Annotated in this window: 50 protein-coding genes, 1 pseudogene and 1 riboswitch (1 of these 52 only partly in view); of the genes and pseudogenes, 19 read left to right on the forward strand and 32 right to left on the reverse strand. The window is 73.0% G+C overall.

What is annotated here, in order from left to right; translation table 11 throughout:
• Nucleotides 1-135 precede the first annotated feature (135 nt).
• From LZ495_RS10080 to LZ495_RS10110, 7 genes are all read right to left on the reverse strand, one after another.
• A complete protein-coding gene (locus LZ495_RS10080; RefSeq protein WP_235051722.1) occupies nt 136-330 on the reverse strand; it encodes a DUF5999 family protein in 195 nt (64 codons plus the stop codon).
• 213 nt (nt 331-543) lie between these two features.
• Nucleotides 544-1,323: an anti-sigma factor gene (locus LZ495_RS10085; protein ID WP_235051723.1), complete on the reverse strand. Its 780-nt coding sequence runs from the start codon at nt 1,321-1,323 to the stop codon at nt 544-546.
• Nucleotides 1,320-1,913 carry an ECF RNA polymerase sigma factor SigK gene (gene sigK, locus LZ495_RS10090; protein WP_372498549.1) on the reverse strand — a complete coding sequence of 198 codons (594 nt, stop codon included), beginning with the start codon at nt 1,911-1,913 and terminating at the stop codon, nt 1,320-1,322. Before sigK ends, LZ495_RS10085 begins: the two co-directional genes overlap by 4 nt.
• 975 nt (nt 1,914-2,888) lie before the next feature.
• Nucleotides 2,889-3,317 carry a hypothetical protein gene (locus LZ495_RS10095; protein ID WP_235051724.1) on the reverse strand — a complete coding sequence of 143 codons (429 nt, stop codon included), beginning with the start codon at nt 3,315-3,317 and terminating at the stop codon, nt 2,889-2,891.
• A 542-nt stretch (nt 3,318-3,859) separates the two neighbouring features.
• Nucleotides 3,860-4,846, reverse strand: a complete 987-nt coding sequence (locus LZ495_RS10100; RefSeq protein WP_235051725.1) for a hemolysin family protein — start codon at nt 4,844-4,846, stop codon at nt 3,860-3,862.
• Nucleotides 4,846-6,291 (reverse strand): CNNM domain-containing protein, encoded by a 1,446-nt coding sequence (locus LZ495_RS10105; RefSeq protein WP_235051726.1) that lies wholly within the window; start codon nt 6,289-6,291, stop codon nt 4,846-4,848. Before LZ495_RS10105 ends, LZ495_RS10100 begins: the two co-directional genes overlap by 1 nt.
• A gap of 226 nt (nt 6,292-6,517) precedes the next feature.
• Entirely contained in the window at nt 6,518-7,372 is an 855-nt protein-coding gene (locus tag LZ495_RS10110) for a polysaccharide deacetylase family protein (protein ID WP_235051727.1), read from the reverse strand.
• 250 nt (nt 7,373-7,622) lie between these two features.
• Between LZ495_RS10110 and LZ495_RS10115 the strand changes: the two genes are divergently transcribed.
• Nucleotides 7,623-9,101: a glutamate-cysteine ligase family protein gene (locus LZ495_RS10115; RefSeq protein ID WP_235051728.1), complete on the forward strand. Its 1,479-nt coding sequence runs from the start codon at nt 7,623-7,625 to the stop codon at nt 9,099-9,101.
• A gap of 905 nt (nt 9,102-10,006) precedes the next feature.
• Entirely contained in the window at nt 10,007-10,783 is a 777-nt protein-coding gene (locus tag LZ495_RS10120) for a CPBP family intramembrane glutamic endopeptidase (protein WP_235051950.1), read from the forward strand.
• Nucleotides 10,784-10,861: 78 nt separating this feature from the next.
• Here LZ495_RS10120 and LZ495_RS10125 read toward each other — a convergent pair whose 3' ends face one another.
• The 3 genes from LZ495_RS10125 to LZ495_RS10135 are packed head-to-tail and all read right to left on the reverse strand — an operon-like array spanning nt 10,862 to nt 12,184.
• Nucleotides 10,862-11,338, reverse strand: a complete 477-nt coding sequence (locus LZ495_RS10125) for a GNAT family N-acetyltransferase (RefSeq protein ID WP_235051729.1) — start codon at nt 11,336-11,338, stop codon at nt 10,862-10,864.
• Nucleotides 11,339-11,363: 25 nt separating this feature from the next.
• The gene (locus LZ495_RS10130) at nt 11,364-11,768 is read right to left on the reverse strand and encodes a cupin domain-containing protein (protein WP_235051730.1); all 405 of its coding nucleotides are present in this window, start codon (nt 11,766-11,768) and stop codon (nt 11,364-11,366) included.
• Between the two features lie 53 nt (nt 11,769-11,821).
• Complete coding sequence (locus tag LZ495_RS10135) at nt 11,822-12,184, reverse strand: hypothetical protein (protein ID WP_235051731.1); 363 nt, start codon at nt 12,182-12,184, stop codon at nt 11,822-11,824.
• Between the two features lie 144 nt (nt 12,185-12,328).
• Between LZ495_RS10135 and LZ495_RS10140 the strand changes: the two genes are divergently transcribed.
• Entirely contained in the window at nt 12,329-12,847 is a 519-nt protein-coding gene (locus LZ495_RS10140; RefSeq protein WP_235051732.1) for a hypothetical protein, read from the forward strand.
• A gap of 39 nt (nt 12,848-12,886) precedes the next feature.
• Here the strand turns inward: LZ495_RS10140 and LZ495_RS10145 are convergent, their stop codons facing one another.
• Nucleotides 12,887-13,738, reverse strand: a complete 852-nt coding sequence (locus tag LZ495_RS10145) for an amidohydrolase family protein (RefSeq protein WP_235051733.1) — start codon at nt 13,736-13,738, stop codon at nt 12,887-12,889.
• 61 nt (nt 13,739-13,799) lie between these two features.
• The gene (locus LZ495_RS10150) at nt 13,800-14,405 is read right to left on the reverse strand and encodes a GNAT family N-acetyltransferase (protein WP_235051734.1); all 606 of its coding nucleotides are present in this window, start codon (nt 14,403-14,405) and stop codon (nt 13,800-13,802) included.
• A 105-nt stretch (nt 14,406-14,510) separates the two neighbouring features.
• On the opposite strand from LZ495_RS10150, the gene LZ495_RS10155 reads away from it, so the two are divergent.
• The 4 genes from LZ495_RS10155 (at nt 14,511) to LZ495_RS10170 (ending at nt 17,877) form a co-directional block, all read left to right on the forward strand.
• A complete protein-coding gene (locus tag LZ495_RS10155) occupies nt 14,511-15,107 on the forward strand; it encodes a nuclear transport factor 2 family protein (RefSeq protein WP_235051735.1) in 597 nt (198 codons plus the stop codon).
• A gap of 104 nt (nt 15,108-15,211) precedes the next feature.
• The gene (locus LZ495_RS10160) at nt 15,212-15,991 is read left to right on the forward strand and encodes an SDR family NAD(P)-dependent oxidoreductase (RefSeq protein ID WP_235051736.1); all 780 of its coding nucleotides are present in this window, start codon (nt 15,212-15,214) and stop codon (nt 15,989-15,991) included.
• A 104-nt stretch (nt 15,992-16,095) separates the two neighbouring features.
• The gene (locus LZ495_RS10165) at nt 16,096-17,331 is read left to right on the forward strand and encodes a pyridoxal phosphate-dependent aminotransferase (protein WP_308267881.1); all 1,236 of its coding nucleotides are present in this window, start codon (nt 16,096-16,098) and stop codon (nt 17,329-17,331) included.
• Between the two features lie 90 nt (nt 17,332-17,421).
• Complete coding sequence (locus tag LZ495_RS10170; RefSeq protein WP_235051737.1) at nt 17,422-17,877, forward strand: VOC family protein; 456 nt, start codon at nt 17,422-17,424, stop codon at nt 17,875-17,877.
• A 158-nt stretch (nt 17,878-18,035) separates the two neighbouring features.
• Here the strand turns inward: LZ495_RS10170 and LZ495_RS10175 are convergent, their stop codons facing one another.
• Together LZ495_RS10175 and LZ495_RS10180 are read right to left on the reverse strand one after the other, a co-directional pair.
• The gene (locus tag LZ495_RS10175) at nt 18,036-18,959 is read right to left on the reverse strand and encodes an LLM class F420-dependent oxidoreductase (protein ID WP_235051738.1); all 924 of its coding nucleotides are present in this window, start codon (nt 18,957-18,959) and stop codon (nt 18,036-18,038) included.
• Nucleotides 18,960-19,069: 110 nt separating this feature from the next.
• Complete coding sequence (locus LZ495_RS10180; protein ID WP_235051739.1) at nt 19,070-19,492, reverse strand: flagellar biosynthesis protein FlhF; 423 nt, start codon at nt 19,490-19,492, stop codon at nt 19,070-19,072.
• A gap of 536 nt (nt 19,493-20,028) precedes the next feature.
• Here LZ495_RS10180 and LZ495_RS10185 point away from each other — a divergent pair.
• Complete coding sequence (locus LZ495_RS10185) at nt 20,029-20,637, forward strand: PadR family transcriptional regulator (protein WP_235051740.1); 609 nt, start codon at nt 20,029-20,031, stop codon at nt 20,635-20,637.
• 107 nt (nt 20,638-20,744) lie between these two features.
• On the opposite strand, the gene LZ495_RS10190 is transcribed toward LZ495_RS10185, so the two are convergent.
• Nucleotides 20,745-22,175, reverse strand: a complete 1,431-nt coding sequence (locus LZ495_RS10190) for an SDR family NAD(P)-dependent oxidoreductase (RefSeq protein WP_372498554.1) — start codon at nt 22,173-22,175, stop codon at nt 20,745-20,747.
• 268 nt (nt 22,176-22,443) lie between these two features.
• On the opposite strand from LZ495_RS10190, the gene LZ495_RS10195 reads away from it, so the two are divergent.
• From LZ495_RS10195 to LZ495_RS10205, 3 genes are all read left to right on the forward strand, one after another.
• A complete protein-coding gene (locus LZ495_RS10195; protein ID WP_235051742.1) occupies nt 22,444-23,061 on the forward strand; it encodes a hypothetical protein in 618 nt (205 codons plus the stop codon).
• Nucleotides 23,062-23,234: 173 nt separating this feature from the next.
• Entirely contained in the window at nt 23,235-23,687 is a 453-nt protein-coding gene (locus tag LZ495_RS10200; protein ID WP_235051743.1) for a hypothetical protein, read from the forward strand.
• Nucleotides 23,688-23,814: 127 nt separating this feature from the next.
• Nucleotides 23,815-24,654, forward strand: a complete 840-nt coding sequence (locus tag LZ495_RS10205; RefSeq protein WP_235051744.1) for an arginase family protein — start codon at nt 23,815-23,817, stop codon at nt 24,652-24,654.
• Between the two features lie 40 nt (nt 24,655-24,694).
• On the opposite strand, the gene LZ495_RS10210 is transcribed toward LZ495_RS10205, so the two are convergent.
• Nucleotides 24,695-26,332 carry an ABC transporter substrate-binding protein gene (locus tag LZ495_RS10210; RefSeq protein ID WP_235051745.1) on the reverse strand — a complete coding sequence of 546 codons (1,638 nt, stop codon included), beginning with the start codon at nt 26,330-26,332 and terminating at the stop codon, nt 24,695-24,697.
• A 264-nt stretch (nt 26,333-26,596) separates the two neighbouring features.
• Between LZ495_RS10210 and LZ495_RS10215 the strand changes: the two genes are divergently transcribed.
• The gene (locus tag LZ495_RS10215; RefSeq protein ID WP_235051746.1) at nt 26,597-27,694 is read left to right on the forward strand and encodes a LacI family DNA-binding transcriptional regulator; all 1,098 of its coding nucleotides are present in this window, start codon (nt 26,597-26,599) and stop codon (nt 27,692-27,694) included.
• 63 nt (nt 27,695-27,757) lie between these two features.
• On the opposite strand, the gene LZ495_RS10220 is transcribed toward LZ495_RS10215, so the two are convergent.
• Nucleotides 27,758-28,558, reverse strand: coding sequence for a DsbA family protein (locus LZ495_RS10220; RefSeq protein WP_235051747.1), 801 nt, complete (start codon nt 28,556-28,558; stop codon nt 27,758-27,760).
• 103 nt (nt 28,559-28,661) lie between these two features.
• Nucleotides 28,662-29,357: a hypothetical protein gene (locus LZ495_RS10225; protein WP_235051748.1), complete on the reverse strand. Its 696-nt coding sequence runs from the start codon at nt 29,355-29,357 to the stop codon at nt 28,662-28,664.
• Between the two features lie 328 nt (nt 29,358-29,685).
• A riboswitch (cyclic di-AMP (ydaO/yuaA leader) is annotated at nt 29,686-29,870 on the forward strand.
• 5 nt (nt 29,871-29,875) lie between these two features.
• Here LZ495_RS10225 and LZ495_RS10230 point away from each other — a divergent pair.
• Nucleotides 29,876-31,075, forward strand: coding sequence for a transglycosylase family protein (locus tag LZ495_RS10230; RefSeq protein ID WP_235051749.1), 1,200 nt, complete (start codon nt 29,876-29,878; stop codon nt 31,073-31,075).
• Nucleotides 31,076-31,223: 148 nt separating this feature from the next.
• Here LZ495_RS10230 and LZ495_RS10235 read toward each other — a convergent pair whose 3' ends face one another.
• The 3 genes from LZ495_RS10235 to LZ495_RS10245 form a co-directional block, all read right to left on the reverse strand.
• Entirely contained in the window at nt 31,224-31,898 is a 675-nt protein-coding gene (locus tag LZ495_RS10235) for a copper homeostasis protein CutC (protein WP_235051750.1), read from the reverse strand.
• Nucleotides 31,899-31,917: 19 nt separating this feature from the next.
• Nucleotides 31,918-32,769 (reverse strand): alpha/beta fold hydrolase, encoded by an 852-nt coding sequence (locus tag LZ495_RS10240; protein WP_235051751.1) that lies wholly within the window; start codon nt 32,767-32,769, stop codon nt 31,918-31,920.
• A gap of 64 nt (nt 32,770-32,833) precedes the next feature.
• A complete protein-coding gene (locus tag LZ495_RS10245; protein WP_235051752.1) occupies nt 32,834-33,838 on the reverse strand; it encodes a TIGR03620 family F420-dependent LLM class oxidoreductase in 1,005 nt (334 codons plus the stop codon).
• A 176-nt stretch (nt 33,839-34,014) separates the two neighbouring features.
• On the opposite strand from LZ495_RS10245, the gene LZ495_RS10250 reads away from it, so the two are divergent.
• Nucleotides 34,015-34,656, forward strand: coding sequence for a TetR/AcrR family transcriptional regulator (locus tag LZ495_RS10250; protein WP_235051753.1), 642 nt, complete (start codon nt 34,015-34,017; stop codon nt 34,654-34,656).
• On the opposite strand, the gene LZ495_RS10255 is transcribed toward LZ495_RS10250, so the two are convergent.
• Nucleotides 34,657-35,205 (reverse strand): hypothetical protein, encoded by a 549-nt coding sequence (locus LZ495_RS10255; protein WP_235051754.1) that lies wholly within the window; start codon nt 35,203-35,205, stop codon nt 34,657-34,659.
• On the reverse strand, nt 35,175-35,933 hold the full coding sequence (locus LZ495_RS10260) for a helix-turn-helix domain-containing protein (protein ID WP_235051755.1): 759 nt from the start codon (nt 35,931-35,933) through the stop codon (nt 35,175-35,177). Before LZ495_RS10260 ends, LZ495_RS10255 begins: the two co-directional genes overlap by 31 nt.
• Before the next feature lie 396 nt (nt 35,934-36,329).
• On the opposite strand from LZ495_RS10260, the pseudogene LZ495_RS10265 reads away from it, so the two are divergent.
• Nucleotides 36,330-37,310, forward strand: a pseudogene (locus tag LZ495_RS10265) (SigB/SigF/SigG family RNA polymerase sigma factor); the annotation flags it as partial.
• A 249-nt stretch (nt 37,311-37,559) separates the two neighbouring features.
• On the opposite strand, the gene LZ495_RS10270 reads toward LZ495_RS10265, so the two are convergent.
• Together LZ495_RS10270 and LZ495_RS10275 are read right to left on the reverse strand one after the other, a co-directional pair.
• A complete protein-coding gene (locus tag LZ495_RS10270; RefSeq protein WP_235051757.1) occupies nt 37,560-38,513 on the reverse strand; it encodes a hypothetical protein in 954 nt (317 codons plus the stop codon).
• A gap of 125 nt (nt 38,514-38,638) precedes the next feature.
• Nucleotides 38,639-39,658 carry a LacI family DNA-binding transcriptional regulator gene (locus LZ495_RS10275; RefSeq protein WP_235051758.1) on the reverse strand — a complete coding sequence of 340 codons (1,020 nt, stop codon included), beginning with the start codon at nt 39,656-39,658 and terminating at the stop codon, nt 38,639-38,641.
• 278 nt (nt 39,659-39,936) lie between these two features.
• On the opposite strand from LZ495_RS10275, the gene LZ495_RS10280 reads away from it, so the two are divergent.
• A complete protein-coding gene (locus tag LZ495_RS10280) occupies nt 39,937-41,277 on the forward strand; it encodes an MFS transporter (RefSeq protein ID WP_235051759.1) in 1,341 nt (446 codons plus the stop codon).
• Nucleotides 41,278-41,381: 104 nt separating this feature from the next.
• Here the strand turns inward: LZ495_RS10280 and LZ495_RS10285 are convergent, their stop codons facing one another.
• Nucleotides 41,382-42,305 (reverse strand): cation diffusion facilitator family transporter, encoded by a 924-nt coding sequence (locus LZ495_RS10285; RefSeq protein WP_235051760.1) that lies wholly within the window; start codon nt 42,303-42,305, stop codon nt 41,382-41,384.
• Nucleotides 42,306-42,431: 126 nt separating this feature from the next.
• A complete protein-coding gene (locus LZ495_RS10290; protein WP_235051761.1) occupies nt 42,432-43,316 on the reverse strand; it encodes an AIM24 family protein in 885 nt (294 codons plus the stop codon).
• Between the two features lie 144 nt (nt 43,317-43,460).
• On the opposite strand from LZ495_RS10290, the gene LZ495_RS10295 reads away from it, so the two are divergent.
• Both LZ495_RS10295 and LZ495_RS10300 read left to right on the forward strand, forming a co-directional pair.
• Entirely contained in the window at nt 43,461-44,387 is a 927-nt protein-coding gene (locus LZ495_RS10295) for an LLM class F420-dependent oxidoreductase (RefSeq protein ID WP_235051762.1), read from the forward strand.
• 1,356 nt (nt 44,388-45,743) lie between these two features.
• Nucleotides 45,744-47,333 carry a glycosyltransferase family 39 protein gene (locus LZ495_RS10300; protein ID WP_235051763.1) on the forward strand — a complete coding sequence of 530 codons (1,590 nt, stop codon included), beginning with the start codon at nt 45,744-45,746 and terminating at the stop codon, nt 47,331-47,333.
• Between the two features lie 40 nt (nt 47,334-47,373).
• Here the strand turns inward: LZ495_RS10300 and LZ495_RS10305 are convergent, their stop codons facing one another.
• Both LZ495_RS10305 and LZ495_RS10310 read right to left on the reverse strand, forming a co-directional pair.
• Nucleotides 47,374-48,420, reverse strand: coding sequence for an aminotransferase class V-fold PLP-dependent enzyme (locus tag LZ495_RS10305; protein WP_235051764.1), 1,047 nt, complete (start codon nt 48,418-48,420; stop codon nt 47,374-47,376).
• 306 nt (nt 48,421-48,726) lie between these two features.
• Nucleotides 48,727-49,212, reverse strand: coding sequence for a hypothetical protein (locus LZ495_RS10310; RefSeq protein WP_235051765.1), 486 nt, complete (start codon nt 49,210-49,212; stop codon nt 48,727-48,729).
• A gap of 208 nt (nt 49,213-49,420) precedes the next feature.
• Between LZ495_RS10310 and LZ495_RS10315 the strand changes: the two genes are divergently transcribed.
• Complete coding sequence (locus LZ495_RS10315; protein ID WP_235051766.1) at nt 49,421-49,873, forward strand: MaoC family dehydratase; 453 nt, start codon at nt 49,421-49,423, stop codon at nt 49,871-49,873.
• A 124-nt stretch (nt 49,874-49,997) separates the two neighbouring features.
• On the opposite strand, the gene LZ495_RS10320 is transcribed toward LZ495_RS10315, so the two are convergent.
• From LZ495_RS10320 to LZ495_RS10330, 3 genes are all read right to left on the reverse strand, one after another.
• Entirely contained in the window at nt 49,998-51,608 is a 1,611-nt protein-coding gene (locus LZ495_RS10320) for an ABC transporter substrate-binding protein (protein WP_235051767.1), read from the reverse strand.
• Nucleotides 51,609-51,994: 386 nt separating this feature from the next.
• Nucleotides 51,995-55,864 (reverse strand): ABC transporter ATP-binding protein, encoded by a 3,870-nt coding sequence (locus LZ495_RS10325; protein WP_235051768.1) that lies wholly within the window; start codon nt 55,862-55,864, stop codon nt 51,995-51,997.
• Between the two features lie 79 nt (nt 55,865-55,943).
• On the reverse strand, nt 55,944-56,594 hold the 3' portion of the coding sequence (locus LZ495_RS10330) for a polysaccharide deacetylase family protein (RefSeq protein WP_235051769.1). 363 nt of this gene lie beyond the right edge of the window; only the last 651 of its 1,014 coding nucleotides appear in the window; the start codon falls outside the window, past its right edge; the stop codon is at nt 55,944-55,946.

The raw sequence follows: 56,594 nt of genomic DNA on the forward strand, positions 1-56,594 counted from the left end.
CCCCCCCCCGCGCCCCCCCCCCCCCCGGCCCCCCCCCCCGGGGGGGGGCCCCCCCCCCCCCCCCCCCCCCCCCCCCGGGCGTCCCCGCACTTTTCGGCGGGACAGGCGCTGTTCCGCTGCTGCTCTGAGGCCCCCTCAGGCGGCAAGCCGGACGCGAGGCCGGTGCGGCGCGATCAGCCGCCCGTCCGGGAGGAGCTCCCCGGTGTCCTCGAAAAGGACCACGCCGTTGCACAGCAGACTCCACCCCTGCTCGGGATGGGCGGCGATCACGTGCGCAGCCTCCCGGTCAGGGCTGTCGGCCGGTGGGCATTGCGGTTGGTGCTGGCACATCCTCGTACCTTCTCGGTGGTCTTCGCGATGAATCGCGACAGGCCGGGCGGTGGCCGACCGGCCCTGCGGAGTGGCGCGTTGTCGTGCGGTGCGCTGCGGCCGCGCGCCTTTGCGCGGCCGCGACACGACCTGACTCGTGTCTTGTCCCATCCTGCGCCTGTCGGGAGCCTGCCGCAGCGAATTTCGCACTTCTCACCCGACCGCGCCATGGCGCTACACCGGGAGGGTCATCACCAGCACCGGACGGGTGGTGGGCGCGGGTGACCCGCCTGCGGGCTCGAGGGTGACCCCGATGCGCGCGGCATCGCCCAACCGGTCCGCCATCAGACTCGCGGAAGCGTTCCCACCTGCGGTTTCGTCGAGCAGACCGGCCGACCGGACGCCTGCGTCCGTCATGAACCACACCTGGTAGACACGGGCCGGTCCGGCGGGCGGCAGCCCGTCCGCGAGGACCAGCATCCTGTCCACTTCACGCGACGCCAGCACCGTCATCCGGCTGCCGTCCGGGCCCGCGCCGGACGCGCCCCGGGCATCCGGCGCGGCGATCACCGCGGCGATGCGCTCGGCACGCGTGTCGCCGCCGGATTTCGCGTCCATGAGCAGCACGCCGAGCACCACCGCGGCCGCGAACATGGCCGCGGCGGCCAGCCACGGCAGCCGTGCGGCGCGCGTCCGGCGGATCGGCAGCGCAGCATGGGCGCCGCCTGCACCGGCGCTGCGCGGCGGGGGGACCTGGCGGACCGAGCGGATCTCGGACATCACCCGGGCACGCAGCCGGTCGGGCGGCCGCACCGCGGTCGTGCTGGCCAGCCGGGCGGCGGTCTCGCGCAGCTCGCGGACCTCCTCGCGGCACGCCGGGCAGGCTTCCAAGTGCCGCTCCACCGCGGCGCGCTCGGCGGCGTCCAGCGCGTCGACCGCGTACGGGCCGGTCAGCGCATGGGCGTCGTCGCCGTCGCCGGCACTGCGGCGGGCCGGGCCGAGGGGATGGTTCATGTCGAGGTCACCCCCAGGCAGTCGCGCATGCGGATAAGGCCGTCCCGGAGCCGCGTCTTCACGGTGCCGAGCGGGACGTCGAGCAGCTCGGCGACCTCACGGTACGTGTAACCCCCGTAGTAGGCGAGGGTGATGGACTCCCGCTGCAACTCGGTGAGCGAGGCCAGACACCTGCGCACCTGCTCGCGTTCCATACGTGCCTCCACCTCCTCCGCCACCTCGTCGTACGCCGCCACTTCGGCCTGCCGCCCGACACGCTCCTCGCGGTCCGCGGCCGACTGCGCGGAACGCACTCGGTCCACCGCACGCCGGTGCGCCATGGTGCATACCCACGCGCCGGCACTGCCGCGCGCCGCATCGAACCGCGCCGCACTGCGCCAGATCTCGACCAGCACCTCCTGCGCGACTTCCTCCGACTGCGCCGGATCGCGCAGGACGCGCAGCACCACACCGAGGACGACGGGCGAGACCCGGGCGTAGACGGCTTCGAAGGCTGCGGTATCCCCGCGCGCCACGAGGGGGAGCAGCACTTCCAGGGGCGCCTCGGGATCAGGCGCGGACTCGCTCCGGACGGTCCTCAGCGCCCGCACGACACCTCCAGGTGAAGGCCGCACACGCGCGCCGCGGCGACCCGAGCTGCGCACGGGGGTGCTGCGCCGGCCCGGGCGGAGGGGTTGCGGGGAGGATTCGGCAGAGCTGCCAGGTCGCCCGGAACTGGCCGCCCAACGGGATGGGGGCGCATGGTCGGCCCGTTTCCGGCGGGGCCTGTCGTCAGGGGTGCCGCGAGGTCGCCCAGGACCTGTCCGCGGCGGCGCGTGGCGGCAGGGGACGGCTCGACGGCCGTCTCGTACGGCAGTTGCGGGGGGCGGGCCGTCGAGGGCGCTGTGCGGTCGGGGAGGAGCGGGCGGTGGTGGCGGGACGGGGCGGTCGGGGGACCGTCCGGTGCGGGGGAAGCGGGACCGGAACAGGCAGTGGTGGGCGTGCTCGTGGGGCGTATGGCCGGGCTCCGTGACGGGGGTGCGGTGGGGGCGGCCAGGGGTGGGTTGCAGGGGCGGGACGCGGTGGTGGGGGACGGTTCAGCCGGCGTCCGCTGCGGGGTGTGGGGCCCGGCGGCCGGCGTCTTTGTGCGGCGCCGGGCGGGGGTGGGTGGGGCGTTTCGCTGGTTCACGGCGGGCCTCCGCGCTGGGCGGCGGTGGGTTGCGCTGCGGCCATGCTGCACCCCTGGTCCGGCGGTTGGCGAGAGCCGGGTGGCGTGCGGTGCCGGGATTCTCCCGGGGCGGGGAGGGGACGTGGCGGTCTCCTCCCCGCTTGGGGGATTCACCCGGGCGCTTGCGCACCCGCCTTGGTGTCACCGGGGGTTCGCGGCCGGGGGCGGCGCGGATTGGTGGCCGGGCGGGGAAATCGCGGCAAGCTGCGGGTGCTGGTGCCCGGCCTGGTGCGGCGGTCGGGGCGCCGGGGAGTGCGGGGCGGGGCTGCGGGCGGGCGGTCGGGTGCCGGAGGCGGGGCCTGGCGGTCGGGCCTGCAGGGCAGGCTCGGCGGTCGGGGCTGCGGGCCGGCTCGGGCGGTCAGGCCTGGGCGGCGGCCAGGAGGCGGCGGCCGCGGGCGCCGAGTGCGCCGGCCAGTTCGTCCGCCGGATACGCGCGCAGCGGCTGGACGCCGGGCGGTGCGGGGGCCAGCGGGACCAGCAGGTCCTGCCACCCGATCAGGTCGGCGAGCCACAAGGCGACCGTGTACAGGCCGGGGATGTGCAGCAACCGCAGTTCGTAGTACCCGCGTTCGATCTGCGGGAGGCTGCGGACCGTCGCGACGGCCGCATCGGTGCAGGTGGTGAACGGGCCCTCGGTGAAGCGCGCGACCGGGCCGTGGCCGGTGTCGGCCACCTCGACCGCGCCGACCGTGTGCCCGCCGTCGTGCACGAGCCAGCGCCATCCGACCGGCCGAGCCGCCTCCACGCCGCGGCCGGCCGCCAGGTCGGCGAGGTCGACCTCGAACATGCGGTGCGGGCACACCGCGGTGAACGGCCCCGGCAGCACGGCGTCGCGCGCCGCTTCAGGGGACCGCGGAGACGCCGGAGGGTCCGGTTCGGTGGATTCGGGGTCTTGCGAAGGTGTCGGCCGCCGATACGGCGCATCAAGCACCGCTCGTACGGCCTCCCGGGCGTGCTCGGGTGTTTCGGGCACACGCAGGACCATGAGACCGCCTCATTTCTGATGCAGCGTCCGGGGTCACGCCGCAGGGCGTGGATCGAGGCCGAGAGTGAAGGAGAAAAAAGCCGCTGTGCCGGTCCGGTCCGGGCGGGTGCTGCGCCGCGCAATGCAGGAACCGACCGTACAAGCCGGTCAGCGCATTGTACTTGAACGGCTGCGAAAAGTAACGAACTGCTGACGATTCTCTGTCGGTAGTCGCCTGCTAGCCGCCTGATTGTGGGGTTTTCGCCGGTCGGAGGCCCGACGCGGCCGTACCCAGGGGGTACGGGGGCGCTCGAGGGGCGCGTCGGACGGGCGCGGGGCCGCGCGGGGCGTCCCGAGCGGCGTGATCAAGCCAGAAAGCCGGCGAGCACGTCGTCCAGACTCGTGAGCCCTTCCGGGGCGCCGTCCGGATCCGCCACGACCGCGAGATGGGTGCGCCCCGCCCGCATCCGGCCGAGCAGCACCGACAGCGTGGTGCCGGGCGGCACGGTGAGCAGCGGGTAGACCGGCACGTCGTCGTCCGGGCCGCGGTCCAGCGTGTCGTGCACGTGGACGTAGCCCTGCAGCCGGTCGCCGTCCAGTACCGGGAAACGCGAGCGGCCGGTCTCCACGGACGCGCGTTCGAGGGCCCGCCCCGTCACCGGCGCGGCCAGCGAACGCACCTCGCTCCAGGGCCGCATGACCTGGTCCGCGGTACGCGAGGTCAGGGTCAGCGCGGCCGACAGGCGGTTGTGCCCGCGCTGGTCGAGCAGGTCGTGCTCGTGCGACTCGGCGAGCACCGCGGGCAGTTCCTCCGCGGTGTAGACGCTGCGCACCTCGTCGACCGGGTCGACCCGGAACAGCCGCAGGCATCCGTTCGCCACATGGTTGAAGAACCACAGGATCGGCGCGGTGAGCCGCGCGAAAAGCCACAGCGGCGGCGTGAGCCACAGCGCGGACTCCTCGGGGCCGGCCAGCGCGATGTTCTTGGGCACCATCTCGCCCAGCACCATGTGGCAGAAGACCACGAACGCCAGTCCGATGGCGAACGCCAGCGGCCGCACCGCGCCGTGCGGGATGCCGACCGCTTCGAGCGGGCCTTCGAGGAGGTGTTCGATGGCCGGCTCGGCGACCGCGCCCAGGCCCAGCGAGGCTACGGTGATGCCCAGTTGGGCCGCGGCCAGCATCCGGGAGATCTGCTCCATGCCGTGCAGCACGATCCGGGCGCGCTTCGAGCCTTCCTCGGCCTTGGGCGCGATCTTGGTGCGGCGGGCCGAGACGAGGGCGAACTCGGCGCCCACGAAGAACGCGTTGGCGAGCAGCAGCACGACGGACAGGACGAGTGCGCCGGCCATTAGGAGCCTCCCGCCGGGCCGCGGCCGCCATCGGGGCGGCGTTCGTCCGGGCCGGCCTCGGTGCCGGGCTCACCGGGCCCACCGGGCTCGTCGCGCTCGCCTGGCTCGCCGGGCAGCCGGACGATCTCGACCTCGTCGACCCGCAGTTTGTCCATCGCCGCCACTATGACCCGGCGGTCCTCGACGTCCACCCATTCGCCCACCTGCGGCACGTGCCCCAGGTGGGCCAGCACCAGGCCGGCCAGCGTGCTGTAGTCGCCCTCGGGCATCCGCCAGCCGCTGGCCTCCTCCACCTCGTCCGCGCGCAGCAGCCCCGAAAGGCGCAGCGGCTGCGTGGTGTCCCGGGCCGGCGGCGCGAAGGGGGCGTCCGGCTCGTCCATCGGATCGTGCTCGTCGGCGAGGTCGCCGACCAGCTCCTCGGCCAGGTCCTCGGCCGTCACCACGCCCGCGGTGCCGCCGTACTCGTCGACCACCACCGCGAGTTGGGTGTGCGCCTCGCGCAGGCGTTCGACCACGCGGTCGAGGTTGAGCGAGGTCGGCACCAGGACCGGCGGCCGCACGATCGCCCGCACCGGGGTCTTCGCGCGCCGCTCCGGCGCGATGGGGAAGGCGTCGTGCACCACCGCGATCCCGGTGATCTCGTCGAGGTTCGCACCGCGCACCGGGAAGCGGCTGTGGCCGCTGTCGCGCGCCGCGGCCATCAGGTCGGCGACGGTCGCGGACGGCGGCAGCGACACCACGTCCGTACGCGGCGTCATCGCCTCGTCGGCCTGCTTCTCGGAGAACCGCAGCGCCCGGTGCAGCACGCGCGCGGTCCCCGGCGGCAGCACCCCCGCCCGGGCGGAGTGGCGTACCAGCTGGGCCAGTTCCTCCGCGGAGCGCGCCGATCCCAGCTCCTCCTGCGGCTCGATGCCCAGCCGCCGGACGAAGAAGTTCGCGGAGCCGTTGAGGAAGGTGATGACCGGGCGGAAGACCGCGGAGAACGCCGCCTGGAACGGCCCGGCGATCCGCGCCACCTCCAGCGGCCGGGCGATCGAGGCGTTCTTGGGGACCAGTTCGCCCAGCACCATCTGCACCGCGGCGGCGGTGACCAGCGCCAGCGGGCCCGTCAGGTTGTCCGCGACGGCGTCCCCGATGCCCGGGATCCACCGGGCGACCGGCTCGACGATGTGCGCCAGCGCGGGTTCGGCGACGTACCCGGCGACCAACGACGTGATGGTGATGCCCAGCTGCGCCCCGGACAGCTGGAACGACAGCGTGCGCAGCGCCCTGAGGACGCGCGTGGCGCCGCGGTCGCCCTCGTGGGCGAGCTCCTCGACCCGGCTGCGCTCGACCGTGATCAGCGCGAACTCGGCGGCCACGAACATGCCGTTCGCCGCGATCAGCACGGCGAGCAGCAATAACGGCAACGCGACGTCGATCGCCGGTCTCCTCGGTCGGCCCACGGTCCGGAGCCTCCGCACCGACGGCCCCGGACGGCACCCGCGGCAGGCGCCGTCCGGTCAGATTACGTCGGCTTCCGGGCAACCCGGAGCACGCCACGCCACATCCGGACGCTGCCCGGGACCGCCGCCGCGGCTGCCGCCGGGGTGCTTGCCGAGGTGCTCGCCGAGGCCGGGCGGCGGACCGCCGGTGGGGCTGCGCCACCCAGGCGGCCGCCCGGCCAGCGCGTCATACCGGGACGGTGAACTTGTAGCCCTGGGCCAGCAGATTCGGGATCAGCTGGCGCAGGTAGTCCACGCTCATGGTCCGGTCCCCGCCGCCGTCGTGCATCAGGATGACGCCGTTCGGGCCGAGCTGCTTGGACATCGTCTCGTTCATCTTGTCGATGCCCGGCTTCCGCCAGTCCAGGGTGTCCACCGTCCAGCCCAGCGACCGCATGCCCAGCGACGCCGCCATCTCCTGCACCTGCGGCGACCACATGCCGCCGGGCGCGCGGTACCACGGCACCGGCGCGTTCGGCACCGCGGCGCGGATGGCGTCCAGGGTGCCCTGCATCTGCGCGCGCATCTCGTCCGGCGTGCGGTCGGGCATCTTCGTGTCGTGGCTCATGGTGTGGTTGCACAGCGTGTGCCCGGCCGCCACGATGTCGCGGATCTGCCCGGGCAGCGCCTTCGCCTGGTTGCCGACCACGCAGAAGACGGCCTTGATGTCGTGCTGCTTCAGGATCTCCAGCACCTGGCCGGTGTACGTCGTCCACGGCCCGTCGTCGAACGTCAGCGCGACCCACTTGCCGCCGTCGGTGTGCCCGGTACGGGACTGCAGCGCGGTCGAGACCTTGCCCGTGTCGTGCGCGGGCGGCCCGCCGGCCGGCGGCGTCGCGGCGCCGCTCGGCAGGCTCGCGGGACCGTCCGACGGCCCCCCGGGCTGCGGCGGTTGGCCGGCATCGTCCTGCGTCGGACGCGATCCGGCCACCGGCGTACCGGAACGCACGGTGTCCGCACTCGCGGTCCAGACCAGAAAGCCGCACAGGAACACGGCGAGCGCGACGACCGCCGCTTGGAACGACGCACTGCGCACAGGCATCTCGGGCACGGTGAACCCCCAGGTGGAACGTGGTGAACCGCCGTGCCGCCCCAGACACGACGCGCGGGCGCACCGGCAGGAATACGTACGCACCACCCGGGCCGCTCACACCCTGGTGATCACGAAATCCCCGCGGAAGAGGCCTCCGTGCGCGTCTGCCATCCCTGGCCGGATGACCTGATGTCAGGGGTGACGCGGCGGCTCCGCGTGCGGTTCCCTGGGAGCCGGGATCGACTCGGGGAGGACGCCCATGGGGGAGAAGGTCGACCAGATCGAGTTCACCAGGTCCGACCGGCAGCGCTACCGGCACAAGCTCCGGCGCTGCCTTGCCACACTCGAACGCATGCTCGCCGAGCACCGGTTCGAGAGCCCGCGCAAACTCATGGGCGTCGAGATCGAGCTCAACCTCGCGGACGCCGACGGCCTGCCGTGCATGGTCAACGACCAGGTCCTGGACCGCATCGCCAGCCCGGACTTCCAGACCGAACTGGGGCAGTTCAACATCGAGGTCAACATCCCGCCGCACCGGCTGGCCGGGCCGGTGTTCTCCGAACTCGCCGAAGAACTGCGCACCAGCCTGGACTATGCGGACCGCAAGGCCGCCGAATCCGGTGCCCGCATCGTCATGATCGGCATCCTGCCGACCCTCACCGACGCCCACATGGTGCTCGAGAACCTGTCCCACAACCCGCGGTACACGCTCCTCAACGACCAGATCCTGATGGCCCGCGGCGAGGACATCCAGCTCCAGATCGAAGGCGTCGAACGCCTGGTCACCACGTCCGCGAGCATCGCCCCCGAAGCGGCCTGCACGTCCGTGCAGCTGCATCTCCAGGTGACCCCGGACAACTTCGGCGCGGCGTGGAACGCGGCGCAGTCCATCTCCGGGGTCCAGGTCGCGCTCGGCGCCAACTCGCCGTTCCTCTTCGGCCGCGAACTCTGGCGCGAGACGCGGCCGATCCTCTTCGAGCAGTCGTGCGACACCCGCCCCGAGGAGCTCATCGCGCAAGGCGTACGCCCGCTCACGTGGTTCGGCGAACGCTGGATCGACTCCGTCGTGGACCTGTTCGCCGAGAATGTCCGCTACTTCCCCTCGCTGCTGCCGATCTGCGACGACGAGGACCCGGTCGAGGCGCTGGACCGCGGCGACATCCCGCACCTGCGCGAACTCAAGCTGCACAACGGCACGATCTACCGCTGGAACCGCCCGGTGTACGACGTCGCGCGCGGCAAACCGCACCTGCGCGTCGAGAACCGCGTGCTGCCGGCCGGCCCGACCGTCGACGACATCATCGCCAACGCGGCCTTCTACTACGGCGTCGTACGCTCCCTCGTCGAGGACGAACTGCCGGTCTGGCAGCGCATGTCCTTCGAGCAGGCCACCGAGAACTTCCACACCGGCGCGCGGGACGGCATCGAAGCCGAACTCACCTGGCCGGGCCTGGGCCGCGTCCCGGTCACCGACCTCGTCCTGCGCGAACTCCTGCCCCGCGCCCGGCGCGGCCTGGACGCCTGGGGCATCGACGCCCGCGAGAGCGACCAGTACCTCGGCATCATCGAACAGCGCTGCCTGCGGCGCACCAACGGCGCGGCGTGGCAGAGCGCCATGTTCCACCACTACCGCGACCGCCTCGGCCTCGACCGCCTGGGCGCTCTCCGCGCGATGACGCTCCGCTACGCCGAACTGATGCGCGGGGGTACGCCGGTCCACACCTGGCCCATCCCCTGACCGAACGAGGCCGCTGCCGGGGCAGCCCACGCACCGGAGGGAGCAAGAAGCGTCCAGAGGGCCCGCAGGCCGGTCGAGCCCCGCGAAACTGCGCAGCGCAAGGACGCGACGCCGGCTGGGGCTGGGGCTGGGGCTGGGGCTGGCAGCTGGGGCTGGTGGCGGGACCGGGGCTGGGGTCGGGTCCGGGCGCAGGCCGGTCAGGGCTGGGCAACCACTCGGCGATGCCGGTCGGCCGCCCCCGAACCCGCCCGGTCCGCCGCCCGCCACCGAGCCCGTCGGGTCCGCCGCCCGCCGCGGAACCCGGCCCACACCAACCGAACACCGCACTCGCCGCGGCGCCCGTCCCGGCCCTTCGCGCCCGCGCCGGGGCGCAAGCGCGAAGGGCCCGGGAGGGCTTCCGCCCTGCGGAGACCGGCCATGCGGAGACCGGCCAGCGACCGGCCGGTGGCCGGGCGACGGCATGGCGCAAGGGCGCGGCGATGGCTGGGTGCAGGCCGTTCGGGCCTGGGCGATCACTCGGCAACGCCCGGCCCCACCGCCCGCCACCCTCCCCGCCGTCCGCGGGACCTCGCTCCAGACCGACTGGACGCTGCGCCTGCCGCGGCACCTGTCCCGGCCCTTCCTACCCGGACGGGGCGCAAGGTCGAAGGGCCCGGAGGTGCCCGCGGAGTTGGGCGGGGGCTGGGCCGGAGCGCTGGGAATCGGGGACGCGAGGACCAAGCGGTCTTGAGCACCCGGCAGACCGTCGAAGCCGAGCACCAAGCGGGCCGGAGCTCCAAGGCGGCCCGAGGCACTCAGCGGACCGTCGAGGCCGAGCGGCGGGGACCGGCGATGCGTGCCGGTCGCCGCACTACATTGTCCGGGTGATCACGGAAGCCCACGCCGAACCGCCCGCCGACGGCCAATTGCGCGGCCCCCGCCCGGTGCCGCCGCGCCGCAAGATCCTGCGCGACGAAGTGGTGCTGGTCCTCGCGCTCTCGCTCGGCGCGTCCGGGCTCTCCTCGCTGATCTCGTTCCTCGGCTCGATCACCCGCCCGGGCGGCCTCGCCGACCAGGCCGCCACCCTCAACCGGTCGGCCGCCCCGGGACGCCCCTGGCTGGACCTGGCCTGGCAGCTCTTCGGCATCGCCACCGCGCTCGTGCCGGTCTTCCTCGTCGCCCACCTGCTCACCCGCAACGGCGAATCGCTCCGCGACCTCGGCGTGGACGCCGGCCAGCGCCTCCTCGACCTGGGCCGCGGCGCCCTGGTCGCGGCCGCGATCGGCGGTACGGGCCTGGCCCTTTACCTCGCCGCGCGCGCCTCCGGCGCCAACCTCACCGTCGTCCCCACCAGCCTCCCCGACGTCTGGTGGCGCATCCCCGTCCTGGTCCTCTCCGCGATCCAGAACGCCGCCCTCGAGGAAGTTGTCGTCCTCGGCTACCTGATGCACCGCCTGCAGGCTCTCGGCTGGTCCTTCCCGAAAGCCGTCGCCGCCAGTTCCGTGCTCCGCGGCTCGTACCACCTCTACCAGGGCATCGGCGGCTTCTTCGGCAACCTGGCGATGGGCGTCATCTTCTGCCTGCTCTACAAGCGCTGGGGCCGCGTCATGCCCCTCCTCGTCGCCCACGCCCTGATCGACATCGTGGCCTTCGTGGGCTACGTCCTCCTGGCCGGCAAGGTCTCCTGGCTGCCCACCCCATAGCCGGTCGCCCATGTCCGGGTCGGGTGGCCCTCCGGACGACTGACGGCCACGTACCGGGCCTGAACCACGGCCGAACGCTTAGTCGACCGGCAGGGTGAAGCGGAGCTTTTCCTTCGAGGTTGCGCCCAGGCGGTTGTAGAAGCGGATGGCGTCCGTATTCCACGGGGGTGTCTGCCACTGCACATGGTCGATGCCCAGGCTGCGGGCCTCGGTGGCGACGGCTTCGATGAGCTTGGGGCCTACGCGCAGGCCGCGGTGGCCGTCGCGGAGGAACAGGCAGTCCATGTGCATGTACTCGGCGCCGTCCCAGGTCGACATCTCGGGTGCGCAGGAGGCGTAGCCGATGAGTTCGCCGGGGGCGAGCTCCGCGACGAGGACCCGGAGGCGCGGGGCGGCGGAGCCGAAGAGCAGGGCGGAGAGGCGGTCGGCCAGGTCCGCAGGCGGGGGCGAAGCCTTCTCGTACTCCGCGTGCTCGGCGGCCAGGCGGGCGACCTCCGGGAGGTCGCCCGGCCGGGCATGCCGTACCTGCACCTGGGCCGTGCCTTGATCGTTCATGGGGCCATCATGCAGGGCGCCGCGCTCAGGACGGGACGTCAAGGTCCTGGCCCGCGGTGCTGGTGACGTGGGAGGGGATCTCGCCCTCGTGGCGGTCGCCGGTGGTCGAGGTGCCGGAAGGCTCGAACATGAGGATGGAGCCGCCCGGCGACGACGGCTTGTGCTCGGTGCCCTTCGGGACGACGAAGGTGTCGCCGACCTCCAGGACCACCGTGCGCTCGGTGCCGTCGGCCTCGCGCAGGGCGATGTCGAAGCGGCCGTCCAGGACCAGGAAGAACTCGTCGGTGTCCTCGTGCACATGCCACACGTGCTCGCCGAGCGTGTGGGCGATCCGCACGTCGTAGTCGTTCATGCGCGCCACGATCCGCGGGCTGTACACCTCGTCGAAGCTCGCGAGCGCCTTGGTCAGGTTGATGGGGTTCGTCGTCATGTCCCGATCCTGGCCGAGTCGATGTGCACGAGGCTTGTACGTTTTTGACGTGCTCAGTCCTGCGGGGGGGTCGGTGTCGATGAGGCCGGCGAGGCCCGTACGACGGTCGAGGGCGCGGCGCCGTCGCGCGTGAGGTGTTCGACGTACGCGTCGATATGGACGCGGCGTGCGTCGAGCACCTCGAGGCCGAGCCCCGCACACCAACTGCCGTAGTCGGACAGGTCCCTGGTGTACGCCGCCCGCGTGTTGCCGTGGTGGGAGAGCAGGAATCCGACCGCGAGCCGCTGCGCCGTGCCGTCTTCGCCGGCGAGAGCCAGGCTCTCCGAGGAGTGCCGGGGCCCGGGCGGGGGCATGCCAGACACGTCGTCGACCGCCGGGGCGGGGACGGCGGGCACCGAGAACTCGGGGGCAGGCACGGTGAGATCCTTGGGTCCGCGTGGGGCCGAACGGAATGATGGTCGTCACGCCACCGGCCGGCCCCGGTCCGGCTCGGCGTGTCGGTGCAGGTATCGGTGGCCCGTGTCCGGATTGCGGGCGGCGCGGCCGTGGAGGGGGTGCCCATGATGGGAAGCGGGATCCGCGAGCGGTGGCAACTGCGGCGGGAGGCGGCGGCCGACGCGCCGCGGCGTCCGCGGCCGGGGCTGGTCGCGCCTGTCGTGCTCGTCGTGTTCTTCCTGCTGGTCGTGCTCATCGTGGTGAAGATGGGCGGCGGCGAGGAGACCGCGCAGGCCGCGGGCTCCGGCAGCGAGACCGGTCAGGGGGACCCCGCGCAGACCGAGTCGCCCGAGCCCACCGGGCCGCCGGTCGCCGGGCCCGAGGCGATCCCGGGAACCGTCAAGTCCCGCTTCGCGCTTGCCGTCTACAAGCAGCCCGCGGAGCGCGGCAAGCCGGTGCTCAGCGCGGAGCGCAACACCCGGGTCATGGTCGAGTGCCACATCGCCGGCCAGGTGCGGTACGTCAGCGGCGTGGGCGACCCCACCTGGGCGCGCGTCATCGTGTCCGGCAAGCGCGGGTACGTGCACGTCGGCCACATCGAGACGGGCGGCGTGGTCGCGCAGCAAGTGCCCGCCTGCGAGTAGGGCGTCGGCCGGCCCACCACAACGCCTGCGAGCAGCGCGTCAGTCCGCCCACCACAGCGCCTGCGCATTGCCGCCCAGGATCGCCGCCTGGCCCGCGGCGGCACGGCGGCGGACGGCGTGCCGGGCGAGGGCGACCATGCCGGGGTAGCCGGGCGTGCGCGTCTGAGGGTGGTCGGAGCCCCACAGCAGGCGCTCGTCGCCGAAGGCGTCGGCAAGCGTGTCGAGGATGTCCGCCGGGTCGCTGCCCGCGTCGGGGGCGTACGAGGCGAACAGATGCGTGCTCACCTTCAGCCGCACGTGCGGGAGTTCGGCGAGCGCCAGCACCGGTGCCAGGCCCGCGGCACCGGCCGCCGGGTCGGGGAATCCGGCGTGGTCGAGGGCGACGGCGAGCCCGGGCCGGGCGGCCAGCAGCGGGGCGAAGCGGTCCAGGGCGTCCGCGAAGGCGGTGAGGACCAGCGTGCCGCCGACGGCTTCGGCGGTGTCCAGCAGGCGGCCGATGTGCGGGGCGCCGATCCACTCCGGCGGCGGCTTGCCGGGGCCGCCGGACACTGCGAACAGGCGTACGCCCACCACACCCTGATGGTCGATCAGCTCCGTCAGACGGTCGGGTGCCCGCTCGTCGGCCGGGTCGACGGCCACCACGGCCCGGGTGCGCTCGGGATGCGCAGCTGCGGCGTCCAGCACGTACCGGCAGTCGTACCCGTACGCCCCGACCCCCTGCACCAGCACGCACTGACCGACGCCGGCCTCGGCCTGCACGGACAGGACGTGCTCGGCCGTCGCCACCCCGTCCGACCAGTAGTCGGCGCCGTCCCCGGTGCCGCCGCTGCGCGGGTACCGGGCGGTGTCGGGGGAGACGATGTGCACGTGGGTGTCGACGATTCCGGTCACCGCGCGACCGTAACCGATCGAAGCTGCACGATCGAGACACCCGAGACACCGGTCTGGCGCGTCAGACCCGCTGATGCACCCAGGTGGTCAGCACATGCTCGCGGCCCTTGGTCATCTCGATGATCGGCTCATTGCCGTCCGGTACGAAGCCGGTGGCCTTGGCGACCGCGTTGCTCGCGTGGTTGTCCTGCACGATGCGCAGCACCACCCGCTCGAAGCCGAGCGTCCCGTACGCGAAGTCCACCATCAGCCGCAGCGAACGCGACGCGAAGCCGCGGCCGCGGTATGCCGTTCCGATGCCGTAGCCCATCTCCGCGCCGCCGGGGAAGTGCTTGTCGTGGAAGACCAGCACCTCGCCGACCGGCGGCCCGCCCGGCACCTCCGGATCCGCCGCGGACGCCTCGGTGATCGCCAGGCACAGCCGCTGCCCCGCGGCGCGGTCGGCCCGTGCGCGGGTGTAGCGGTCGACGGCCGCCGCGTGGTCGAAGGGCGACGGCAGCGGGGTGAACCGGTCGACCTCGGGGTTGTCGAACACCGCGGCCATCACGTCCAGATCGGCTTCCGCCCACTCGCGCAGGACCAGGCCGGAGCCGGCCAGCCGGATGGCGCCGGACGGGAACGGCATGGGCGGCGGCTGCGCGCCGGGCGCAGGGGTGGGGCTGGTCACAGCGGACGATCTTGGCATGCCCGGCGCGCGAGCGCAGGACCGCTCTTGATCCTTCGTCCGGAATCGGCTCTCCTGATGCCGCGCAACGGATACGAGGAGGCCCGCATGACGCAGACCGCACCCGACGGCGGCACGCCCGGCGAACCCGGCGGCCCCGGAGCCCCGCAAGCCTCCGAGGCCCCCGAGGCGCGCGAGCTCCGCGAGACCGTCGACTACATCGGCGTGACCCGCCTGCAGGCCCGGTACGCCGATGCGGTCAGCTGCCGCGCCTGGGCCGAGTTCGCCGAGATCTTCGCCGCCGACGCCGTCGTGGTCGTCGACACCGGCGTCGGCGAACCGCTGCGCCTTGCCGGGCCCGACGGCGTGTCCGGGTTCATCTCCGGGGCCATCGAACGCTTCGAGTTCTTCCAGTTCGTGCCGCTCAACACCCGCGTCGAGACGTCCGTCGGTGGCGACCCGGACGCCGCCGAAGGCCGCCTCTACATCTGCGAACTGCGCCAGGACCGCGAGTCCGGGCGCTGGACCAACGCCTTCGGCGTCTACCACGACCAGTACCGCCGCACCCCCGGCCCGGCCGGCACCCCGCGCTGGGTCTTCGTGCACCGCCGATACCAGTCCCTGGCCCGCACCACCGGCCGCGCCGAGGTCTTCGACTTCCCGCACCACCTGGCCCCGGGCGCCCTCGGCACTATCGCCCCGTGACCGGCTCTCCGCCGGGGGATTGACGCTGTGTCAGCTCTTGCAACGCCCGCCCGCGCGGCACATGATCGGCCCAGCACACCGACGGCGGCAGGGGAGCGGGCACGATGGCGGGACGGTTCGAGGGCAAGCGCGTACTGGTGACCGGTGCGTCGTCCGGGATCGGGGCCGCGACCGCGGTCGCGTTCGCACGCGAGGGCGCCGTGGTCGGCATCGCCGCGCGCCGCGCCGACCGGCTTGCCGACGTGCTCGCCGAGTGCCGTACGCACACCCCCGGCGCGGCCGCGTTCACCGTCGACCTGGCCGACCTCGACGGCATCGAGGCGTTCGCCGCCGAGGCGGCCAAGGAACTGGGCGGCGTCGACGTGCTCGTCAACAACGCCGGCATCCCCAAGCGCCGCCGCGCCGCCAAGCTGACCCCCGAGGACCTGCACGAGGTCATGGCGGTCAACTTCGAGGCCCCCGTGCGGCTGACCGGCGCGCTGCTGCCGGCGATGCTGGAGCGCGGCGACGGGCACGTCGTGAACCTGTCGTCGATGGGCGTGCACATGTTCAGCTTCGGGGTCGGCGCGTACGCCGCGTCCAAGGCCGCCGTCGAGCTGTGGACCGAGGCGCTGCACCTGGAACTGGCCGGCACCGGCGTGGCCGCGCACCTGTTCGTGCCGGGCACCACGCTCACCGAGTTCAGCAAGGAACGCGAGGGCAACGACCCGCCGTTCCCGGTCGACCCGGCCGCCGCCGCGACCCCGGAGCAGGTCGCCGCCGCCTTGCTCGACTGCCTGGGCACCGACGACTTCATCACCTACGCCACCGAGCGCGACGCGGCCACCGCGAAGGCCAAGAACGCCGACCCCAACGCGTTCCTCGCGCAACTGCGCCGCCGCTGACGCAGCCGCCGACCGCCGCCCGGGTGCGTGTCCGGGCGGCGGATCTTTGCCCGGCATGGAAGACTCGCCCGGTACGTCACGCATAGCTCGGGGAGGACCAGCCGGTGAGCATCCAGGAACTGCCGTACCGTCAGATCCGGCAGTCGGCCAAACTCTCCGGGGTCTGCTACGACATCCGCGGCCCCGTCCTCGACGAGGCGAAGCGGATGGAGGACGAAGGCCACCGCATCCTCAAGCTGAACATCGGCAACCCGGCGCCGTTCGGCTTCGAGGCGCCCGGCGAGATCCTGCACGACATCATCATGGGGCTGCCGTCCGCCCAGGGCTATTGCGACTCCAAGGGCCTCTTCCACGCCCGGCGCGCGGTGGTGCAGCACTACCAGGAGCGCGGCATCCACGGCGTGGACGTCGAGGACGTCTACCTCGGCAACGGCGTGTCCGAGCTGATCGTGATGTCGCTGCAGGCGCTGCTCGACGACGGCGACCAGGTGCTCGTCCCGGCCCCCGACTACCCGCTGTGGACCGCGGCCGTCTCGCTGTCCGGCGGCACCCCCGTGCACTACCTGTGCGACGAAGGCGCCGACTGGTTCCCCGACCTCGACGACATCGCCGCCAAGATCACCGACCGCACCCGGGCGATCGTGGTCATCAACCCGAACAACCCGACCGGCTCGGTCTACTCGCGCGAACTGCTCGAGGGCATCGTGGACCTGGCCCGCCGGCACGGCCTGCTGATCCTCGCCGACGAGATCTACGACAAGATCCTGTACGACGACGCCGAGCACGTGCCGCTCGCCTCGCTGGCCCCCGACCTGCTGTGCCTGACGTTCAACGGGCTCAGCAAGGCCTACCGGGTGGCCGGCTTCCGGTCCGGCTGGCTCATGCTGTCCGGCCCGAAGACGCACGCCGCGAACTACATCGAGGGCCTCAACATCCTGGCCAACATGCGGCTGTGCGCGAACGTCCCCGCGCAGCACGCGATCGCCACCGCGCTCGGCGGCCACCAGAGCATCCGCGAGCTGATCCTGCCCGGCGGCCGGCTGCGGGCGCAGCGCGACAAGGCGTACGAACTGCTCACTTCGATCCCCGGGGTGACCTGCGTCAAGCCGCGCGGTGCGCTGTACGCGTTCCCGCGGATCGACCCCGAGGTGTGCCCGATCGCGGACGACGAGAAGTTCGTGCTCGACCTGCTGCTGCAGGAGCGCATCCTGGTCGTGCAGGGCAGCGGCTTCAACTGGCCTACGCCGGACCACTTCCGGATCGTGACGCTGCCGCACGTGGACGACCTGGACGACGCGATCACCCGGATCGGGAAGTTCATCGGGTCCTACCGGCAGTAGCCGCGGCCGCCGTGCTTCCTCCGACTCCGGGCGGGCGACGGAAGTGACCGTACTTGATCGCTTCTGTTCGCCCATGGATAGGTTTGGGCTATGAGCAATGAGTGGCCTGCGCACCTTCCGGTCGGCGCTGTTCGTTTCGCCCGCCCGACGGCCCGCTACGACGAGGTCGTGGCCTTCTACGAGGACGCCCTGGGCCTGCCCGTCCTCTTCCGCTGGCGCGGCGACGACGGCCACGCCGGATACGACGGCGTGCTGGTCGGCCTGCCCGGCGCCGCCGTGCACCTGGAGATCACCCAGCACGGCAACCCGCCGGTGATCCCCGAGCCGCACCCGGAGAACCAGCTCGTCCTCTACATGAGCGGCCCGGACGCGGTCGCGGCGGCTGCCGCCCGGCTCGCCGAGCGCGGCCACGAGCCGGTGCCGGCCGCCAACCCGTACTGGCCGGAGCGCGGCTGCCTGTGCTTCGCGGACCCGGACGGCTGGATCATCGTGCTGGCCCCCTGGGTGTTCGGCGTCGACCCGGTGCCGGCGCCGAAGGCCGGCTGACCCGCTCGGCTCCGCACGGCTCCGCACGGCTCCTCGCGGCGCCGCGCGACCACACGGCCGCGGCCCGGCCCTCGGACCTGCAATGGCAGTGGCCCGGCCCCTCACGTCGAGGGGCCGGGCCGCTGCCGTTGTCGCCGCCGGACGCTGCCGGGGGCGGATCAGACCTTCTTCACCCGCGGGATGATGCGCTCGCCGAACAGCGCCGCCTGCTCCAGGAACTCCGCTCGGGTGTGCGCGGGCAGTGCGATCGTCACGCCGGTGACGCCCGCCGAGGCCTGCTCGGTCAGGTCCTCGACCACCGCGTCCGCGTCGATGTCGGCACCCGAGAACATGCTGAGCCCGCGCGGCATGAAGATGACGTCGATCGGGTCGGTGCGGCCCACCGACTCGGCGTATTCGCGCGCGTAGTCCAGCCGGGCCCGCAGGTCGTCGAGCGACTCGATGCCGGGCGTCTTGAGGCTCTTGGACGCCTTCGCGGGGGCCGGCATGGGCAGCCAGCCGTCGCCCAGGTCCACCACGCGGCGGATGGCCCGCTTGCTGTTGCCGCCCACCCACACCGGAATCCGGGGCTGCGCCGGGCGCGGCAGCATCGTGTTGCCGGTGGCGGCGTAGCCGGAGCCCTCGAACACCACGCTCTCGCCGGTCCAGGCCGCCCGCATGGCGCGCAGCGCCTCGTCGAGCCGGTCGTTGCGGTCCGCGAAGTCCGCGCCCAGCGCCGCGAACTCGGGCTCGAGGTAGCCCGCGCCGACGCCGAGGATGACGCGTCCGTTCGACAGCGCGTCCAGCGACGAGATCATCTTCGCGGAGACGAACGGGTTGCGGTACGCGGGCACGAACAGGTTCGTGTGCATCCGCAGCGTCGTGGTGGCGGCCGCCGCGAACGACAGCGTCACCATCGGGTCCAGGGTGTGGTGTCCGCCGTGCGCCAGCCAAGTGTCGCCGGGGAAGGGATGGTCGGTGGTGAACACCGCGTCGAAGCCCGCGGCCTCGGCGGCGCGCGCCATCTCCATGACCGCCTCGGCGCTGATCAGATCGGCACCGGCGTCGACCAGGTGGGTGGGGAGCCCAAGCGAGAGGAACATGGGCCGACGCTAGCAGGGATCTGACGAACCGTCAGGAGCGGGGCGGTGCGGATCTCGCGGGGGTGCCGGCGGCGGCGTGCCCGGGGCGGCGGCAGGCGGCCCGGACGCGGTCAGCCGGCGCGGCGGGTGCTCCCCGGCGCGGGCGCCGCCTCGGGGGAGCCGGGGGAGTCGGGGGAGGGGGCCGCGGGACGGCCGCCGGAGGAATCCCGCGCAGAATCGCCCGAAGGAGTGGACGCCTGGTCTTCTTCGGGGCCCTCTTCGCCATCCCCGGGGGCCGATTCGGCGGGGTCCGAATCGCGGGGAGCCAGGGGATCGGACGGGTCAGCGGCGCGTTCGGCGTCCGCGATGCCCGGGGTTCCCGGGGCGTCCGATGCCTGCGCGGGGACCGCGCCGCCGCGGCCCGGGACGTCGGGATCGCCCGCGTCGGAGGCACGCTCCGCGGCATTGCGGGCCTTCGCCGCCCGCAGGACCAGCACGACCACGGCCATGAAGGCCGCGTAGCCGGCGACTCCCACCCCGAGCCAGACCCACACAGTGCACTCCCTCGCGAATCCGGTGGGCAGGGCTCCGCCGCGCGGCGTGACGAGCCGGTCACCCGCTGCGTCCCGACGATCCTAGGGCGTTTTTCGGACGTGCCCCGATCACCGGCGATTCGGGCGATTCGCCTCCTGCCGCGGCGTGCCGGGGCGCGGCAGGGGGCTGCCTACCGGAGTTCGTGCCTCGATGCATGACGGCACTTGTCCGGAATGTACCCACGGGGAGGCGGTCAACCCCTGGGCAGGGGCGGGGAGTTGGGCGGATCTCCGGGGCAGCTTCGGGAGTTGGCCGGAGTTCGGCCCACAAGCTGCGCGGATCGGACGCCGGGCGTCCGGGTGCGTTCCGAGGCCGACCGGTGCCCGCGGGCTGCCGGGCGGGCATCCGGAGTGCCGTCCGGCGTGCCGCGGACGTGCCGCGGACGCGCTGCTGGGGCATGCCGAGGCGTACGAGAAAGGTCGGGGTTGCATCGCGAGCGTATTCCGATATATCGTTGAGCCATCGCGAAGGGTTCGCGATATGAAGGAGACACATCATGTATGCCAAGAAGCACCGCCCCGGATGGGGCGACCGAGAGATGCGACGTCCGGCGTTCGGCCCCTGGGGCGGCCCCGACTCCTCGTGGGGTCAGGGCGGCGGCCCGGGCGGCTTCGGCCGCGGCCACGGCCATGGCGGCCGGGGGCGCGGGCGCGGCGGCCGGGCCCGGCGCGGCGACGTCCGCGCGTCGATCCTGGCGCTGCTCGCCGAGCGGCCCATGCACGGTTACGAAATGATCCGCGAGATCGCCGAGCGCACCCAGGACGCGTGGAAGCCGAGCCCCGGCTCCGTCTACCCCACGCTCCAGCTCCTCGAGGACGAGGGCGTCATCGCGGGCGAGGAGTCCGGCGGCAAGAAGCTGTTCGCGCTCACCGAGGCCGGCCGTGAAGAGGCCGCCGCGCAGCCCGAGGGCACCGCGCCGTGGGACGCCGTCAACCAGGGCTTCGACCGCGAAGGGTCCCGCGAGGCCCGCACCGCGGTGTTCCAGGTCGCCGACGCCCTGCGCCAGGTCATGGCGACCGGCAGCGAGGACCAGCGCGCCAAGGCCTTCGCGGTCATGAACGACGCGCGCAAGAAGCTCTACCTGATCCTCGCCGAAGCCGAGTAGACCCCGTGATCCCGCCCGCGGATCACGAGGTCCGCCTCGCCCGCATGGTCCGGGTGATGCGGCTGGGCCGGATCATCGGCCCGGGGCCGGTCCCCGTCCCGTCCGCGTCACCAGGGCGCGACCCCGTAGTCCTTCAGGAAGCATCCGAAGGGCGGCTCGGGGCCGCGCTCTCCGCGGACCACCGGGTCGTAGACCCGGGCCGCCCCGTCGACGATGTCCAGGGGCGTGCGGAACCCCGCGCGGGCCACCCGCTCGCGGTCCGGGAAGGGCTTCTCGTCGGTGATCCAGCCGGTGTCGACGCTGGTCATGTAGACGCCCCGGGCGGCCAGATCGGCCGCACTCGTCCGGGTGAGCATGTTCAGCGCGGCCTTCGCCATGTTGGTGTGCGGGTGCCCCGGAGCCTTGTAGGCCCGGTTGAACTGCCCCTCCACGGCTGACACGTTCACGACGTAGCGGCGCTCGTACGGCGACGCCAGCATCAGCGGCAGCAGCCGGCCGACCAGCAGGAACGGCGCGGTCACGTTGACCAGTTGGACCTCGAGCATCTCGAGCGGGTCGACCTCGTGCACGCGCTGCGACCACGAGTTGGCGGACGCGGTGTCCGGTATCAGTCCGGCAGCGTCCACCTGAAACGGCAAGCCGGGCAGGCCTGGCACGCTACGCGGCCCCGGCAGACCCGGCAGGCCTGGCAGACCCGGTAGGCCCGAGAGGCCAGGCAGACCCGGCACGCCGGCCCCGGGCACAGGGCCGATCGCGGACGGCAGCGCCGTCAGCGCGGTCACCGGCTCGAACGCCGCAGCACCCAGCGCGGCCCGCTCCGCGGCGAGCAGCGGCGCATAGGCCGACGGCGGCCGCCGCACCGTCTGCGCCGCGTTGTTCACCAGAATGTCCAACGGACGCCCGTCCGCCAGCAGTTCGTCGCACCAGGCGAGGAGCCGCACCGGGTCCCGCAGGTCCACAGGCGCGACCGAGAGCCGGTCCGCCCAGGCGCGGTAGTCCGGAGCCGCGGCGAACCGGGTCCGCGTGTCGTGCGGGAAACGCGACGTCACGATCACCTCGGCGCCGTCCCGCAGCAGCTTGAGCACCAGCTCGAAGCCGATCTTCACGCGGCCGCCGGTGACCAGTGCGCGGCGGCCGGACAGGTCGGTCCGGGCCCCGCGGCGCTGCCGGTTCACGCGCGCGCACGGCGGGCACAGCTGGTGGTAGAAGCCGTCGATCACGGTGTAGTGCTGCTTGCAGACGTAGCAGCGCTGCCCGCCCGCGACGCGGCCCGCCGATGCCGGCGCGGCCGATGCGTCCAGCGGCTCGTCGTCCACCCGTCCCTCCGCACCGGTCGCGGTGCGGGCCAGAACCCTGGCCCGTGCCGCGGCCGCTTCGCGTTTGCGGGCGGCCCGGCGCCGCTTGCGGCCGGACTTGGAGAACTCCGCGACGGCCTGCTCGATCCGGATCCGCAGGGGGTCGTCGGCGGCCAGCTCGCGCAGCGATTCCAGGTGCGCGAGGCACGCCTCGGTGGTGGTCGGGTCGCCGGACGCCGCCAGGGGCGCCGGAATCGTCTCGGTCAAGGCGGCACTCCCCGGGTGTTCTTGCGCAGGCAGAAGGTCCGAGCCCTACGGCTCGGCGGCGGCGGGCCGCAGCCCGCCGGGCAGTTCGTCGTACCGGTGCGCCATCGCGGATCTCCTCGTTCGGATCGGACGCCCGGCCACGCTACTGGGCACGGCACGGCAGAGGCACCGGAATTACCGGCGGTCGCAGCGCCCGGGTAGCGTCGGCCGGACACATCCGAGGACCGGAGCCGGGAGCCGCCGCATGACCACCGCCGACCACGAGGCGCAGGCGACTCCTGCGGTATCCGGCGCGCCTGCCGAGCAGTGGCACACCGCGGAGGAACTCGCGGCCGCCCGGGTGCGGTTCGAGGCCGCAGTGCCGGGCTGGCAGGTGCCCGCGGCGTTCGGCATGGGCATCGCGGCCCGGCGGCCCGGAGAGGGCGGCCTCGCGGACCCGGCCGACGCGGCGTCCCCGGGGTCCCCGGCGGACCCGGCGGACCCGGCGGACCCGGCGGACCCGGCGGACGAAGAGGACGGCGACGACGGCACGGTCTTCCCGGTCGCCAACGCCGGCGGCGCGGCCCTGTCCGCGATCGTGCTGGCCACCGCCTGCGGGCACACCGGTGGGACCGCCGCGTACGCCCTGACGCCCGACCAGGTCCGCACCGCGATCGCGCTGCTGTCGCCCGCCGAGGCGTACACCGCGGTGCCGCACCCGAACATGGCGGCCTGGCGCGGCATCCTGAACGACATCACGGACGTCGGCGACGACGTGGCGTACGCGGTGGCGGTGTTCGTCGCGGACCTGGCCGACCCGGTCGTGGACCGGCATGACGCTGCGCTCCGCGCGGCGGTCGCCGAGGCCCGCGGAGCAGGCTGAGCCGAGGCCGGGAGCAGCCCGCGGGCCTGGCCTATCCCGATGCCCCGAACGGTCGATAGGGTGCGGTTTCCTGCAGGATCCGAACGGCAAACCGAGCTGGTTCGGGCAGAAACCGGCCACATTCGGCACGTTGTCTGCTGCGGATCCGCCTTCGCGACAACAGGGGTTCGGTCATGGCCAGGCGGGGCGCGCCGCGGTTCAGCTGTCTGTCGGTGGTCGTCGTCGCCGTGGTCGTCGTCGGCCTGGTGGTCGCCGGACTCGTGGTGACGCTCAAGTACGAGGCCCGCCGCGACCTCAAGCGCACCGAGAAACTTGCCCTCGAACACGCCCGGCACTGGGCGGACGTGGTGGCCGGCCAACTCGACGCCGGAGCCTCGCCGGTCCGCGACTCGCTGCGCCTGGACTTCTGGGAGGTCAAGGTGCGGGTGGTGACGCTGGACCGCACCGTGGACGGCATCACCGGCATCGTCAAGGCCGAGGAACTGCGCACCACCACCTTCGGGAAGTCGACGATCTTCCGCTGCTTCAGTTACGACATACCGGTCAAGGGCCGCCCCGAGGGCCGGTTCACCGTCGTGCCCGTGGCCTGCCCGCCGGTGCTGCCCGGCGTCGGCGGCGGCACCTGACCCGACCGGCCGCCGAAAAACCGCCGCCCGATCGCCGACCCGGTGTGGTTGGCTGTCGGACTTGCGCACAGAGCACCGAGCACGGAGCGGACCGCCGACCGCGGATCGCGAGGAAGAGGTGGACACCATGGGGAGTGCCGCGGAGCCGGCGGTCTTGATCGTCCCGCAGTGGCAGGGGTCGTCCGCGGCCGCACCGAAGCTGCTCGTCGACGGCGCCTACGGCAGCGCCCGGCTGCTGCGCGCCGGCCTCGCGGTCGCGGTCCCGGCCGAAGACCCGGCCCCCGACGCCCTCGTCCGCAATGCCGCGGCGGTCCGGGACCGGCTGGCCGGCACCGCGCCGGACCAGGTCGTGGTGACCCTCGGCGGCGACTGCGGCGTCGAACTCGAGCCGGTGGCCGCCGCGGTCGGCCGGTACGGCACCGACCTCGCGGTGGTCTGGCTGGACGCGCACGGCGACCTCAATACGCCCGAGGAGTCCCCGTCCGGCGCCTTCCACGGCATGGTGCTGCGCACCCTGCTCGGCGCCGGGCCGGTCGAACTCCTGCCGCCCGCCGACCGCCGCCTCTCCCCGGACCAGGTGGTCCTGGGCGGCACCCGCGCACTCGACGCCGGGGAGCGCGCCTACATCGGGGCGCACGGCGTGCGCACGATCCCGGTCGCCGCACTCGCCGGGCCGGAGGCGCTCGCCGAAGCCGTCGCCGCCACCGGGGCCGCGCACCTCTACGTGCACGTCGACCTCGACGTCATGGACCCGCACGAGTTCGACGGGCTCTCCTATCCCGAACCGGACGGCATCACCGCCGCGCAGCTGTGCGCCGCCGTCGCCGCCCTCGCCGCGCGCTTCACGCTGGTCGGCCTCGGCGTCACCGAGCACGCACCCAGCGGCGACGCGGCCGCGGCGGAAGCCGACGCGCAGGTGCTGCGCGACCTGTTCACCGCGGCCGGGCTCGGCGCGCTGCTGCGCTGACGCCCCCGCAGGCCTCCGCCCGCGGGGGCATCCCGCGGCGTCAGCCGGCCGCGCCCAACGTGGCCGCCCACGGCCAGTACAGCTGCGTGATGTTCGCGGTCGCCCCGGTGGCCCGGTTGTTCATGAACATGCTGTGCGGCGTCTCGAACAGCGGGATGTCGGGCAGGTCGCGCAGCACGATCTCCTGCAGCCGGACCGTGAGTTCGGCCCGGGCCGCCGGGTCGGCGGTGCCCATCGCCTGCTGGGCGATCGCGTCGTACTCCGGGTTCGTGTAGCCGCCGTAGTTGGCGCCCTCGCCGGTACGCAGCGACTGGTAGAACTCCAGCGGGTCCGGTGTGCTGTCGTACCCGCTGGTGATCAGCAGGTCGATGCCGGCGCGCGCGGCCTGGTCGGTGAACAGCGCGGAGTATGCCTCCGGCGAGACGGTCCGCAGCTCCACGTCCAGCCCGATCTCGCGGCCCGCGGAGCGGATCGCCTGCGCGGTGACGCTGATCTCGGCCCCGATGTCGCTGGTCGCCACCACGACCTTGCGGCCCTGCGCGCCGGCCTCCGCGACCAGCTTCTTCGCCGCGCCGAGGTCCCGGGCCAGCGGCGGCAGCGCGTCCTGGATCTCCTGCGCCCGGGCCGGCGGCACCGTGCCCCAACCGGCCGAGGGCAGCGCGGACTTGGCAGGCTTGCCGTACCCGCCGAGGGCGTCCGCGACGATCGCCTCGCGGTCGATCGCCAGCGACAGCGCGCGGCGTACCCGCACGTCGCCGAGCGTGCCGTCCAGATTTGTGACCGCGGCCAGGTAGGCGCCGGTGTTCACGCCGAAGTACAACTCGCCGGCGCCGGTGTCGGACAGCTTGGCGTACGACGCGGTCGGCAGCATGTACGCGCCGTCGACCTCGCCCAGCATCAGCGCGTTCATGCGCGCGGCCGGGTCGGGCATGACGACGAACTCCAGCCGCTCGGTGCGGGGGACCAGGGAGGTGTCCCAGTACTCCGCGTTCTTGCGCAGCACGATCGACGTGCCCGGCGTCCACCGCTCGACCGCGTACGGGCCGGTGCAGTCCACGCCGCCCTGCGGAGTGCCGTAGCCGCTCCCGGCCCGGGCCAGGAACGCGGCGCTCTCCACGGTGCCCGGGGAAGCCGCCAACTGCTGGTTGAGCAGCACATTCGGCTTGGTCAGCCGGATGGTGACCTCCAGCGGTCCGGTGGCGGTGATCGCCGCGACGTCCCGGAACGCGCTGCGCCACGCCGACCCGAGCGCCGGGTCGAGGTGCCGCTTCAGGCTGGCCACCACGTCCTGCGCGGTCATCGTCCCGCCGCTGTGGAAGCGCACCCCCTCGCGCAGCTTGTAGACCCAGGTCAGCGGGTCAGGATTGGCGAACGACACGGCCAGCCCCGGCACGACCTTCAGGTCCGGGGTGACCCGCAGCAGCTGGTCGCAGACGTTGGCGAGCACGGTGTTGGGCAGGTAGTCGAAGGCGTGCAGGTAGTCCAGCGACTGCGGCTCCGCGTAGAGCGACCAGGTCGCGGAGGCGAGCGGCCCCCGGGCCGCGGGCGTGTCCTCGGAGAGGCGGTAGGTCGCCGAGGAGCCGTGCGGCGGCGCGCTGCCGTCCGAGCAGCCGGCCGCGGCCGCGACGACGGTCAGGGCTGCGGCGGCGGCCAGTACGGGGGTTCTGAGCAGGCGCAAGTGGACCGGCCCTTTCGTGCTTCGTGCATTTCGTGCAATTTCGGCAATTTCGTGCCGTGCGGACGGCTGCGCAGGTGGTGCAGCGGGGTGGCGGCAGCATGCGGGCATGGCAAAGCCGACAGCTCCCGGCTGTCCTGGCAGGTGCCGCGAGTATTGACGCGGGAACGTTCCCGTACAAGGGTTGCCTGACCGGACCCCCGCGAGATCACACCCCATCGATCCCGGAGGGCCGTCCCTGCCCGGCACACTGTCAGGATCGAGGCCATGAACGAAGCGGATCGTCGGGAAGGCCGGCCCGCGCGGCCCGCGGGCTCCGCACGCCAAGGCGGTGCCAAGCCTGCGGTGGCGCGCGTCCGCCTCGTGGACGTGGCCCGCGAGGCGGGGCTCTCCAAGACCACCGTCTCGGCGGCCCTCAACGGCACCGGGCGCCTGTCCGACGCGGTACGCGAGCACGCGCGCGAGACCGCCCGCCGGCTCGGCTACCGCCCGAACGCGACCGCCCGGCTGCTGCGGGCCGGGCACACCCGGCTGATCGGCTTCGCGGTGCGCGAGTACGTCGCCGGGCCCTGGGCGTACATGGAACTGCCGTACTTCACGCAGCTCACCAACGCGACCGCCACCGCGGCGCTCGAACACGGGCACGCGCTCGTGCTGCTGCCCAACCACTCGCCGCGCGACGAATGGGCCGACCTGCCGCTGGACGCCATCTGCCTGGTCGACCCGGTGGTCGACGACCCGCTCGTGGACGACTTCCTGGCGGCCGGCATCCCGGTCCTCACCGACCGGCGGGTGGAGGGCCGGCCCGGCGGCTACTGGGTCGACATCGACTACGACGCCGCCATGCGCAGCGTCCTGGACCACCTCGCCGAGCAGGGCGCCACCGACATCGCCATGGTCACGGCGGGCCTGGACACGCTGTACACCCGCCGCTACCTCGCGGCCCAGGAGGCCTGGTCCGCGGAGACCGGACGCCGGGTCCGCGTGGCGATGGTGGACCGGCCGGGGGTCGCCCCCACGCTGGCAGCGATCGGTGAACTGCTCGGCGGCGCCGGGCCGGGCCCCGACGCGCTGTTCGTGCTCAACGAGGTCAGCCCCACGCTGATCCTGGACTGCGCCCGGCGGCACGGCCGGCGCGTACCGGACGACCTGCTCGTCGTGTGCGCGACCGAGGACTCCACCGCCGAGCACACCGACCCGCCGGTCAGCGCACTCAGCATGCAGCCGGCGCTCGTCGCGGTGGCCGGCGTCGAACTGCTCGTCGAGGTCCTCGACAAGGGCCTCGCCGAACCGCGCGGCACCGAGGTGGCCACCCGGCTCGACATCCGCGCGTCGTCCCTGGCGAGCGCCCGCACCGGCAGCTGACGCGAAACGGCCGCCGCGCCCGGTCATCCCGGGGTGCGGCGGCCGAGTCGGCGACCCGAAACCCTAGAACGGCATGTGCATACCCATGCGGGCGTTGCGCGCCGCGCGGTCGATCTCGTCGAAGAACGTCTCCTTCGGCAGCGCGCCGACCAGCTTCTTGCCGTTGATCACGAACGTCGGGGTCATCTCCACCCCGGCCGCGACACCGTCCCGCACGTTCTGGTCCACCGCGGCCCGGGCCGCGGGGCTCGCCGCGTCGGCGGAGAACCGGGCCAGGTCCGGCACCCCCGCGGCGCGCGCGTACCCGACAAGGGCGTCCTCACTGGCCGCGGAACGCGCGCCCTTGTCGAACAGCACGTCGTAGAACGGCCAGAACCGCCCCTGCTGCCCGGCCGCCCATGCCGCCTGCGCCAGCGTGTACGAACTCTCCCCGCGGATCGGGAAGCTGCGGTACTCGATGCGGAGCACGCCGGTGTCCACGTACTTCTTGACGACTGCCGACGAGGTCTCGCGCGCGAAGACGCCGCAGTAGTGGCAGTTGAAGTCCGAGTACTCCACCATCAGCACCGGCGCATCCGCCCGCCCGAGCGACATCGGCCCGACCGCCGCCTGCGGCCCCACGACCCGGCCGTCCGCCCCGGGCCCCGGGAAGAACCCGGCCGGCAGCGTGCCCGCCTCCGTGCGCTCCGCGGGGGCCGTCGGCGTCACACCGCCGGCGGGCCGGCCGGGCGCCGACGTCGCCTGCGAGAACTGCGCGAGGATCCCCATCATGACGGCCAGCAGCCCCACCGAGGCCATGACCAGGACGCGCCGCCGATAGGCCCGCGAGGTGGGCCCCTCGTCCGCACTCAGAATCAACCGCATAACCGCGCCCGCCGCCTTCCGCTCGTGCTCGCCCTACAGCGCGCAACACAACGACCGGACCGCCTGAAGGGACACGCCCCGTTGCTCCACCCGAGCCGACCGATCACCCCTCTGGCGAGCGGTGCTCCCAGGGCGGCCGGTAGGCCAGGCCTCCATAGGAAGCCTGGTGGTCATTGAGGACGAGAGCGGCGAGCCACTGCAGCTCCAGGAAGTACCGGAACGCGCTTGCGTCGTACCTCGGGTATCCGAAAAGGCGGGTCGCGTCTTCCAAGTGGGCCGACTTGCTGTGCAGTTTGTGCCAGTCGGTCGAGTCCAGGTCACCGTCCCGCTCCAGATAGGCGGACACGGAGTTTTCGACGGTTGCCACCACATAACCGAACAGCGCTCGGTCTGATTGGGGCATGTCCGGGAACGGTGTCGCCCGGTGGGCGGCGAATCGGATTCCGGCCTCGCGGAACATGACCGCATGTCCGTCCGGCCCGGCCCAACGGATGCCGCCGATATAGCGGAGGTCGTCAGGCTGGGGACGCCGCCGGTGTTGCGCCTTCTCGACGCGGCGCTTTGCCGCGAACGCAGCGGTGTCGGCCAGCAGCGCGCGGCGGCTGGTCAGCAGTCGGTCCAGGGCGTATTCCAGTGCGGCTTCGTCCTTGCGCAGGTCACCGAGGGTGTGGAGGTACGACCAGGTGGCGTGGAAGCCGAGCGGGGAGTAGCGGTGGACGACCGAGGCCATGGCCCCGCGGCGCCGGTGCATCGGCAGGGAGCGGTCGGCGACTGCCGCGACGTAGGAGTGGAAGCCCATCGGGGGATCAAACCGCATCTGTCCCGAGTTGCCGAGGACTTTTGGGTTCGGTTACGAAGCCACGCCTTATGAGCGGCGGATCACGCGCGGTGGCCGGGATGTGCAGAAAGTCGCCGCAGCCCGACTGTTCGTGCGGGAATCGGCGGCGTTGTGTCAGGGCGGGGCTGCGGGGCGTGGTGATGTCTGCAAAAGGGAAAGTTCGCAAAATCTTGGCCGGGGCGGCTCGTTTGAGTCGGCGGAGGTCCGCTGCCTACGTTCTTCGGCGTCGGCCTACCCGCCGGCCCCGCTCTCCGGAACGCCGAATTCTGCCGCCGGACGGGACGGGACAGCTGAGCACCAGCCACGGCAGAAGCGGGGGACCCAGGTGAACCGCCGACCGGTCGACGACCGGGACGGCTTGGGGTGAAGCCGCGCCACTGCGCCTCGTACGAAACGCACGAGGACGCGGAGGGTGCGGCCGGGCATCTCCGGCCCGAATCCGACAGCTCACCTCGCAGGCGTGGGAGAGGAACCGCTTCATGCTGTCCGGAACCCGCAACCGGCTGAGCACCAAGTCCCGTATCGCCGTCGCCGCCGGTGTCACCGGTGCCGCGATCGTCACCCCGCTGATCGGCGCCACCGGCGCCTCGGCCGCCACCGTGAGCACGTGGGACAAGGTCGCGCAGTGCGAGAGCACCGGCAACTGGTCCATCAACAGCGGCAACGGCTTCTACGGCGGCCTCCAGTTCACCCAGAGCACCTGGAACGAGTTCGGCGGCGGGCAGTACGCCGCGCGGGCCGACCAGGCCACCAAGGACCAGCAGATCGCCGTCGCCGAGAAGGTGCTGGCAAGTCAGGGCCCGGGGGCATGGCCGGTGTGCTCGGTCAAGGCCGGGCTGACCAAGGGCGGCGGCTCGCCGTCGGTGGACACCTCGGCGAGCAAGAAGTCCGAGACCCCGAAGTCCGAGACGCTGAAGTCCGGCGCCGCGAAGTCCGCGGCCGGCACGTCCGAGAGTGCGGCTTCCGAGGGGACGAAGTCCCAGGAGAAGAACACCGGTTCGTACACCGTCGTGCTCGGCGACACGCTCGAGAAGATCGCCGACGCGCAGCACGTCAGCGGCGGCTGGGAGCAGTTCTACCAGAGCAACCGCGACGTCGTCGGCGGCAACCCCGACCTCATCTACGTGGGCCAGAAGCTCGCCCTGGGCGGCGGTTCCGCGGCCGGCGGCTCGGCGGAGACCGGGGCGAAGCTCACCCCGGACACCAAGTCCTCGGCTCAGTCCTCGGCCCAGGCGTCGACCAAGACCTCGGCCTCGTCCGCGTCCGAGGAGTCGTCGTCCGGCTACGTCCGCCCCGTCCCGGGTGCGGCGCACGGATCGTACGGGCGTACCGGGTCGCTGTGGTCGCACGGACACACCGGTGAGGACTTCAGCGCCTCGTCCGGGACCTCGGTCAAGGCGGTCACCACCGGCACCGTGGTCACCGCAGGCTGGGGCGGCGCCTACGGCAACCAGGTCGTCATCAAGCACCCGGACGGCAAGTACACCCAGTACGGGCACCTCTCGTCGATCTCGGTGTCGGTGGGCCAGAAGGTCGCCACCGGCCAGCAGATCGGCCTCTCGGGTGCGACCGGCAACGTGACCGGACCGCACCTGCACTTCGAGGTGCGCACCGGGCCCGAGTACGGGTCGGACGTCAACCCCGACGCGTACCTGCGGGCCCACGGCGTGAACGTCTGAGCGATGCCCGCGGCATCCCGCGCGTTCGCGGCGTAGGAGAAGGACCTGCTCAGTTGTGGGACTGACGCAGGAGATCAGGTGGCGGAGGCCGGCCGGGGTCAGCTCCCGGCCGGCACCCGCCGCCTCGGCGTGCCGTCAAGTCGTATGACTATCCGACAAGTTCGCGCCAGACGGCGACCTGCTCCGCATCGACCGGGGAAGCCCAGCCGCGCGGCCGCGCCGGCGTGCCGATGTGGAACGCGTCGAGGCCCGCGGCCCGCAACTGCCCCACGTGCTCGGCCCGCAGGCCGCCGCCGACCAGGATGCGCGGTCCGCAAGCCGCGGCGGCGTCCGCGGCGAGGACCGCGGCCCCGGCCGCGACGCCGTCCGCCGCACCCGAGGTGAGCACCGTGTCGACGCCGGTCAGCGCGCCGACCGTCTCCCACGCCTCGGCACGGTCGCGCGTGTGGTCGAACGCGCGGTGAAAGGTCCAGTGCGTATCGGGCAGCACGCCGAGGACTTCCTCGCACGCCTCCACGTCCACCCGGCCGTCCTCGCCGAGCCAGCCGCCCACGAACTCCCGCGCGCCCGCCCGCCACAGGGCCTCGGCATCGGCGCACAGCCGGGCCAGCGGCACACCGCGCGCGAAGCCCGCGGCTCGCCGCACCATCACGCGGACCGGGATCTCCACCGCCTCGCGTACCTCGGCGAACACACCTGCGTCCGGGGTCAGCCCGTCCGCCGCCATGTCCGCCACCAACTCCACCCGGTCCGCACCGCCCGCCGCCGCGGCGCGGGCATCGGCGGCGGACAGGACCACGACTTCGAGCAGGCTCTGCGACATGTCCGGATCCTGCCACGCGTCAGTGCGCCGCCAGGTGCTCCAGCAGCGCGGTGTTCAGCGCGTCGGCGCCCTGCTCGGGCACCCAGTGCCCCACGCCCGGCAGCGCCACGAACCGGTACGGGCCCGCCACATGCTCCGCCGTCCGCTCGGCCGCCGCACGGCTCAGCGCGGCGTCGTCCGCACCCCACACGTACAGCGTCGGCGCCGCGATCCGGCCCGCGTCGTGCAGCGACTTCGGCGTGATGGCCCGGTACCAATTGAGCGCCCCGGTGAGCGCGCCCGGCTCGCGCAGCACGTCGAGGTACTCCGCGACGGACGCCTCGGGCAGGCCCTGGTACGCCGCTCGCAGATACGCGGCGTCGTCTGCCAGCAGGGTCTCCTCGGCAGTGCCGCGGGTCCGGAACAGGTCCATGTAGGACGAGCGTTCGCGCTGGTCGGAGCGGCCGTCGCGGGCCGCCGCGGACATCGCGTCCGGGTGCGGCGTGGACACGACCCCGAGGCTGCGCACGCGCGCCGGGTGCAGGCCGGCGACCTGCCACGCGATCGCGCCGCCCCAGTCGTGGCCGACCAGGTCGAACCCCGCGCCGGCCGCGCCGAGCGCGTCAGCGACCGCAAGCACGTCGCCGACCAGCGCGTCCCGGTCGTACGCGGACTCCTCCGCGGGCCGGGCACCGGGGGAGTACCCGCGCTGGTCGAAAGCGACGGCCCGGAAGCCCGCATCGCCCAGCGCGTCCAACTGCGCGAGCCATTCCGCCGAGGTCTGCGGGAAGCCGTGCAGCAGGACGACCAGGCGGCCGTCCGCCGGGCCGGCTGCCCGGGCCCGGAAGGCCAGGCCGCCGGCCTGGATCCGCACACTCTCGATGACCGCCACTCGGCACCCCGCTCGTTCGGTCGACGCGTCCACCCGACAGTGTCCGGCGGAACCCGCCCGTGCGTCACCCGGCCCCGTGCGCAGCACCGCTCGGCACCGGGGAACCGACGACCGCAGGGGCGATTTCCCGCCACTCCTCGAGCGGCAACCGGGCGGGGTCGGCGGTCAGGACCTGAAGGCACACGTGGTCGGCGCCCGCGTCGAGGTGCGCGCGGACGCGGCGCTCGACGGCCTCGACATCGCCGTACGCCACGATCGCGTCGACGAGCCGGCGGCTCGGGCCGTTCACGGTGTCCTCGTCGCCGAAGCCCAGCCGCCGGACGTTGGCGGCCTGATGCGGCGCCGCGGCGACATACATGGCCACGTGCGCAGTGGCGATCTCGCGCGCCCGTTCGATGTCGGTGTCCAGCACGACGGCCTGTTCGACGCCCAGGAACGCCGCCGAGCCCATCAAGGCGCGGGCCTGCGCGGTGTGTTCGACGGGCACGAAGTACGGATGCGCGCCCCAGGCCCGTGCCCCGGCCAACTGCAGCATCTTGGGGCCGAGCGCGGCGAGGACCCGGCGCGGCGGCCCGTCGGGGCGCGGCCCGTGCATGGGGACCGCGTCCATCGAGTCCAGGTACGCGGTCATCGTGGCGACCGCGCGGCCGCGGGCCGGCATCGGGTACCCGTCCATCTCGTGCACGGTGTCGTCCACGCGATGGCCGCCGAGGCCGAGGACGAAGCGGCCCGGGTACGCGTCGGCGAGGGTGCGTTCCGCGGTGGCCATGGCGATCGGGTCGCGGAAGGCGATGTTGGCGATGCCGGCCGCGACGGTGAGGCGGCGGGTGGCGGCGAGCAGCAGCCAGGCCTGGCCGACGCTGTCGCGGCCGAACGCCTCGCCGTACCAGAGGGCGCCGTAGCCGAGTTCCTCGATCTCGGCGGCGGCCTCCCGGACGCGGCCGGCGGGGTGGGCGTCGAAACCGAAGGTCCAGATCCCGGCCCGGCCGAGGCCGGCGGTGGCGGAGAGCGAAGCGGGGTCCGTGTAGTCGGGGTGTGCAGGCAGGTGTGCAGGCGTGTGTGCAGGCATGGAGGTGCCGTGCTCCTTCGCGGGGTCGCGGACAGGCCGCCGAATAACCGGAGAGGTTCTCCGGATGACTGCCACGACAATACGGAGAACCTCTCCGTTTTTCCAGGGGGCGGATAGGATCGGACCGCGCAGCACGCACCCCGAGCAGCGGAGACCCCGCCGGAGAACAGGCAGACATGGCCGCACCCCACACCGCATCCCACACGGCACCACACGGCGCACCCCCCAGCGCAGCGCAGCCGCCCCGGCGCGCCGACGCCCGGCAGAACCGCGAACGTGTGCTGGCCGCGGCCCGCGAGGTCTTCACCGAGTCGGGGCCCGAGGCGTCCCTCAACGAGATCGCGCGCCGCGCGGGCGTCGGCCCCGGCACGCTCTACCGGCACTTCCCCAACCGGCACGCCCTGGTCGCCGCGGTCGTGAAGGACCGCGTCACGGCCCTGTGCGGGCACGCCGACGGACTCCTCGCTGCGGACCGGCCCGCCGACGAGGCTCTGGCGGATTGGCTGCGCGCCTTCCTCGAGCACGCCCGGACCCAGCACGGCATGGGCGTCGCCGCGATGATCGCCGATGCCGACGCGGCCGGCGGCGGTGCCGAGGCCGGCGGCGAACTCGACCTCAATTGCCACCTGTCGATCCACAATTCCGCCGAGGCGCTGCTCGGCCGGGCCCGCGAAGCCGGGTCGGTGCGCCGCGACCTGAGCGCCGACGACCTGATCCAGCTGGTCGTCGGCATCGCCCTGTCCACCGCCCGCAGCCCCGATCCCGACCAGCCCGAACGCCTGCTGGCCCTGGTGCTCGACGCGGCTCGGCCCCGCTGACTACCCGAAGTTCCATGCGGCGGGCAGTGCCGCATCGCAGACCGCGCAGGTGAAATCCCCGTCGCGCACGACATTCCGCTCCGCGCACGCCGCGCAGCGCCGGAACACGATCGCGTACGTCAGCTCTGCGGGATGCGGCACCCCGATGCGGTCGAGAACCACCGAAAGCACGTCCCAACAAGACGGTTCGGGGCAGTAGCCGGTCGAAAGATTGCTCACCTCGTCCACCACCCACCGGCCCGATCGGACCGCGAACCCGATCTCACCCGCGGCCAGTACCGGGCGCCCCGCGGCGCAAGCGACATGCTCGCTGCGCCGCGGCGCCAAGCGAAGAATCCCGTCCTCGGTGACGGCATAGGTGAACGGCTCGGAGTGTTCCGCGCGGTCCCGGGCAGTCAGCCAAGCGGCCAAGTCGCCTGACGAAACGATCGGTTGGCCGGGTGCGGCGCCCGATTCCGCGGCCGCCGCGGCGATCTCGGGCGGCCCGACGTACGCATAGACCCGCGGCGTGCCCGCGGTCAGTCGGAGGCCAGGCGGTCCCGGTGCCATACACCGATCATCCCCGACTCCGCGGGCGGGTTCCCCAGCGCCGCCCAGAAGCGGTCGGCGATGTGCGCCGGGTCCGGGGCCGCGTCCGGCCCGCTGTCCGAGCGCGGACGCGCACCCGGTACGCCGTCCGACCACGACAGCGAGACCCGCGCCCGGTGCGTGAACTCCTCGTGCACCGCGGCCAGCGCCGCGGCGACCCGGGACCTGCGCAGCCCGAGCAGCCGCGCCATCGGCGCGGCCTGCGACTTCGGCCGCCCCTGCAAAGTCTCGTGCAGCAGCCGGTCCACCTCCGGTGCGGCACCCGACACCGTGGCCAGATCGCGCAGCGAGAGCCGCAATTCGCGGACCAGCGCGGCGGTCGAGCGCTCGTCACCGCGCCAGGTGTTCTCCTGCTCCATCGCCTCGTACCTGGCCCGCGGCACGCCGATCCGCACGCACAGTTCGTCGACCGAGAGCCGCTGCCCGATCCGGTGCTCGCGCAGCGCCCCCGCACTGCCCATCAGGTCGGCGGGGGAGCACCACAGGATCTCCGCGAGCGCGAGCAGTTCCGCCTCCCCGGGCGCGGACCGGCCGGACTCCCAGTCGGCCACCGCGCGGCCGTCCGCGAAGATCCGGAACGCGGCCAGGCCATGCGCGACCTGATCATGCGTCAAGTGCAGGCCGACCCGGGCCCGGCGCGCGGCCGGTGGCGAGAAAGGCGGACGGGGAGTGTCTCTGGCGGACTCCATCGGGCCAGGCTAGGCGCGCGACACGCCGACCGGACCTGGAGGATCGCACCGCAGTGGACGCACCGCGGCAGCCCCGGATCGGCACAATCTCCAGCAACTCCGGCGGCACTCCGGGACACCGGACAGCAGAAGACCCCGGAGCGAACGGGGGGACGCTCCGGGGTCTCATGCAGTACAACGACGGCCCCTCGGCGGGGTTACGGATCGCTCGCCGGGAATTCCGACCGGTTGTCCGCCCAGCTGTCCGCGGTCCGCATCGGTGGCCGGATCCTTGCCTCCGGCGGAATTCGCCTGCATCCGCGTGTGGATCCCGGGTACGCGGACAGTGTCGGAGCAACTCCCATCCCCGGAATGCACCGTGGCCGACGGTCCGCCGGGACATGAGGAAGGAGCATCATGGCCGACGAGTGCGCCCGGACGCGCACCACGACGGACCAGGCGGCCCCAGTGCCGCGGCAGCTGCCCCGAGTGCACGAACGGCAAGCGGCACGGAAGGCACGCGCGGCGAGCGCAGCACGAGCCGCGCGCGAGGAGTACGGCACGGACGACACGCAGGACACGCCGGACACCCAGGACACCGACGACAGGAACGACACGCAGACCAAGCCGGCGAGGACGGCCGCGCGGGACGTCAGGCAGCGCACCCGCGCCCTGTTCGCCCGGCTCCGCACCCTCGACGAGGGCACGCCCGAGCACGCCGAGGTGCGCAACGCCCTCGTCGAACTCAACCTCCCCCTGGTCCGGTTCACCGCCGCGCGGTTCCGCTCGCGCGGCGAACCCGTCGAAGACCTCGTGCAGGTCGGCGTCATCGGGCTGATCAAGTCCATCAACCGGTTCGACATCACCCGCGGCGTGGAGTTCCCCACCTTCGCCGTGCCCACCGTCGAAGGCGAGATCAAACGCTACTTCCGGGACGCCGGCTGGGCGGTCCGCGTACCGCGCCGGCTCCAGGAACTGCGCATGGACCTGGCCCGCGCCGACGAGGAGCTGACCCAGTACCACGACCGCGCCCCGACCGACCGCGAACTCGCCGACCGGCTCGGGATCCCCGAAGAGGTCGTGGCGGAAGGGCAGATCGCGCGCAACGCCTACACCGCGGGCTCGCTGGACGCCGCCCTCCCCGGCGATCTGTCCGGCTCGCGCGACGATTCGCTGTCGCGGCGCCTCGCGTACGAGGAACCGGCGTTCGACATGGTCGAGGCGGTCGTCGCGCTGCGCCCGCTGATCGCCGAGCTCTCCGCCCGCGAACGCCTCATCCTGCGGCTGCGCTTCGTCGACGACCTGACCCAGCGCGAAGTGGGCGCACAGCTGGGCATCTCGCAGATGCACGTCTCCCGATTGTTGTCGCGCACATTCACCCGGCTCCGTCGAGGCCTGCTCGACGACCGGCGTGCCGCGACACGCCCGCAGTCACGGCCCTCGGCCGCGCGGCGGCGTCCGCAGAGTCCGGCCCGCCAGGCCCAGGCCTGACGCGCCGTCGACCACGCGTCGACGCCCCGCCTTGGGGAAGCGGCCGATTCGGCCGAGCGGGCAGAGGTCGGCCTTGCCCCGGGGACGGAACACCCCGGGGCAAGGCCCACCGCACCACACTGCACTGCGCCTTTGGGCGCCGCGTGCGCGAACGCGCTAGTCGTCCTCTTCCTCCGCCAGCAGGCGCTCCAGCAGGGCCTGGAACTCCTCGCCCACCACGATCGACAGCGCATCGTCGACCCGGTCGCTCAACTGCACGAACCGGCCCGGGCGCCACCAGTACACGTACGGGCTGATCGGCCCCGGCGCCTCCTCGTGCCGGTACGCCGCGAACGCCGCCATCGCGTTGAGCGCGGGGATCACGTCGATGCCGGTGATCGGCTGGAACGCGAGCAGATGCCGGAAGGGCATCGCGACCAGCGCGCCGTCCGGGCCCAGCTTCGTGCCGGTGAGCTTCTCGACCAGGTCGTCCAGGACCAGGACGCGGCTGGCGGTGAAGAAGGAGTCGCCCATCACCACCCGGAAGACCGTGCCGTCCTCCTGCTTGAACGTGTCGTGGTCCTCGACCGGAAGCGCCCGCAGATTGTTCATGGCCCGGAGCCGGAGCTCGGCGATGTCGCCGAAGGTGGACAGCGCCTCCGCGGGCAGCGTCTGCACGCTCTCGGGCAGGTCGAGGGCGAGGACCTCGCGCAGCCCGGGGGCAGGTGCCGGGGCGTAGCCGAAGCTCGGGTCGTCGGGGAGGTTGTCGGCCGCGGTGATGCGCGGGTAGAGCCGGGCCCACAACTCGTCGGTGGGCAGCGTCTCCACCGCGGACGGGGCGTCCATCGCGCGAACCAGCTTGTCGACGTGGTCGCGGATCAGCGACGGCCAGGCGCGCGGCCCGCGTTCGTTGTTGTGGCAGCCCGCGGCCAGGTTGTAGAGGTTGTAGCTGCGGTTCAGGTTGTCGGTCATGTGGTCGGCGAACACCGTGACCTCGAGCCCGCGTTCGGCGAACGCCTCACGGGTCAGACCGCGCAGCCGGCGGCCTTCCTCGACCGAGAGGAACTCGAACGCGGGGTCGCGCGGCGCCTCGCGCGGATCGCGCTGCGGCCCCCGTCGGAACAACCCCACACGTGCCTCCTCCGCGGCCGCCCGGCCGAACGTCCGGCCGAGTGCCGCAACGTCTTCGATGGTATCGGGCGGTCCGGCCGCCCGGCGGAGGTGCGACGGGCGGCCGGGGAGGCCCGGGAGCGGCGTCAGGCCGAATCCCGGCGCACCACCAGCGGCTCGTGCTCGGGGATCAGCGGCAAGCCGTCCCCGTGCGTGCGGTCGATCAGGTCCATCAGGACCCGGACGTGCATCTCCGCGAAGCTCGTGGTGTGCAGCGCGACCGTGCTCAGCCGCGGGGTCACCAGTTCGCACAGCGGGGTGTCGTCCACGCCCAGCACCGCGATGTCGCCCGGCACCGACAGCCCGGCATCGCGCAGCGCCCGCAGCATCAGCGCCGCGAACTCGTCGTTGTACGCGAAGACCGCGGTCGGCCGGTCCGCGGCCAACGCCCAGCCGCGCGCCAACGCCAGCGCGGCTCCGTGGTCGAACGGCATGTCCACGCGGGCGAGTTCGATGCCGTGGTCGGCAGCCGCCTCGACCACGCCGACGTAGCGCAGCTCGCCGGGCTCGCGCAGGTCGCCGGTCGGCACGATCGCCGCGATCCGCCGGTGCCCCTGTTCGGCGAGGTGGTCGACCGCGACCACGCCGATGCGCTTCTGCTCGAAGACGACGGTCGGCGCGTACGGCACCGACTCCTCGCCGACCAGCACCACGGTCTGCACGCCGTGCTGGTGCAGCAGCTCCACGGACTCCGGCGTACAGCGCCAGGTGTCCGCGAGGATCGCGCGCGGCCGCAGCTCGGCCCACGCGCGGGCCGCGTCCATTCCGGTGAGCTTGCGGTCGCCGTGCACGATCAGGACCAGGCCGCGTTCGGCCAGCGCGTCGCGCGCGCGTTCGAGGAGGGTGTCGATGGCGTGTCCGAGGGGCCACCGCGGCATCGCATAAACGACGAGGTTGCTGGTGCCGGCCCGGAGGGCGCGGGCGCCCGCGTTGGGCGAGTAGCCCAGTTTGCGGACGGCGGCGAGCACCTTGTCCCGGGTGGCATCGCTGATGCCGGAGCCGGGGACGTCGTTGAGTACGAAGGACACCGTGGTGCGGGACACGCCTGCGGCCCGAGCGACATCTGCGCTGGTGGGCGCCTTGCCGGGTCGAGGGACTTTGGGCATGGGTTACCGGGTCCTCACATGAGGGTTTGAGGGTTGATACGAGAGGTTGCCATGCCGCCCGCCGGTTTGGTTCCCGGGGGGCAATGCGACGTACGTCACCTTCTGTTTACGCGATCTTCATCCCATGCCATGATCCGTGCACCGCAGCTGACACGTGTCAGTAACACGAGTCAGTTAAACGTGTCAGCAGCGGTCGACCGGTCCGCTTCTTCACCCCGTGCGACAGCGAGTCAGGGGGCGGGCCGCGACACCCCTCCTCCGACGACTCGGTGATAGACATGACGCAGAGCAACGTTGCGGCCCGCGAAGCCGCTGCGGTGATCCCGCCCCAGATGGGGCCGGTGGACTCCGCCGGGAAGCCGCGCTACAAGCTCGGGCCCCTCTATGTGACGCTCCCGCTGGCCAACCTTGCGCTGTACCTGGTGTGGATGGGTGTGGGTTCGTTCCTCATCCCGATGCAGGTCACCGCGATCAAGGGGCACAACGACCCGGACGCGCTGAAGAACGCCGTGGCGATCGGCGCGGCCCTGGCCGCGATCGGCAACCCGGTCTTCGGCCAGATCTCGGACCGCACGCGCTCGCGCTTCGGCCGCCGCGCCCCCTGGATGCTGCTCTGCGCCGGCCTCGGCGCGCTCGCCCTGATCGGCCAGGCCAACGCCAAGTCGATCGGCGTACTGGCCATCACCTGGGGTGCCGTCCAGTTCATCCTGAACGGTTACCAGGCGGCGCTGACCGCCGCCATGCCGGACCGCATCCCGGCCGAGAAGTACGGCATCTTCTCCGGCCTGGTCGGCCTGGGCATCCCGCTCGGCATCGTCGTCTCCGCCTACACCATCGGCGGCATCGACCTCTCGAAGCTCGGCATCGACGGCATCGTCGGCGGCTTCGACGGCAAGTTCCAGGGCGAGAACGGCTACTACCTGATCGCCGGCATCCTGATCGCCGCGATGCTGATCTTCGTCTTCCTGTCGCCGGACAAGTCCAGCAAGGGCATGCCGGTCGAGAAGTTCAACTTCGGCAAGTTCCTCTCGAACTTCTGGGTGAACCCGAAGCAGCACCCCGACTTCGCCTGGGCCTTCCTGTCGCGCTTCGGCGTGGTGGCCGGCTACTTCATCGTGCTGACCTACAACTTCTACATCTTGATGGAGTACATCAAGATCAAGCCCCAGGACACCCCGTCCACTATGGGCTTCCTGATGGTCGTCAACGCGATCTGCACCGTCATCGCCTCGATCGTCGTGGGCAAGCTGGTCGACCGCTTCGGCGTCATCAAGCCCTTCGTGCTCGGCTCGGGCGTGCTGGCCGGCCTGTCGCTGTTCATCCCCATGATCTGGGCCAGCGTCGACGGCATGACGGCGTTCAACATCGTCAACGGCTTCGCGTTCGGCATGTACATGGCCGTCGACATGGCGCTGATCACCAAGGTGCTGCCGCGCGGCGAGGACGCCGGCAAGGACATGGGCCTGATCAACATCGCCAACGCGGCCCCGCAGGTCGCGGCCCCGTTCATCGCGTCCTGGATCGTCGACGCGGGCGGCTACGAGGCGATCTTCCCGGTGGCCGCATGTATAGCCCTGGCCGGATCGGTGCTCGTCGTCAAGGTGAAGAGCGTCCGCTGATCCGGATCTGCTGAATCGCAACAGCACGGCGTCGGCCCCCTCCCCGAAGTACTGGGGTGGGGGCCGACGCCTTCGCGTATAGAACACCGCTCGGGCCGGCCGGGTCACTCGTGTGCCGCGTACTCGTGGCCGCGGTGCCCGGCCGGCTCCAGCTGGATCGTGGAGTGCCGTACGTCGAAGTCGCCGCCCACGATCGCGCCCACCCGGTCCAGGACCGGCCCGATCCGGCCCTCCCGGATCACCGCGTCGGTCACCGTCAGATGCGCGGTCAGCGCCGGCATCCCGCTGGTGACGGTCCACGCGTGCAGGTCGTGCACCTCGGTGATGTCCGGCTCGGCGAGCAGCCGTTCGCGCAGCGCGCCGAGGTCCAGGTCCTTCGGAGTGGCCTCCAGGAGCACGTGCAAGGTGTCGCGGAGCAGCAGGTACGCCCGCGGCAGGATCATGGCGACGATCACCAGCGAGGCGATCGGGTCGGCGAGCGTCCACCCGGTGGTGGCGATGATCACACCCGTCCCGAGCGCCGCCACCGACCCCATGGTGTCGCCCAGCACCTCCAGATACGCGCCGCGCATGTTGAGGCTGTGGTCCTTGCCGCCGCGCAGCAGGAACAGCCCGACCAGGTTGGCCGCGAGGCCGAGGAGTGCGGCGGCCAGCAGCGGGCCGGTCTTCACCTCCGGCGGGTCGCCGATCCGCTGCACCGCCTGGTACGCGATGAACGCCCCGATCCCGCCCAGCATCATCGCGTTGACCAGCGCGGCCAGGATCTCGACCCGGTAGAGCCCCCAGGTGCGTTCCGGGGTCGGCTCGCGCTGCGCGACGGTCACCGCGACCAGCGCGAGGGCCACGCCGCTGGTGTCCACGAACATGTGCAGGCTGTCCGAGAGCAGCGCGAGGCTGTTGGACAGCAGCGCGCCGATGAGCTGCACGACCAGCACCACGCCGGTGACGCTGATGGTGATCGCGAGCCGCTTGCGGTACGCCGCACTCACCGTGCCGCCGCTCGCCTTCGGGCCGTGGTCGTGCCCCATGTACCGCCGCCTCCGCTCCGCCGCGCCCGCGGGTTCCCGCGCAGTCCCATGATCGGCGGGCGGAACGGGCGGGCCGCGGCGACGCGCGGGGCGGTCCGGGTGCGGCCGGGGTGCGTCCGGGGGACGTCAGCGCCGGGGCGGCCCCTGCGGCGGATACCCGGGCGGACCCTGCGGCGGGTAGCCCTGCGGTCCGGGCGGCGGATACCCCGGGTGGCCTTGCTGCGGATAGCCCTGCGGCGGGTGCTGCACCGGGCCGTGCGGACCGCCGGGCCCGCCCCACGAGTTGTTCTGGTAGCCCTGCCGGCCCATGCCGAGCGGGCCGCCCTGGTGCTGGACCATGTCGGGCGGGGACACCTCGGTCGACTGCACGAGCACCCAGCCCTCGCCGATGAAGCTCAGCATCCAGCCCTCGCCGGTCTGGCCGCGCCGCCGCCACACCCGGGACGACACGGTCTGCGCCTCCAGCCGGGTGGTGAGGTTCGACGACCAGGCCACCACGGCGTCCGCGTCCACGAACACCTCGCTGCGCGGACCGACCTTCATCACCAGCGGAGTTCCCGGCGTGGTGAGGGCGATCATGCCGGTGCCGCCGATCAGCAGGCCGTTGGAGCCGGGACCGGAGAGCCGGGCCTCCGCATCGATGGCGACCGGCGACCAGGTGAGCCCCGGATCCAGCGCGAGCACGCTGTCGTTGTCGACGATGATGCCCTCGTTCGCGAGCGCGACGAGGTGGATGGACTGGGCCTGGTTGGCGAGGTAGACGACGCCGGTGCCGGTGCACCGCATGAGCGACATGAACTCGGCGCCGTACGCGGCGGCCCGCATCTCGCCCTGCGTGGGCATGTAGCCGTCGAAGTCCACCGCACCGGTGAACGCGATCATCGCGCCTTTGCGCGCCAGCAGTTCGGGCGCCGCCTGGCGGTCCAGCGCGACCCGCAGGATGTGCGGGTTCTGCAGCGTGAAGCGCTCGCTCGACGTGATCGCCATGTTCTCGAACAAGGGACTCTGCACTCGTACATGATCCCTGGTCACGGGGTCCGACGGAAAGCGGGAACCCCATCGTGTCGGTGCGGTCCCCGTCGTCGTAGGGTGCGGGGACGCAGATGTCTGTGACACCGTTACAGAAGTCGCCCGAACGCCGCCCGAAGGGGAGCCATGACCGACACCGCCGCGCCCGCCCACCGCCCGGTCCCCGACCTCGGCCGGGTCGGCCTGTGGACCTCCGCCTTCGACTTCCTGCCGGTCCCGCAACTGCGCGACACCGCGGCGGAGCTGGACGCGCTCGGCTACGGCGCGCTGTGGTGGGGCGAGACCGTCGGCCGCGAGACCTTCACTCAGGCCCTGTTGCTGCTCGAGTCCTCGCCGCGCATCCCGGTCGCCACCGGCATCGCCAACCTGTGGGCCCGCGACGCAGTGGCCACCAACGGCGCCGCCCGCACGCTGCTCGACGCGCACCCCGGCCGCTTCCTGCTCGGCCTCGGGGTCAGCCACGGCCCGCTCGTCGAGGGCCTGCGGCCGGGCGGCAACGTGTACGACAAGCCGCTCACCCTGATGCGCAACTACCTCGACGCGCTGGACGCGTCCATCTACTTCGCGGCCGGCGGCGAACTCCCGCGGCCGCCGCGCGTGCTGGCCGCGCTCGGCCCGCGCATGCTCGAACTCTCCCGCGACCGCGCCGAGGGCGCGCACACCTACCTGGTCACGCCCGAGCACACCGCGCAGGCCCGCGAGGCCCTGGGGGCCGGCGGCTACCTCGCGGTCGAGCAGGGAGTGGTGCTGACCACCGACCGCGAGACCGCCCTGCGCCGCGGCCGCGAGCACCTCAAGCCGTACATCAACCTGCCGAACTACCGGAACAACTGGCTGCGGCTCGGCCTGACCGAGGCGGACTTCGCGGACGGCGGCAGCGAGCGCCTCGTGGACCTGCTCGTCGCCTCCGGCGACGAAGCCGCCATCCGGACCCGCATCGACGCGCACCACGCCGCCGGCGCGGACCACGTGTGCGTCCAGGTGCTCGGCGAGTCGATGGTCGATTTGCCGATGGACGACTGGCGCACCCTGGCCCCGGCGCTGCTGGGTTGATACGGGAGCCGGGGCCGCGCCGGCGCGCATCGCACCGTCGGCGCGGACTGCCACGCGGCGTCGGTGGTCGATCTGGCTATGGACGATTGGTCGCACGCGGCTACCGGCGCTGCCGGGTCAGAACGAAGGCTGGGCCGCGAGCGGGCACCGGAGCGCTGCGAGGCAGCACGACGAACCGCCGCTGCCGCTGCCGCTTCCGCGGATGCGAGTGCGGGCGTGCATGGGGGGGTGGCTCACCGCGCTGGCCTCCGGGGCGTCTTCGGCCGCGTGCACCGGCGCTCCGCCGGGCATGCCGCTGCCGCGGGTGAGGGTGGGGGCGGGGGTGGGGTGGCTCGCCGCGCCTGGCCGCCGTTGTGGCTTCGGCCGCGAAGGCCGGCGCTTCCGCCGGGAAGTTGGGGCCTCGCCCGCCTCGCCTGCATGCTCGTCTGCGATGCCCGGCTGATCCGTGCGCCACGCCTGCTCCGCCCAGCTCAGAATGAAGGGCGGGCCGCGAGCGGCCCCGGAGCGCGGCGAGGCAACTCGACGAACCGCCGCGGCGGATGCGGGGGCGAGTGCGGGCGTGGATAGGTGGGTGGCTCGCCGCGCCAGGGCGTCTTCGGCCGCGTACACCGGCGCTCCGCCGGGCATGCCGCTGCCGCCGGTGAGGGTGAGGCCGTAGGTGGGGGCGCGGGTGGGGTGGCTCGCCGCGCCTGGCCGCCGTTGTGGCTTCGGCCGCGAAGGCCGGCGCCTCCGCCGGGAAGTTGGGGCCTCGCCCGCCTCGCCTGCATGCTCGTCTGCGGTGCCCGGTTGATCCGTGCGCTACGCCTGCTCCCCCCAGCGCGGAGCGCGCGTCGTACTGTGCGCGGGGCCAAGGACGTCCCGCCCCGGGGGCTTCGGTCGTGTGGGTCGGCGCTTCCGTCGGGCATGTTGCGGCCTCGCCCGTCTCGTCCGCATGCTCGTCTGCGGTGCCCGGGTGCCTCCGTGCGTCACGCTTCTTGCGCCCTGCGCGGAGTGCGCGCGGTATTGAGGGCGGGAGGGGCCAAGGATGTTGCGCTCGTGGGCTTGGCGGCTTGCTCGGCCTCGGAACGCGCGTCGGACTGAGCGTGGGAGGGGCCAAGGGCGTTCCGTCCCCGGGGCTCGGCGGCTTGATCAGGTTGCTGGTTTGTCGCGCTGCTACCGTCCTGCTCCGCCCTTTGCGGAGCGCGTGTCGTACTGTGCGCCTGGGGGAGTAAGCCGCCGGGCTTTTGCGGTGGGTGATTCGGGGACTGCGTGGGGGAGTTGGCACTGGCCGCCGTCGAAGATGCCGCGGTGCGTTCGGGTGAGGCCGGGCCCGGCGTGCGTGGGCGGGACGAGACAGTGCCGGCGGGTGCTCGGTGGGTGTCCGGCTGGGCGTCGGCCCTCGTCTGCGCCGCGGCGGCGCTCGCGGTGTGCCTGTGGCGGATCCGGGAACCCGTCCTGTGGCGCGACGAACTGGCCACCTGGACCGCGTCGTCCGACCGCAGCCTCCCCGAACTCCTGCGCATGCTCGGCAACGTCGATGCCTCCGCCGGCGCCTACTACCTGTTCATGCACGGCTGGACGGCGGTCTTCGGCGACTCGGTGCTTGCCCTGCGCCTGCCCGCGGCTCTCGCGATGGCCGGCACCGCGGCCTGCGTCGCGGTGCTCGGGCGCACGGCGTTCGGCCCCAGGGCCGGACTCGCGGCCGGGCTCGTCTTCGCGCTGATCCCGTCGGTGTCCCGGTACGGCCAGGAGGCCCGCGCGTACGGCTTCGTCTGCCTGACCGCGGCGGTCTCCACCCTGCTCTTGACCCGGGCGCTGCGGACCCCGCCGTCCGCGCGGCTGCGCACCTGGGCCGGCTACGCCGCGACCGTCCCGCTGCTCGGCGCCTGGCACTTGGTCGGGCTCGCCACCCTCACCGGGCACGCCGCCTGGGTGCTGGCGGCACACCGCACCGCGCTGCGCCGGTTCGCGGTCGCGGTCGGCACCGGACTCGCGGTGCTCGCCCCGCTCGCCGTCCACGCCGCAGGTCAGCGCGGGCGGCAGATCGACTGGATACCCCGGCCGAAGCCGGACGACGTGCTCACGTTCCTGCCCCGGATGACCGCGTCCGGCCCGGTCGCGGTCCTGCTCGTCGTCCTCCTGCTCGCCGCGTGGCGCGGGCCGGACCGCGGTGCGGCCCGTGCCTACACCGCGATGGCGCTCGTCCCGATCGCCGCCGTGGCCGCGATATCGGCGGTGGCGGACACCTCGTACTTCCTGCCGCGCTACTTGCTCGGCACCCTTCCGGCGTGGGCGGTCCTCGCCGGGGCGGGCATCGCCGCGTTGTCCGCGGGGCGCGTGCGGCGGCCGCGCACTCAAGGCCTCGTCGCCGTCGCAGCCGTGGCCTTGGTCGCGGCGCTCGGGCTGCCCGACCACGACGCGATGCGCCGGCCCGGAGCGCACGAAGAGCGCGACTACCCGGTGCCGGTCACGCTCTCCTGGGTGGACTACGAGGGCGCGGCCCGGATCATCCGGACCGGCCTGCGGCCCGGCGACGGCGTCGTCTACTCCGCGGTCGACCAACGGCTCTGGCACGTCGACACCGGCGTGCAGTACTACCTGCGCGGCGGGCCGCAGCCGATCGACGCGCTGCTCGGCCGGTCCGGAACCGCCCGCGACGACTTGTGGGCCTACGACTGCGCCGACCCCGACCCGTGCCTGGACGCCGCAGGCGCCGAACGCATCTGGCTGGTCGCGGTGGTGCTGCGCGGCGAGCCCCGCGACCCCTACACCCCGCTGTGGGGCGAGACCGCGCGGGCGCTCAAGGCGCGCTACCACGTGGTGCGCAGCGAAGCGGTCGCCGGCGTGTACGTGAGCCTGCTCGAACGCGGCGCGACCCCGGGCGCGGCGTGCCCGCCCGGGCTGCGCCTGGCGGGCCCGTTCGGGCGCCCCGAGCGGACCTGCGACGGCGGCCCCGTGCCGACCTGACCCGGTGCCGACCTGACCCGGTGCCGCCGGGCGGCGCGGCTCAGGGACGGGCGTCCTGGAGGGCCTCGACCGCCGCGTCCACGTCGGCCTCGGTCGAGTAGATGTGGAAGGACGCGCGGACCCGGCCGGCCCGGACCGCGGCCCGGATGCCGGCCCGCTGCAGGGCCGCCTCCGCGCCTGGGACGTCCACGGTCACGATCGCGCTGCTGCCCGCGGGCCGCCCGAGCGCGGTCAGGAAGCGGTTGGCCAGCGCCACGTCGTGCGCGTGGATCGCCGCCACCCCGATGTCGCGCACGACCTCCAGCGCCGGGGCCGCGCCCACCCACGCGAACCAGGCCGGCGAGGTGTCGAAGCGCCGCGCGTCGCGGGCCAGCCGCAGCGGCGGGCCGTAGTACGAGGAGTGCACGTCCTCGCCCGCGTACCACCCGGCGGCGACCGGCACGAAGCGGTCGCGGACCCCGGGGGCGAAGTACGCGTAGCCGGTGCCGCGCGGGTTCATCAGCCACTTGTAGCCGCCGGCCGCGAAGACGTCGTAGCGCGCCGCGTCGACCGGCAGCCAGCCGGCCGCCTGGGTGCCGTCCACCACGACCAGCGCACCGGCCGCGCGGGCCGCGGCGAGGATCTCCGCGTCGTCCGCGATCGAGCCGTCCGCGGACTGCACGAGGCTGTAGGCGACCACGTCGGTGCGCTCGTCGATCGCCGCCGCGAGCTTGGCGAACGGCACGGCCGCGACCTCGACGCCGCGCGGCTCGTGGACCATCCACGGGAAGACGTTGGAGGTGAACTCGATGTCCGGGACCACCACCCGGGTGCCCGGGGCGAGCCCCGCGGCGACCGGGGCGAGCAGGCCCGAGACGTTCGCGCCGACCGTGACGTCGGCCGCCGGGACGCCCACCAACTCGGCGAACAGCGCCCGGGCGCGCTCCGTTTCCTCGCCCCACGGCTCCCAGCTGATGCGTCCGGTGCGCCAGTCGCGCTGCGCGGCGAGGACCGCTTCGTACGCGGGAGTCGGCGGGAGTCCGTAACTGGCGGTGTTGAGCCAGCCGGGCTGCGGTTCCCACAGGGCGCGGGCGTGATCCAGGTCCATTTCCCGACCGTAGGACGCCACTCGCGGAACCGGGAAGGGCCATTTGGCCGGAGGTGGCTCCCGCATCGGCCATGTGCGGCCGACGGCAGGAGCCACCTCCAGGGCGGCGTGTGGCGCACAGGGGCGGCGCCACACACCGCCGGCCGGCGCGTGTGCCCACAGGGGCGAGGCTCGCGCACCGGCCTTCGTGGTGGTCTGCGGTGAATGTAGCGGAGTGCACCGGAAAACGTGGAGTGTTGCACGAAGTCCAGGGAAATACCGGGAAGTACGGTTCGTTCGTGCCGAGCAGTAGCGCGCCGGGCCGGGCTACGCCTTGCTGCCCGGGTCCCCGTCGGTGCGGGCCTGCAGCCAGTCCGGCCAGGGCACCGGCGGATTCGGCAGCGGGGTGATGTCCCGTTCGGCCAGGAGGCGCTGGAAGCCCTCGCGGTCGTCGGGGACCGCACGCGGGTCGCCGGCCATGATCTCGTACAGCGTGGCGCCCTCGGGGCCGGCGATGAGCGGCCCGAACGCGGCCCCCTGTTCGAGGGTGATGTGCGTGCCCGCCGGGCAGGGGCGGTCCCCGATGAGGACTTCGCCCGCGACGACGAACACGTAGTGCTCGGACATGTGGCCGTGCCGTTCCACCACGACGCCCGCGTCGTACCGTGCGTAGATCACCATGCGCTCGGGGGTCCACTCCAGGAACTTCTCCCAGACCGACACCCGGCGGCCGCTGTGCGACTGCGCCTTGACCTCGTGCCAAGGCTTCTCGGCGATGTGCGTGATCGTCAGTTCCGGCTTGCCGTCCGGCATGGTGCACCCCTCGCGGACCGTGGAGTCGGGCCAGGTCCGCCCGGCACCGCGGCGGCCCGGCCGGGGCCGGTCCTGCGGCGTGGTGAAACCTAGCCGTTGGGAAAATAGTTTGCAAGGTCCACTATCCACCTTGCGGCCCCTACGATGGCACGCGACGGCTCCCCGCAGTCCGCGGGGGCAGCCGGGCATCCGCAGCCGGGAGGCGTTCATGCGTGAGTTCACGTCGTTCGACGAGTTCGCGGCCTGCAAGGGCGAGCATCTGGGGTACGGCGAATGGCACGTCGTCGACCAGGACCGCATCGACCGGTTCGCCGACGCGACCGGCGACCACCAGTGGATCCACGTCGACCCCGAGCGCGCCAAGGAGGGCCCGTTCGGCACCACGATCGCGCACGGCTACCTCACGCTGTCCATGATCCCGGTGCTCGGCAAGGACATCTTCCGGCTCGACGGCCCGAAGATGCTGGTCAACTACGGCACCGGCAAAGTGCGTTTCCCCAGCCCGGTGCCGGTCGGCTCGCGGCTGCGCGCCGGTGCCGAACTCGCCGACGTGCGCGACGTGCCGCAGGGCAAGCAGATCACCGTGCGCTACACCGTCGAGATCGAGGGGCAGGCCAAGCCGGCCTGCGTCGCGGAGAGCCTGGTCCTGGTCGTGCTCTGACCGTCCGCGCGCCGCGGCGGCCCGGTTCCCCGTTGCGGGGCCGCAGCGCCGGGAGCCGGTCCGCCGCCATGCCGGGAAGGCACCGCAGCGGACCGGCAACTCGCCTGTCTACTGGATCACTTGCCTACTTCAGGCCGATGCGGTCCATGTAGAGCACGCCGGCGTTGTACACCTCGACACCGGTGATCTTGTCGTTGTAGATGGGCCCGACCACTGCTTCGGAGTACACCCACAGCGGCATGTCCTGCACGATCGCGCGCTGCAGGTCCGAGTACGCCTGCTTGCGTACCGACAGGTCCGCACTGCCGCGCCCGGTCGCCAGCGCCTTGTCGGCCGCCGGGTTGTTCCAACCGCCGTAGTTCAGCGGGCTCTTGGAGTAGAAGGCCAGGAACAGCTGCGGCTCCGGATCGGGGATCCAGCGCTGCGACAGCAGCCCCTGGAAGTCCTTCTGGATCGCGGACTTCTGGATGTACGCGCCGATCTCCAGCGCCTCGATCTTCATCGTCACGTTCTGGTAGGTCTGCAGCCTGCTCTGCATGTACTCCGCGGTCTTCTGCGACGACGGGTTCTGCGGGATCAGGTAGGTGAAGTCGACCTTCTTGCCCTCCGCGGCCAGTTCGTTGAACAGCCGCTGCGCCTCGGTCTTGTCGTACGCCGGCTGCGTCAGGTTGGGGTCGAAGAACGGCGACGTCGCCGCGAACAGCCCCTTGGCCGGGATGTACCCGTTGTTCAGCGTCTTGGGGATGTCCGCCGGGTCCATCGCGATCGAGACGGCCTTCCGAGCCCGCGGGTCGTCGAACGGCGCGCGCGTGAGGTTGAACATGAAGTACTGGCCGCCGTCGACCTTCAGCGCCATCGCGTGCGCATCCGACGCGCCCCGGGCCAGCAGCGCCGGGTCCGAACTGGTGAAGATGTCCGCCTGCCCGGTCTTGACCGAGCTCAACTGCTGCTGGATGTCCGGGACGTTCTTGACGGTGAACCCGTCCAGGCGCGGCAGGCCCTTGTCCTTCTGCCAGTACAGCGGGTTGCGCGCGAACACCTGCTCGCTGCCGCGCGCCCAGCTGCGCAGGACGAACGGACCCGCGCCCACCGGCTGCGAGCCGTACACCTCGGGACCCTTGGCGAGTTGCTGCGGCGACTCGATGTAGGTGAGCTCCTGGGCCATCGTGCGGTCGAAGTTCTGGTTGGGCGCGGGCGGGGTGACCTTCAGCGTGAGCGGGTCGACGACCTCCAGCTTGAGCCCGGTGGCCGCGGCGCGGTGCAGCGACGCGGTGGCCGGATTCGCGTGCATCTCCCAGTTCGTCTTGACCGCGGCCGCGTCGAACGGCGTGTTGTCGCTGAACACGACGCCGGAGCGCAGCTTGAGCGTCCAGGTCGCCCCGTTGTCCGCGGTGGTCAGGGACTCGCCCAGATGCGGGACGACCTTGCCGGTGGCCGGCGCGATCGCGAACAGCGGGTCGTACAGCGCGTTCAGGCGCGGTTCGTCGGTGACCGCGACGTAGGCGGACCGGAACGGGTCAAGCTGCGCGGAGTCCTGCACCGCCAGCATGGTGATGGTGCCGCCCTGCCGGGCGGGCGCCTGGGCGCTGGCCGCGCCGGTGGCCGCCGGTGGGGCGTTCGTCGGATCAGGGGTGTTGCCGTCGTCGTCGGAGCAGGCGGTCAGCGCGATCGCGGCGGCCGAGAATACGGCCGCGGACCGTCTGAAGCGTCGGCGGGGCGGTGCGAAGCGGTGCAAACTGTTCCACCTCCAGCGGGCGGGGAACGGTCCTGGCGGGGACCGTCGCAGGGCATGGAGTCGCGAGAACGTCGTGCCGTGGCAAATTGCTCGGTGCGCAGTGCGGACTACGGAGTACACGGACCACGAAGTACGGAGAGCAGACTGCGGAAACGGCGTGCGAAGTGCGCGTGCGGATGGCGCACGCCCGGCACCGCGGACGCCGGACGCAGCGGCGCCCGGCTCGTCCGTGCCGGGCGAGAGCAGACAGGGTAGGGCCGCCCGGCGAACATGACCATGGCAACCGGTGGGGCAACTGCGCGGTGCCCCGCGGATCATCGACACGTGTCACCCCGGACCCCGCCCGGCCGGGGGCGGCCCGCGACCGGTCCGCGACCGGCCCGGGGTCAGGCCGCTTCGTCCACGCCCGTGAACGCCGCCCACAGCGCGGCGTACCGCCCGCCCAGCTCCAGCAGCTCCTCGTGGCTGCCGGTCTCCACGACCCGGCCGCGGTCCACGACCGCGATGCGGTCCGCCTTGGCCGCCGTGGTCAGCCGGTGCGCGACGACCAACGTGGTACGCCGCTCGGCCAGTTCGTCGGCGGCCCGGGTCACCGCGGCCTCGGTGGCCAGGTCCAGCGCCGCGGTCGCCTCGTCGAGCAGCAGGATGTCCGGGTCGACCAGCCGGGCCCGGGCCAGTGCGATCAGCTGGCGCTGCCCGGCGGACAGCGTCCGGCCGCGCTCGCCGACCTCGTGCAGGTAGCCGCCGGCCAGCCCGGCGATCGCGTCGTGCGCGCCGACCGCCCGCGCGGCGGCCTCGACCTCGGCGTCCGTCGCGTCCGGCCGCCCGTACGCGATCGCGTCGCGCACCGTGCCCGCGGCCAGGTAGGCCTCCTGCGGCACCACGCCCAGCCGGTTCCGGAACTCGGCCAGGTCCCGGTCCCGCACGTCCACGCCGTCCACCCGCACCGCGCCCCGGTCCACGTCGTAGAACCGCGCGACCAGCTTCACCAGCGTCGACTTGCCCGCACCGGTCTCGCCGACCAGCGCCACCGTCTCGCCCGGCGCGATGCGCAACGACACCCCGGAGATCGCCTCCGGTGCCTTGCCGCCCGCATCCGCCGCGCCCGGGGCGGTGCGGTACGCGAAGTACACGTCGTCGAAGACCACTTCGCCCTTGAGCCCGCCGGACGGCACCGGCACCGGCTTCGCCGGGGCAGGCGTCGAGGTCGGCGTGCGCAGCAGGTCGCGGATCCGCCGCAGCCCCACCGCCGCCTGCTGGTAGCCGTCGAACACCTGGGACAGCTGCTGGATCGGCGCGAAGAACATGTCGATGTACAGCAGGTACGCGATGAGCGCGCCCGCGGTCATCGTGCCCGCGTCCACCCGGTACGCCCCCACGATCAGCGCCAGCGCCGCCGCCAGGCTGGACAGGAACTGGCCGAACGGGAAGTACAGCGCGATGTAGCGCTGCGCGGTGAGCCGCGAGTCGTAGTAGTCGCGGCTGCGCTCCGCGAACCGCGCCGAGTTGCGCTCCTCGCGCCGGAACGCCTGCGCGGTGCGCATCCCCGCGACGTTCTCCTGCAGGTCCGCGTTGACCGCGCTGACCTTCTCGCGGGCGTCGTCGTAGGCCGCCGACGAGCGCTTGCGGAAGACCACGGTCGCGGCGATCAGGATGGGCAGCACGCTCATCACCACGAGCGCCAACTGCCAGTCCAGGATCAGCAGCGCGGCCATGATGCCGAAGAAGGTCAGCAGGCTGACCACCGCGCTGACCAGGCCGGTCTGCAGGAACGTCGACGCGGCGTCCACGTCGGTGGTCATCCGGGTCATGATCCGCCCGGACATCTCGCGCTCGTAGTAGTCCAGGCCCAGCCGCTGCAGATGCGCGAACGTCTTCACCCGCAGCGTGTACAGCAGCCGCTCGCCGGTACGCCCCGCGATGCGCACCTGCGCGACGTTGACCAGCCAGTCCGCGGCGACGACCAGCAGCGCCAGGGCCGAGACCGCGAGGATCGCGTCGGTGGCGGCATCGGACACGCCGCGGTCCACGCCTGCCCGGATCAGCGCGGGCAGCGCGAGCTGCGCGGCGGCGTCCAGCGTGACCAGCAGCAGACCGATCAGCAGCGGGGTCCGGTACGGGCGCAGCAGGGACCGCAGGGTGAAACGCGGGTCCTCGGCCCGGGCGGCGCGGTCGTCGACGCCGGGCTCGTCGGTGGCCGGCGGCAAGGCGTCGACCTGCGCGAGGAGTTCCGGGGTCGCGGACATCATGGCCGCGAAGCCGGGCCCGCCGGCCCCGCCGCGGCCGCCCGCGCCCGGACCGCCGCCGATCGAGGCGGCCCCCGACCGCGCGGCGGCCTCCGCGGCGGCGGCCGCCGCATGGCCCTCCTCCGCGGCGGCATCCCGCTGCCACAGGCTCGGGGTGACCCCGTCCACCTGCACCTCGGCTGCGGCCGCCGCCGAGGCCCGCGGAGCGGGGGCGTGCGGATCGGCGGCGTCGCGGCCCTCGGCGTCGTCGCCCGGGCCGGACAGCAGCAGCCGGAACAGCGGGCAGCGCTCGTCCAGTTCCCGGTAGGTGCCGATGTCGACCAGGCGGCCCCGGTCGAGCACCGCGATCCGGTCGGCCAACTGCAGCGTCGAGCGCCGGTGCGCGATCAGCAGCGTGGTGCGGCCCGCCATCACGCGGCGCAGCGTCGCGTGGATCTCCGCCTCGATCCGCGGGTCCACCGCCGACGTCGCGTCGTCCAGGAGCAGGATCCGCGGGTCGGTGATCAGTGCCCGGGCCAGCGCGATGCGCTGCCGCTGCCCGCCGGACAGCGTCAGGCCCTGCTCGCCGACCACCGAGTCGTAGCCGTCCGGCAGCTCGGCGATGAACCGGTCCGCCTCGGCGGCCCGTGCCGCGGCCCGCACCTGCGCGTCGGTGGCGTCCGGCCGGCCGTACGCGATGTTGGCCCGGACCGTGTCGGAGAACAGGAAGGAGTCCTCGGCGACCAGCCCGATCGCGGCGCGCAGCGAGTCCAGGGTCAGGTCGCGGACGTCGTGGCCGTCCACCCGGATCGCGCCGTGCTGCACGTCGTAGAAGCGCGGCAGCAGCATCGACACCGTCGACTTGCCGGAACCCGACGTGCCGACCAGCGCGAGGGTCTCGCCGGGCGCCACCGCGAGCGTGAGCCCGTCGAGCACCGGCCGGGAGGCGACGTAGCCGAAGGTCGCGCCGTCGAACTCCAGCCCGGCCGCGCACGACGCCAGGGGGACCGCGTCCGGCTTCTCGGTGACCAGCGGCTGCGAGTCGACCACCTCGTAGACCCGCTCGACCGACGCGCGGGCCTGCTGGCCCATGGTCAGCAGCCCGGCCAGCAGCCGGACCGGGCCGACCAGTTGCCCCAGGTAGGTGGAGAAGGCCAGGAACGTGCCCAGCGTGATGTCGCCGCGGATGGCCAGCCAGCCGCCCAGTCCCAGCACGCCGACCTGGCCCAGCGCCGGGATCGCGGTCAGCGTGGGGGAGTAGCGGCTGTTCAGCCGGACCGCGCGCATCCGGTTCGCGAACAGCCGCTTCCCGGCGTCTTCCAGGCGGGCGACTTCCTGGCGCTCCTGGCCGAAGCCCTTGACCACCCGGACGCCGGAGACCGCGCCGTCCACGACCCCGGCGAGCGCGGCCGCTTCCTGCTGCGCCGCCCAGGTGGCCGGGAACAGCTTGCGCCGGGACAGCCGGGCGACCGCGAACAGGCCCGGGCCGACCGCGAGCGCGACCAGGGTGAGCAGCGGCGACAGGGTCAGCATGATGACCAGCGAGATGACGAACAGCAGCGCGCTGCCGGTCAGCATGGGCAGCATCGCGAGGACGCTGGAGATCATGTTGATGTCCGAGCCGGCCCGGCTGACGATCTGCCCGGTCTGCAACTCGTCCTGGCGGGCGCCGTCCAGCCGGGACAGCGCGCCGAAGACCTGGGTGCGCAGGTCGTACTGCACCTCGAGGGAGAGCCGGCCGCCGATGTAGCGCCGCACGTACGCCGCGGCGAAGGCGATCACCGCGGCCCCGACCAGCAGCGCGGCCAGCGGCGCGAACGAGCTGCGGTCCCCGGCCACCGCGTCGTCGATCACCGCGCGCTGCACCAGCGGCACGAACGCGGTCACCGACATGCCGACCATGGACGCCCCGAACGCCCACAGCACGCTGCTCTTGTGCTGCCAGCAGGCGGCCAGGATGCGGCGCAGCCACCCGCGCCCGGAAGCGGCGCGCGGGGGCTCGGAGGCGGCGGGCGCCGCAGCGGTGGTCACAACCTTTGAGTCTAGGTGCTTAGCCGATCTAACGATTCCCGAAGGGCCGGGCCCGGGCGGCCGGCGGATGTGCGGGCGCCTACAGGTAGTCCTCCAGGCGGGCCAGCGCGAAGCCCTGCGCGGTCACCTCGCGCAGCGTCAGCCGCAGCATGTCGGTCATGCTGCCCTTCCACGTCTCCGGGCCCCGGAAGTGCGTCAGGATGATGTCGCCGGGATGGAACTTGCGGTCCCCGTACCGGTACTCCATGCGGTCCGCGAACGCCTCCTGGTTCCACAGCGGCACCGCGGTGACCCCGCAGCTCGCCGCGGCCCGCAGCGTGGCGTCGGTGTACTCGCCGAACGGCGGCCGGAACAGGTGCGGGCGCACCCCGATCTCCTTGAGCAGGTTCTCCTGCTGGTTGCAGATCTCGCGGTGCTGGCCCTCGTCGCTCAGCTTGCGCAGGTCCTTGTGGTTGATCGTGTGGTTGTGCACCGCGACGCCCTGCGTGTGCAGGTCGCGGAAGTAGCCGTAGTTCGGGCGCGCCAGATAGTCGGTGACGAAGGCGCTGACCGGGATGCCGAGTTCCCGGATCATGCGGGAGAACTCCGGATCCTTCTCCAGGCCGTCGTCGATGGTCAGGAAGACGACCTTGTCGGTGGTCGGCACCCGGCGGACGATGGGCGGCAGGCCCGGCTTGGTCACCACGTGCTGCCCGTTCGCGGCCAGTTCCGGCTTGGCGGCGGGCGGCGC

It is taken from the genome of Yinghuangia soli (genome assembly GCF_021502675.1).
GTDB classification, from domain to species: domain Bacteria; phylum Actinomycetota; class Actinomycetes; order Streptomycetales; family Streptomycetaceae; genus Yinghuangia; species Yinghuangia soli.

Coding starts and splice junctions, on each gene's coding strand:
- LZ495_RS10195 (WP_235051742.1), top strand. CDS start 22,444: ATGACCACCGCCGACCACGAGGCGCAGGCGACTCCTGCGGTATCCGGC.
- LZ495_RS10080 (WP_235051722.1), bottom strand. CDS start 330: ATGTGCCAGCACCAACCGCAATGCCCACCGGCCGACAGCCCTGACCGG.
- LZ495_RS10175 (WP_235051738.1), bottom strand. CDS start 18,959: ATGTTCCTCTCGCTTGGGCTCCCCACCCACCTGGTCGACGCCGGTGCC.
- LZ495_RS10295 (WP_235051762.1), top strand. CDS start 43,461: ATGACCGACACCGCCGCGCCCGCCCACCGCCCGGTCCCCGACCTCGGC.
- LZ495_RS10250 (WP_235051753.1), top strand. CDS start 34,015: ATGGCCGCACCCCACACCGCATCCCACACGGCACCACACGGCGCACCC.
- LZ495_RS10255 (WP_235051754.1), bottom strand. CDS start 35,205: ATGGCACCGGGACCGCCTGGCCTCCGACTGACCGCGGGCACGCCGCGG.
- LZ495_RS10085 (WP_235051723.1), bottom strand. CDS start 1,323: ATGAACCATCCCCTCGGCCCGGCCCGCCGCAGTGCCGGCGACGGCGAC.
- LZ495_RS10215 (WP_235051746.1), top strand. CDS start 26,597: ATGAACGAAGCGGATCGTCGGGAAGGCCGGCCCGCGCGGCCCGCGGGC.
- LZ495_RS10130 (WP_235051730.1), bottom strand. CDS start 11,768: ATGACGACGAACCCCATCAACCTGACCAAGGCGCTCGCGAGCTTCGAC.
- LZ495_RS10170 (WP_235051737.1), top strand. CDS start 17,422: ATGAGCAATGAGTGGCCTGCGCACCTTCCGGTCGGCGCTGTTCGTTTC.
- LZ495_RS10095 (WP_235051724.1), bottom strand. CDS start 3,317: ATGTTCGAGGTCGACCTCGCCGACCTGGCGGCCGGCCGCGGCGTGGAG.
- LZ495_RS10200 (WP_235051743.1), top strand. CDS start 23,235: ATGGCCAGGCGGGGCGCGCCGCGGTTCAGCTGTCTGTCGGTGGTCGTC.
- LZ495_RS10305 (WP_235051764.1), bottom strand. CDS start 48,420: ATGGACCTGGATCACGCCCGCGCCCTGTGGGAACCGCAGCCCGGCTGG.
- LZ495_RS10100 (WP_235051725.1), bottom strand. CDS start 4,846: ATGGCCGGCGCACTCGTCCTGTCCGTCGTGCTGCTGCTCGCCAACGCG.
- LZ495_RS10220 (WP_235051747.1), bottom strand. CDS start 28,558: ATGCGGTTGATTCTGAGTGCGGACGAGGGGCCCACCTCGCGGGCCTAT.
- LZ495_RS10155 (WP_235051735.1), top strand. CDS start 14,511: ATGACGCAGACCGCACCCGACGGCGGCACGCCCGGCGAACCCGGCGGC.
- LZ495_RS10115 (WP_235051728.1), top strand. CDS start 7,623: ATGGGGGAGAAGGTCGACCAGATCGAGTTCACCAGGTCCGACCGGCAG.
- LZ495_RS10310 (WP_235051765.1), bottom strand. CDS start 49,212: ATGCCGGACGGCAAGCCGGAACTGACGATCACGCACATCGCCGAGAAG.
- LZ495_RS10125 (WP_235051729.1), bottom strand. CDS start 11,338: ATGAACGATCAAGGCACGGCCCAGGTGCAGGTACGGCATGCCCGGCCG.
- LZ495_RS10160 (WP_235051736.1), top strand. CDS start 15,212: ATGGCGGGACGGTTCGAGGGCAAGCGCGTACTGGTGACCGGTGCGTCG.
- LZ495_RS10225 (WP_235051748.1), bottom strand. CDS start 29,357: ATGGGCTTCCACTCCTACGTCGCGGCAGTCGCCGACCGCTCCCTGCCG.
- LZ495_RS10205 (WP_235051744.1), top strand. CDS start 23,815: ATGGGGAGTGCCGCGGAGCCGGCGGTCTTGATCGTCCCGCAGTGGCAG.
- LZ495_RS10235 (WP_235051750.1), bottom strand. CDS start 31,898: ATGTCGCAGAGCCTGCTCGAAGTCGTGGTCCTGTCCGCCGCCGATGCC.
- LZ495_RS10245 (WP_235051752.1), bottom strand. CDS start 33,838: ATGCCTGCACACACGCCTGCACACCTGCCTGCACACCCCGACTACACG.
- LZ495_RS10110 (WP_235051727.1), bottom strand. CDS start 7,372: ATGCCTGTGCGCAGTGCGTCGTTCCAAGCGGCGGTCGTCGCGCTCGCC.
- LZ495_RS10230 (WP_235051749.1), top strand. CDS start 29,876: ATGCTGTCCGGAACCCGCAACCGGCTGAGCACCAAGTCCCGTATCGCC.
- LZ495_RS10185 (WP_235051740.1), top strand. CDS start 20,029: ATGTATGCCAAGAAGCACCGCCCCGGATGGGGCGACCGAGAGATGCGA.
- LZ495_RS10140 (WP_235051732.1), top strand. CDS start 12,329: ATGATGGGAAGCGGGATCCGCGAGCGGTGGCAACTGCGGCGGGAGGCG.
- LZ495_RS10260 (WP_235051755.1), bottom strand. CDS start 35,933: ATGGAGTCCGCCAGAGACACTCCCCGTCCGCCTTTCTCGCCACCGGCC.
- LZ495_RS10285 (WP_235051760.1), bottom strand. CDS start 42,305: ATGGGGCACGACCACGGCCCGAAGGCGAGCGGCGGCACGGTGAGTGCG.
- LZ495_RS10315 (WP_235051766.1), top strand. CDS start 49,421: ATGCGTGAGTTCACGTCGTTCGACGAGTTCGCGGCCTGCAAGGGCGAG.
- LZ495_RS10280 (WP_235051759.1), top strand. CDS start 39,937: ATGACGCAGAGCAACGTTGCGGCCCGCGAAGCCGCTGCGGTGATCCCG.
- LZ495_RS10275 (WP_235051758.1), bottom strand. CDS start 39,658: ATGCCCAAAGTCCCTCGACCCGGCAAGGCGCCCACCAGCGCAGATGTC.